The following is a 55162-nucleotide window of genomic DNA, read 5'->3' as shown; positions in this document are numbered from 1 at the left end:
GCGCCTCATGAAGGTGCTGGATGCCTGGGAGATTCCGATCGTCTGACGCATCCGGGCGTCTTGAGTCGTCGGTCGACGTGGACCGATGATCCGCCCGATGTCGTGCCTTTCTCGGTGGCACCTACATGGCTGGCAAGTTCTGGGGACAACTCTTTGGCGGTGACAGCGCCAAGGGGAAGACCACACCAACCGCGACGCGTGAGCGCGACCGAGAACGCGAACGCGACCGCGACCGGGAGCACGAAGACGACGCCGCGTCGTCGACCGAGCTCGTCTTTCTCGATCCGTACAACGAGCCGCCGCCACCGGCGCCGACGGATCTGCTCATTGCCACCCTCGGGATTGATCCCGAGGCGAAGGCCTCGCCCGACGCGCCGGCGCTGCTGGAGCTGGTGGCCAAGGGGCCCGACGACATGATTCGGCGCCTCCCCTCGGCGGCGCAGACCTCACTCGCGCTGTGCGATGATCCGAACCTGACGCGCCCGCAACTCGCCGAGAAGCTCTCCGACGACCCCTCACTCGTGCAGTCGCTGCTGCGCTGCGCCAACAGCGCCGCGTATGGTGCGGGCAAGGCGCCGGTGATCGGGATCAGTCAGGCGATCGACCGCATCGGGATGGCCGGGACGCGCAGCCTGATCTTTTCGAACGCCATCGACGGGGTGCTGAGTCGCCCCGGTGGCGAGTTCGACGCCATGGCGGGCGATGTGTGGCAGCACATGGTGCGTACGGCACCACTGGCGCGCTCCCTCGCGCCGCTGCTGTCGGTCGATCCCGATGAGGCCTTTGCCATCGCGCTGCTGCACGATGTGGGCAAGCTGGTGATCTTCGATCGCATCAGCGCGCTGCGCTCGAAACTGCGGCGCGATGTGAAGCTCACGCCAGGGTTCACCAAGTCGCTGCTCATGGACCTGCACGAGACGCTGGGGGCGATGGCAGCCGAAGCGTGGAACATGGGGCCGCGCGCCGCTCGCGCGATTGGCGCCCATCACCGCCGGAGCGGTGACGGCATGCCCAACCCGCTCGCCGAAGTGGTCTACGTCGCCGAAGCGCTCGACCATGCCATGACGCGCAACGACCGCTTCGATACGCGCAGCGTGCTCTTCGACGGCAAGGTGAAGATGGATCACGACCGCCTCGCCGCCGTCCTCGAGCGGCTGGACGTCACCTTCCGCTGAGGCCCCCCCGAGGGATCCTCAGCGCCCCCTCGGTGGTCAGGCCGGCAGGACGCCGGCCTCCGTCAGCACCGCGCGAATCTTGGCGCGCTCGGCGTCGCTGGCGGCCAGCAGCGGCGAACGCGGCGGGCCGCCGCTCAACCCCACCAGGTCCATGGCCGCCTTGATGCCGGCCGGACCCAGCGCCCCGCCGATCTCCGTCGCGATCGGCACCAGCCGCTGCTGCATCGCCGCGGCTTCGTCACGCTGCCCCTGACGATACAGATCCACCATGCGACGCACCGTCGGCCCCGCGTAGAGACCGATCGCGAGGATCGCCCCCGACGCCCCCCGCTCGAGCGCCGGCACCACCGTGCCGCCACTGCCCGTGAGCACGCGGAACGTGTCGCTCTGCGCCGCGAGATACTGCTCGAGCATCGGCAGGTTGCCGGCGCTGTCCTTCATGCCGATCACGTTCGGATGCTGCGCCAGCTCGTGCACCAGCGCCGCGCTCAGCACGACGTGCGCGTACGCCGGCATGTTGTAGAGCAGCACCGGCAGCGGACTGGCGTCGGCGACGGCCCGATGGTGCGCCACCAGCGCCTCTTCGGTCATGCGCTTGAGGAAGTAGTGCGGCGAGATCACCAGCACCGCACTCGCCCCGAGTCGCTTGGCATCGTGCGCGCGCGCAATGGTCTGGCGCGTGCTCTCGCTGCCGATCCCCATCAGCAACCACTTGTCGGTCGGCACGCGTTCGCGCGCCCAGGTCAGCAGTTGGCGACGATCCTCGTCGTCCAGCAGCGCCGACTCGCCGCTCGAGCCGGCGACAAGCACGCCGTCCATGCCGAAGGCGAGATGCTGGTCGATGTTGCGCTGAAACGCCGCGCGATCCAGATCGCCGTTCGCGGCGAACGTCGAGACGGCGGGGACCATGAGCCCGCCCAGAGCTGGTAGCGTCATGGCCTCAAAGCTAACGGCCCGGCGGCTCCTCTGCGGAGCGGCCGGGCCGGCACATCATCGGGGGCGCTGGTCAGCCGGTGCCGAACAGGTTCTCGAACCCGCTGCTGAACGACGCATCATTGACCCCGAACGGGTTGGGGCTCGAGACCGACTCGTGGCTCGTCGGGCTGGTGGCCAGGGGCGGCAGCGTCGCGCCCGTCCCGAGCGGACTGGGCGCCTTGGTTGACTGCGTGGACACCCCACGGGGCGCGGTGCGACGGGCCGCCGGTGCCCCGCCCGGAACGGTCTGCCGCTTCTTGGGATCGATGGACGGTACGCCCAGCGGCGTGCGCCGTCCCTTCCCCATGGTGAAGTGCAGCTCGAAGTCCGCGGGGTTGGTCGCCGCCGCCTTCGCCACATCGAACGACACCTCGCCCTTGTTCACCAGCTCGGTGAGATGCTGGTCGAACGTCTGCATCCCATACTGGGCGCCGTCGGCCATGTAGTCACGGATCTCGGCGATGCGCCCCTCGGCAATGAGGTCGCGGATGGTGCTCGACACGATCATCACCTCGGCCGCCACCACGCGCCCCTTGCCGCTCTTGTGCGGCAGCAGGCGCTGGCTCACCACCGCATGCAGCGACTCCGCCAGACGCATCCGCACGACCTGCTGCTCCTCGGGCGGGAACATCGCCATGATACGCACGATCGTGCTCTGCGCATCCGGTGTATGTAGCGTGGAGATGAGCAGATGCCCCGTCTCGGCCGCCTTCATGGCCGTGTCGATCGTTTCGGCGTCGCGCATCTCACCGATCAGGATGACATCCGGATCCTGACGCAGCGCCGCCCGCAGTCCGTGACGGAAACTGTCAGTGTCCACCCCCACCTCGCGCTGTGTCACCGACGCCTTGATGTCGGTGTGCAGGAACTCGATGGGATTCTCGAGCGTGAGAATGTGTTTCTCGTAGCTCGCGTTGATCTCGTTCACCAGCGCCGCCATGGTGCTCGACTTACCCGATCCGGTCACGCCGGTCACCAGGACCATGCCACGCTCCGTGTGCGCGATGCGCGTCAGCACGGGCGGAAGATGCAGCGACGCGACGGTCGGCACATTCTCGGGAATCACACGGCACACAATCGAGAACGAGGCCCGCTGTCGCAGAATGTTCACGCGGAACCGGCCGACCTGATCGGCGGCCCAGGAACAGTCGTGGTCGCGCAGCGCCTCCAGATCGATCTTCGACGCCTCATGCCCCAGCAGGTGGACCGCGATGTTCTGCGTCTGCTCGGCCGTCAGCGCCTGCTTGGTCAGCGCGACCAGGCGCCCGTCGATGCGGGCGCGTACCATGTCGCCGGCCTTGATGTGCACATCGGATGCACCACGGTCGACGGCTGCCTTGAGAATGCGTTCAATGGCCACGGAGAATCCAAAGCACGGGCGGGAGGGAACGAGGGACTCCGTTGGAGAGACGGTTCATTCCGCCCCCCGCAACGCGTACCCGCCGCTCCAGCACGCCCGTGGGCGCCGCGTACCGTTTGGTACGCGGCACCACCCGTCACGACAAACGCAGCGGGTCGAGGCCGATGATGTCCCGTACTTCGCGCATCGTCGTTTGCGCGATTTCCCGGGCCGCACGACCGCCGTCGGCGATCGCATCCAGGGCCTGCTGCGGGTTGGCGTCCAGCGCCTCCGCCCGGCGACGGATCGGCGTCAGTTCGCGGATCATCCCTTCATGCAGGACCTTCTTGCAGTCCATGCACCCCCACCCCGCACTGCGGCACTGCTGCGCCACGTGGGCCTGGGTGGCCTCGTCGTTGAACGCCTTGTGCAGCTGGAAGATGTTGCAGACGTCCGGATTGCCCGGATCCGTCTTCCGCACGCGCGCCGGGTCGGTGACCGCCGGCCGCAGCTTCTGCCAGATCTCGTCGTCGCTTTCGAGCAGCCCGATCGTGTTGCCGAGCGACTTGGACATCTTGGCATTGCCGTCGAGGCCCATGATGCGCCGCGTGGGGGTCAGCAGCGGCTTGGGCTCCGGGAAGTACTCCACGCCAAACTTCGCGTTGAACTTGCGGGCGGTATCGCGCGCCAGTTCGAGATGCTGCACCTGATCCTCCCCGACCGGCACGCTGTCCGCCCGGTACAGCAGGATGTCGGCGGCCTGAAGCACGGGGTACATCAGGATCCCGGCCGGGATGCTCTCCATCTTCGACGACTTGTCCTTGTACTGCGTCTGCCGCTCAAGGTCGCCGATGGGCACGATGGTCGTGAAGATCCACGACAGCTCGGTATGCTCGGGCACGTCGCTCTGCATGAACAGCACCGCCTTGGCCGGGTCGATCCCCGACGCCAGCAGCGACTTGGCCATCCCCAGCCGTCGGGCTCGCAGGAGGTCGGGGTCGTAGGCCCCGGTGATCGCGTGGTAGTCCACCACGCAGTAGATCGCCCCCGGATGCTGCTCCTGGAGGGAGACCCAATTTTTGACCGCCCCGAGGTAATTCCCGATGTGCAGTTCGCCCGAAGGCTGGATGCCACTGAAGATGCGTGCCATCCTTCAAACGTAATCCGCCCGGTCTCTCCCCAGCAACGCACTCGACACGCCTCCGGATGTCCGCTCCCAGCTCCCAGCAGCGCCTCGCCTGGCGCACCGTCGCCGCCGACGCGGCCCGCGCCGCCTCGGCGTTCATCGCCGAAAAGGCGCACACCCGCCATGCGCTGGTGTGGGAGGAAAAGAGCGCCACCGACTTCGTGAGCGAAGTGGACCTCGGTGCCGAAGCGATGATCCGCCGGCACTTCGAGCAGGCCGCCCCCGAGATCCGCGTCGTCGGTGAAGAACTCGGCGGCGGTGGCACCGAAGAGGGGCTGGTCGCGATCGTGGACCCCCTCGATGGCACGACGAACTTCCTGCACGGCTTCCCGAACTACTGCGTCTCCATCTGCGTGGCGCTCGACGGCGCGCCGCAGGCTGCGGTCATCTGCGACACCGCCCGCGGCGGCCTGTATCACGCCACCGCCGGCGGTGGCGCGTTCCGCGACGACACGCCGCTGCACGTCTCCACGCTGACCACGCCGCCGCGGGCGCTCATCGGGACCGGCTTCCCCTTCAAGGACGTCACCAGCGCCGATCGCTATGTCCGCCAACTGCGCACCCTGATGCCCCTCGTGGCCGGCATGCGTCGCGCCGGCTCAGCCGCCCTCGATCTCACCGATGTGGCACAGGGCCGCTTCGACGCCTTCTGGGAGCTGTTCCTCAACCCATGGGACATGGCGGCCGCTACACTGCTGGTCCGCGAAGCGGGCGGTCGTGTTACCGATCTCGACGGCAACGACGCGCGCCTCATCGGCGGTCCGGTCGTGGCATCCAACGGCCATCTTCATGACTGGCTGCTGGAGATTCTGCAGCACGCGTAGCGACGGAGAGGGCTCTCCCCCCTCGATCCTCCCCCCTGGCTCCTTGATTTACCCACCTGCCGCCCGCTCTCCCTATGAGTCTCGTTGAGTGCGTCCCGAACTTCTCCAACGGCCGCGACCCGGAAGTGATCGGCGCGATCCGTGATGCCATTGCCAACACCCCGGGCGCCACGGTGCTCGACGTGTCCAGCGATGCGTCGCACAACCGCACCGTGATCACGTTCGTCGCCAAGCTCGACGCGGCCGTCCCCGCCGCGTTGGCGGCCATGCAGGTCGCGCGCGATCGCATCGACCTCACCCAGCATCAGGGCGAGCATCCGCGCATCGGGGCCACCGACGTCGTGCCGTTCATTCCGCTCGAGGGCGCCACGATGGACGACTGTGTGGCGCTCGCCCGCGAACTGGGCGCGCGGGCCTTCAGCGAGCTGGGCATCCCGGTCTATCTCTACGAACGCGCGGCCACCACACCGGCGCGCGAAAACCTCGCCGATGTACGCCGCGGCGAGTTCGAAGGGCTGCGCGACGAGGTGAAGACGAACGCCGCGCGGAAGCCCGATTTCGGCAACGCCGAGCTGCACCCCACGGCCGGCGCCACCGCGGTGGGCGCGCGCCCGTTCCTCGTGGCCTACAACGTCTACCTCGGCGACAAGAGCAACCTTCCCGTGGCCAAGGAAGTCGCGAAGGCCATTCGTGGCTCCAGTGGCGGTCTGCGCTATGTGAAGGGGCTGGGCATGGAGGTCGATGGCCAGGCGCAGGTGTCCATGAACCTCGTCGATACCGAGAAGACGCCGCTGCATCGGGTCTTCGAGTACGTGAAGACCGAGGCAGCGGCGTATGGCGTCGTGCCCACGTGGAGCGAGATCGTGGGGCTGGTGCCCGAGCGCGTGCTGCTGGAAGCGGGCGCGCGGCATGTGCAGCTGCGCGGCTTCTCCAAAGCGATGCTGCTCGAGACCAAGGTGCGCGATGCGGTGTCCGGCGGTGAATCGGTCGACGGCTTCATGTCGCGGGTGGCGAGCTCCGATCCGACCCCCGGTGGGGGCAGTGTGGCCGCGCACGTCGGCGCGCTCTCGGCCGCGGTGGCGCAGATGGTCAGCGCTCTCACGGTGGGGCGCAAGAAGTACGCGGCCGTGGAAGAGGAGATGAAGGCCATCGCGCTCGAGGCGAGCGCGCTGCGGCGCGAACTCGCCGGCCTCGTGGCGCGCGACGCCGCGAGCTACGACACGGTGAGTGCCGCCTACAAGCTCCCCAAGGACACCGAGGCCGAGCAGGCCGCGCGCGCCACGGCGGTGCGCGAGGCGCTCCTGTTCGCCGCCGAGGTGCCGCTCGAGACGGCGCGCGCCGCCGTACGTGTCACCGCACTCGCGGCCTCGCTCGCCGAACGTGGCAACACGAACGCCGTGACCGATTCGTGCGTCGCCGCGCTGATGGCCGAAGCCGCCTGCAAGGGCGCCGCCCTCAACGTCCGCATCAACGTCGTTGCGCTCGATGCCGAGGGGGCCGCCCGCGGCGCCGAGCTTGCCGCCGCGGCGCGCGAGGCCATTGCGCAGGCGAGTGCACACGCGCGCCGCGCCGAGGCGGCCGCCGAGAAGGCCATGACCGCGTAACCGGAGCCGACCATGCGTGGCGTCGCGATGTTTCTGCTGTGCGGCAGTGCCCTGGTGGCGCCACGCGTGTCGGCGCAATCCGCTCCCGAACGCGTCGGTACCGTCGCCGGCGTGGTGGTGGTCGATTCACTCAATACGCCCATCGCCAATGCGATGGTGCGCATCGGCACCACCGACAGTGTCCGCACCGATAGCAGCGGCCGCTTCGAACTGCCGCGCGTTCCAGCCGGCGTGAAGCAGATCATGGTGCGGGCGGTGGGCTTCGAGCCGTACAGCCAGACGATCTCCGTCAACGCCAACGGCCGCGCCGAGCTGGAGCTGCCGCTGCGCCGCGATGTGCAGCAACTGCGTACCGTGGCGGTCACCGCCGCGGCCGCACGGTCGTCGGATCCGCGACGCGCGCTCTGGATGGATGGCTTTGACGAGCGCCGGAAGGTCGGCAACGGGCACTTCATCAGCGCCGACGAATTGAAGTCCACCGATGGCCGCGCGTGGGCCACCGAGGTCGTGGCGCGAGTCCCGTCTCTGCGGCTGGCGCGGTTCAATTCGCGCACGGTCTTCATGACGTCGCGGGGCGTGATCAGCGTGCTCAATCAGCCACGCGGCGACGAGGTCGACGTCAAAATGGGCGCCCCGAAGGCCTGCTATCCCATCGTGATCGTCGACGATCTGGTGCGCTACGCGGGTCGCATGGGCGAGCCCCTGCTCGACCTCGGCAGCATCGATGGGACGCAGATCGCCGCGATCGAGTACTACACCGTGGCCAACCTCCCCGTCCGCTTCAACAAGGGCGGAAATGCCGCGTGTGGCGCCGTCGTGATTTGGCTCAAGAGCTGACGCGCGGCGGTCGTTGATCCACCACGGCACGCCCGCGCCTACACCTCCGGCGCGAAGGGCGTGGCATCGGGCTGCATCGCCCCCGCCACATTCCCCTCCGGGTCGCGGAACCACAGCAGGTGCCCGACCGTCGGAATCGTCGCAATGGGCATGAGGATCTCCCCGCCGGCCTCGCGGATCGCCCGTTCGGCGGCATGGATATCCGGCACGGCAATCGTGCACTCGAAGCCCGTCATGCGCTCGCCCGCCACCAGGGTGCGCCGTTGCTGCAGCGACCCCAGGATCGCTGGGGTCTCCGGCGTGGAGCCGGTCTCGATCATGAAGAACCCCGGCGGTCCCCAGGCCTCGAAGCGCCAGCCGAACACGGCGCCGTAGAAGGCCTGCGCACGCGCACAGTCATCGGCATTGATCGCAAAGTGGCGGACGGGGGACACGGGGGGCTGGGACATGCGGGCCTCGAAAGAAGAGTCGCCGTGAAGGTCGCCCCCCAGCGGCTGGCGGTCTTGCGCTATATCGTCATGGGATGTCGATATCACGCCAGCCCTCCGGTCGGTCGGCCCCAGAACGGATCGCCGTGCGCACCGCCGCCGTGGGCTTCTCCAGCGGCTACCGCTGGGCCGGCCGGCACGTGGACTGGGGGCAGCTCCTTTGGGCGTCGCAGGGCGCCATCACCGCCACGATCGAGGGCGCCCTCTGGATCGTCCCCACCGGCCGCGCGCTCTGGCTCCCGCCGGGCACCCCCAACGACGTCACGCTCATTGGCCGCGGCGTCCTGCGCACCGTCTACCTCACGCGCACACGCAGTCGCGCGATTGCGAAAACGCCGCGCCTCGTCGCCTTCCCGCCACTGCTGCGCGAGCTCCTGCGCCGGGCGATCGAACGGGATACGCTCACCAGCGCCATCGCGAGCGACACGCATGTGATCGCCCTGCTCGTGGATGAACTGGCCGCAGCCTGCGCCGCCCCAAGCCTTCCGGTGGATCTACCACTCCCGCGCGACCCGCGCGCCGAACGCGCCGCGTCGCGCATCCTGATGGCCCCCGGCACGCCCCTCGCCGCGCTCCACCTCGAACGCCACAGCGGCGCCGCCCGTCGCACCCTCGAACGCCTCTTTCACGCGGACACCGGTCTCTCCCTGGGCGCCTGGCACCAGCGCGCCAACATCATTCACAGCATCTCTCGCCTCGCCCAAGGCGACAACGTCGCCCAAGCCGGCATCGCCGCCGGCTACAGCAGCACGAGCGCGTTCATTCACGCCTTCAAGTCCGTGACCGGCACCACGCCCGGCAAGCCAACCTCAGGCGCCTTCAGAACAGATCACGCAGAGAATAGGGGAAAAGGAGAAATCGAACCACGCCGGGTTTGATTTCTCCTTTTCCCCTTTTCTCTGCGTAATCAGTTCCTGCGATGTCAAAAGAAAAAGGACACGAGAGCGATGCCCTGTGTCCTCTGTGCCCCTGTGTCCTCTGTGCGATCAGTTCAACGATCTCAACTCAGCGTCAAGATCCGCGGACCGGCCTCAGTGATGGCCACGGTATGCTCAAAGTGCGCCGAGCGCTTCCCGTCCGCCGTCACGACCGTCCACTTGTCCGACAGGGTACGCGTCTTGGCCGTCCCCACATTCACCATCGGTTCGATGGCGATCGTGAGCCCCACGCTCAGCTTCTTGCCGCGCTTCGGCTTGCCGTAGTTCGGGATCTGCAGCTCCTCGTGCGGCGAGAAGCCCACGCCGTGCCCGACGAGCTCCCGCACCACCGAAAAGCCTTCCGCTTCCACGACCGCCTGCACCGCTGCCCCGATATCGCCGACATGATTGTCGGCCACCGCCGCCGCGATGCCGGCATCGAGCGAACGGCGCGTCACATCGAGCAGCTTTTCGGTGTCGGCGTCGATCGTCCCGACCGGTACGGTGATCGCCGAGTCGGTGAACATCCCTTCCAGCTTCACGCCCACATCGAGCGTCACGATGTCGCCATCGTGCAGCACGCGCTTCCGCGACGGAATGCCGTGCACGATCTCCTCGTTGATCGAGATGCAGGCGCTGCCGGGAAAGCCGTAGAGCCCCTTGAACGCCGGTTCCGCGCCGGCGTGCGAGCGAATGAACGACTCGCAGAGCTGGTCGAGTTCACCGGTCGTGATGCCCGGACGCACATGCGCCTTGAGGTGCATGAGCGTCTGGTGCAGCAGCGCGCCACCGCGCGCCATGATCTCGATTTCGCGCGGGGACTTGAGCAACGACGAGGGGGCGGTGTTGCTACCGAAAGCCATGGGGGTTCCTCGGCCTCAGTTGAGGCCGAGGCCCGTGTAGACGCGCGCTTCGACGTCCTCGAGGGAGCCGAGCGCGTCGATGCGCACCAGGTTCGCGCCATGCGCGTCGTACCACGCGATCACCGGCGCCGTCTGGTCGCGATAGACCTGCATGCGCTTGCGGATGGCTTCCGGCTCGTCGTCCTTGCGGCGCACGAGCGTGCCTTCCGGCTGGTGCCCGTCCACGCCGCACTTCTCGCCCGGCTCGCGGCCGAAGAACGGCCGCTGACAGACATCGCAGGTGGTCCGGCCGCTGAGGCGGCGCACCAGTTCGTCCTCGTCGATATCGAAGAGCAGGACGGCGTCGAGCGTCCGACCGAGCGCCGAGAGCGTATCGGTCAGCCCTTCCGCCTGCGGCGTCGTCCGCACGACACCATCGAGGATCGCGCCATTGGCCGACGTGGGGGCGGCCAGCGCTTCCTTCATGATTCCCATGATGACGCTGTCGGGAACCAGATCGCCGCGATCCATGGCGGCTTTGGCCTCGAGACCCAGAGGCGTGCCGTCGCGTACCGCGGCGCGGAGTACATCACCCGTCGCGATCTTGGGAACACCAAGGCGAGCGGCAAGCCGCTCGCCCTGGGTACCCTTGCCCGCGCCCGGGGGACCGAGCAGGACGATGATCAACGCAATGTCCTCAGAAACCCTGCGTAGCCTGGCGGCCACGGAAGCGGACGCGGCCCTTCTTCATGAAGCCGTCGTACTTCCGGAGCAGCAGGTGCTGCTGCATCTGCGCCATCGTATCGAGTGCCACGCCCACGACGATCAGCAGCGACGTGCCGCCGAACGCGAAGGGCACGTTCACCAGCCGCGCGATGACGATCGGCATCAGCGCAATGAACGTCAGGAAGATGGCGCCGGGCAGCGTGATGCGCTCCACGACTTCTTCGATGTACTCCGCCGTCTTCGCACCCGGCTTGATGCCCGGCACGAACCCGCCCTGCTTCTTCAGGTTCTCGGCCAGGTCGACCGGATTGAAGATGATGGACGTGTAGAAGTACGTGAACAGGAGCGTGAGGATCGAGAACAGGATGAAGTAGAGCCACGGGTTCGGGCCCTGCGGATTGAAGTACTCCGCAATCTCCTGCATCTTCGCGTTGCCGCTGAACTGCGCGAGCGCGCCCGGAATCACGATCACCGAGTTGGCGAAGATGATCGGCATCACGCCCGCCGTGTTGATGCGCAGCGGGATGAAGTTGCGCGCCGCTTCACGCTGACGGCCACGGGCCATCGTGCGCTGCGGGATCTGAATGAGCACGCGACGCGCGGCCACCGTGATGGCCACGACGCCGGCCACCACCGCCACCATCACCAGCGCCAGCACCACGATCGCCAGCGGCGCGATCGCGCCCGTCGTCATGAAGCCGAAGGTCTGGAAGATGGCCGGCCACATGCGCTCGACGATCGAGAAGAAGATGATCAGCGAGGCGCCGTTGCCCAGGCCGCGTTCGGTGATCTGCTCGCCCAGCCACATCACGAACACCGCGCCCGTGGTGAGGAAGAGCATCATCTGGACCGTGAACCACGCGCCCGGACGCGAGACCGCGGCCGGCAACGACGTGGTGAAGAGCGCAAAGCCGTAGGCCTGGATCATCGCCAGGACGACGGTGAGGTAGCGCGTCCACTGCGTCAGCTTTTTCCGCCCTTCCTCGTCCTTCTGCATCTTGTCGACCGTCGGCAGCACTGCACCGGCGATCTGGACGAAAATGCTCGAGGAGATGTAGGGCATGATGCCGAGCGCGAACACCGTCGCCCGCGAGAGACCACCACCCACGAACATGTCGTAGAGGCCGAGAAGGCCACCGCCCTGCTGGCGGGTGAAGTAGTCGGACAGCGCCTGGACGTCGATGCCCGGGGCCGTGATGTGCGCTCCGACCCGATAGATCACCATGCACAGGAACGTGAAGGTGATCTTCTGCCAGAGCTCCGGCGTCCGGTAGATGTTGGCGACGGCCTGGGCCGCCGCGTTGTTTTGCTCAGCCATGCGCTGCGTTCTCGGTTTATTCGACGCGGCCGCCGGCCGCCTCGATCTTGGCCTTGGCTGCCGCGCTCATCTTCACGCCCTTGACCGTGAAGGCCCGCGGCACATCGCCGTTCGCCAGCAGCTTCGCCGGACCCTGACCCGCGCGGATCAGCCCCGCGGCGGTCAGCGTCTCCACCGTGACTTCATCACCCGCCACCTTGGCGAGCATGTCGAGGCGCACGACCTGCGCCTCTTCACGGAACGGATTGGTGAAACCACGCTTCGGGATACGACGCGTGATGGGCATCTGGCCGCCTTCGAAGTGCGGCTTGCCACCACCAGGACCGCCATGGCCGGACCGCGCCATCGAGCCCTTGTGACCCTTACCGGAGGTCTTGCCGAGGCCGGAGCCCGGGCCGCGACCCAGCCGGCGGCGCGCGCGATGCGAGCCGGGCGCCGGCGACAGGTTGTGCAGACCGATCTTCTCGGTGCCGTCAGTCTTGTTCGCCACGGGTTACTCCTCCACCGGCGTCACCTGAATCAGGTGACGCACCTTCTTGATCTGCCCGCGCAGCGAGGCGGAATCCTGCTGCACCACACTCGCCTGATGATTGCGCAGGCCGAGCGCCGCAAGCGTCTGGCGCATCCGCCACGAATGGCCGATGGCGCTCCGCACCTGCGTGATCTTCACCTTGCCCGACGTCGGCGCCTCAAGCTTGGGCGTCTTGGCCGGACCCTTCGACGGGTGCCACACGAATGTCCGCGGCATTATGCGACCTCCGCGGCCACCACGGCCGCCTTGCTCGGATTGACCGCTTCCATCTTCGACTTCGCGCGGCTCTTGTACCCGATCTGCGACACCTCGATCCCACGCTCCTTGGCCGCCTGCTCGACGGTGATCAGGTGCGTCAGGCCGTCGATCGCCGCCCGCACCATGTTGTGCGGGTTCGTCGAGCCGAGGCTCTTGGTGAGGATGTCATGAATGCCGGCGCACTCGAGCACCGCACGCACCGCACCACCGGCGATCACACCGGCACCGGGCGCCGCGGGCTTCATGAGGACCTTGCCGGCGCCATGCTTGCCGACGACTTCGTGCGGGATCGTCGAGCCGGTCAGCGGGATGTTCACCATGCGGCGACGGGCGGCGTCCACGGCCTTGCGGACCGCTTCCGACACTTCGTTCGCCTTGCCGGTGGCAAAGCCGACCTTGCCCTGCCCATCGCCCACCGCGACGAGCGCGTTGAACGAGAAGCGACGACCACCCTTCACGACCTTCGCGACGCGATTGATCGCGATCACGTTCTCGACCAGATCGCTCTGCTCGCGCTCCTGCTGCGGGCCGCCACGATCCGGGCCACGGCCGCGACCGTCGCGACCGCCCTGTCCGCCTTCACCGCCGCCGGGACCACGGCCACGACCGGCGCCCGGGCCACCCGGACCACGACCGCGACCGCCACCGGGGCCGCCACGTCCACGACCGCCGCCCGGGCCACCACGGCCGGGGCCACCACCGGTGCGCGGGGCGCTGCTTCCTGAATTCGTTGCGTCAGCCATGATTAAAACTCCAGGCCGCCCTCTCGGGCGCCATCGGCCACAGCCTTGACCCGGCCATGGTACTGGTAACCGGCGCGGTCGAACACGACCTTCGAGATGCCAGCCGCCTTCGCCTTTTCCGCCGCGGCCTTGCCGACGGCGAGCGCGCGCTCCGACTTCGTGCCGTTCATCCCTTCGTCGCCAACGGTCAGCAGCGTGCGCTGCGCGACGTCGTCCACGATCTGGGCGTAGATGTGCTTCAACGAACGGAACACCACGAGACGCGGACGCTCCGCCGTCCCGGACACCGCCTTGCGCACGCGCAGATGCCGACGCTTGCGCTTCTCCGCGTTCGTCCGCGGAATCGCGATCTTGGCCATTACTTGCCTCCCGCCTTACCGGCCTTGCGCCGGATGACTTCGCCCTGGTACTTGACGCCCTTGCCCTTGTACGGCTCAGGCTTGCGGAAGCTCCGGATCTCGGCGGCGACCTGACCGACGTGCTCCTTGCTCGCGCCCTCGATCACGACCGTGGTCGGATTCGGCGCGCTGATCTTCACGCCTTCCGGCGCCTTGTATTCGATCTGGTGCGAGAAGCCGAGCGACAGCAGCGCGCCGTACGGCTTGATCTCGGCCTTGTAGCCGACACCCGTGATCTCCAGCGTCTTCTTGAAGCCGGTCGTCACGCCTTCCACCATGTTCGCCACCAGGGTACGCGTCAGGCCGTGCAGCGCCTTGTGGCGCTCCTCGTCGCTCGGACGCTTCACCAGCAGCTCGTTGCCTTCCTGCACCACGGCGATGTCGGCCGCGAGGGTGCGCGCGAGCTCACCCTTCGGGCCCTTCACCTTCACCGTGCTGCCATCGATCGCCACGGTCACGCCGGCCGGAACCGGAATCGGGCGCTTACCAATACGGGACATGTGTGGGCGTCTCCTTACCAGACCAGGGCGAGCAACTCGCCGCCGGTGTTTGCAGAGCGCGCATCACGGTCCGACATGATGCCCTTCGACGTGCTCAGGATCGCCATGCCCAGCCCGTTGCGGACGCGCGGAATTTCCGTCACGCCGACGTACTTCCGGAGGCCCGGCGTCGAGACGCGCTTCGCTTCACGGATGACCGACTGGCCCCCGTGCGCGTACTTCAGGATCACGCGGAGCACGCTCTTGCCATCCTCGAGTTCCACCGTGCGGTAGTCCTGGATGAACGCGTTCTCCTTCAGAATGCGCGCGATCTCGATCTTGATCTTTGACAACGGCATGTCGACGCGGCGGTGCTTCGAAGCACACGCGTTGCGAATGCGCGTCAGCATGTCGGCAATGGGGTCGTTGAGGCTCATGCTCTCTGGGTTCTCCTAGGGTATCCGGCCAACGCCGGACCGTTAGGAAGTGAATGGATATCCAGCCGGGAATCGCTTACCAGCTGGCCTTGCGCACGCCCGGGATCAGGCCCATGAGGGCCATGTCGCGGAGGGCGATACGCGAAAGCCCGAAGTGGCGGAGGAAGCCACGCGGACGGCCGCTCATGTTGCAGCGGTTGCGCACGCGCGTCGCGGACGAATTGCGCGGCATCTTGTGCAGCGCATTCACCGCCTGGAGCTTCTCCTCCGGCGTGCTCTTCGGGTTGTTGATCGTCGCCTTGAACGCGGCGCGCTTGGCCGCATGCCGCTGCACCAGCTCGGCGCGCTTCGCGTTCTGGACCAGCTTGCTCGTCTTTGCCATAAGTCTCTAGTCCTGGATCAGGCCGCGGTCGGCTGCGCCACCTTGGGCGTCACCGGCTTGTCGTCGCCACGGAACGGCATGCCCAGCTGATGCAGCAGGGCGAACGCATGCGCGTCCTTCGACGCCGTCGTCACGAACGTGATGTCCATGCCGTGGATCTGCTCGACCATGTCGTAGTTGATCTCGGGGAAGATCATCTGCTCCTTGATGCCGAGCGTGTAGTTGCCGCGGCCGTCGAACGACTTCGTGCCGAGGCCGCGGAAGTCGCGGATACGCGGGCACGCCACCGTCACGAAACGATCGAGGAACTCCCACATCCGGGCGCCGCGCATCGTCACCGACGCGCCGATCTCCTGCCCCTCGCGGAGGCCGAAGTTGGCGACCGACTTCTTCGCCTTGCGACGGACCGGCTTCTGGCCCGTGATCAGCGCCAACTCCTCGACCACCACGTCGAGCAGCTTCGGCTGCTTCACGGCCTCACCCACGCCGCAGTTGATCACGATCTTCTCGAGCGTCGGAATCTCCATCGGGTTGGTGAAGCCGAACTGCTTCGCCAGCGCCGCGCGGACCGTCTGCTCGTAGTGCGTCTTGAGGCGCGGGGCGGCCGCCGGCAAGCCGGCCCCCGCATGATCCCGCTTCGTGAAGTCGACGGCCTGACGCGGCTGGCCCGCCTGCTTGCCACCCTTGCCACCGCCCTTCGCGCCCGCGCCGCCCTTGGCAGCACCGGCCTTCGCCCCACCCTTCGCGCCGCCCTTGGCGGCGCCCTTTTCCTTGGTCGCCATCTCTAGTTACTCCGGTCAGCGCGCACGGGGAATCACTTCACCGCTCTTCACGCCGACGCGCTCCTTCGTGCCGTCCTTGTCGATGCGCGTCTTCACGCGCGTCGGCTTGCCGGTCTTCGAATCGAGCAGCATCACGTTCGACGCGTGGAAGGGTGCGGCCATCTCGATGATGCCGCTGGTCTCTTCCGCCGTGCGCGCCTTGCGGTGCTTCTTCACGATGTTGACGCCTTCCACCTTGATGCGGCCCGTCTTGGGGTACACCTGGAGGACCTTGCCCTCCTTCCCCTTGTCGTCGCCCCGCATCACGCGGACGGTATCACCCTTCGTCACGTGGATCACTTCGCGCGAGGCCTTCAGCGCGTGCCGGGACGCGCCGAGGCGCTGCCCGCGATCCGTCTTGTAGTACACGTTCTTGCGCATCTCAGAGCACCTCGGGGGCCAGCGACACGATCTTCATGTAGCGCTTCTCGCGAAGCTCGCGCGCCACCGGGCCGAAGATACGGGTCGCCTTCGGCTCGCCGTTGTCGTTGATGATCACGACCGCGTTTTCGTCGAAGCGGATGTACGAGCCGTCCTTCCGGCGCGTCTCCTTCACCGTGCGGACCACCACGGCCTTCGCCACGTCCGACTTCTTCACCGTGCCGTTCGGGAGCGCGTCCTTCACCGCCACGATGACCCGGTCACCCAGGCCCGCATAGCGACGGCGCGTGCCGCCGAGCACGCGGATCACCAGGGCGCGCTTGGCACCACTGTTGTCCGCCACCTTCACCACCGATTCCTGCTGGATCATGGGTCAGGTCCTCAGCGTGCGCGTTCGACGATCTCGACCACGCGCCACCGCTTGTCCTTCGACAAGGGCCGGGTCTCCATGATACGCACGGTGTCTCCCACCTTCGCCGAGTTCTCCTCGTCGTGCGCCTTCAGCTTGGCCGTCCGCGTTACCATCTTGCCGTACTGCGGATGCGGCATGCGACGGTCGATGCTCACCACGACCGTCTTGTCCATCTTGTCGCTCACGACCAGCCCGACACGCACCTTGCGTGCAGTCCGTTCGGAGGCGCCGTTCTGCGCGGCGCTCGCGTTGTTCGTCTCAGCCATCTGTCGGGTTCCGGTTAGCGGCCAGCGGCGGCGAGCTGACGCTCGCGCTGCACCGTCTTCAGGCGGGCGATGTCGCGGCGGATGCTGCGCAGGCGCAGCGGCTCCTCCAGCGCTTCACTCGCGCTGCGGAACTTGAGGCGGAAACGCTCCTCCTCCAGTTCCGCGATGCGGGCCGTCAGCTCGTTGTCAGCCAGTCCGCGGATCTCTTCAGCCTTCATTGGTCACCGCCTCCTCGCGTGCAACGAACTTGGTCTTCACACCCAGCTTGGCGGCGGCGAGGGCCATGGCCGTCTCGGCCAGCTCGCGCGTCACGCCTTCGATTTCGAACATCACGCGGCCCGGCTTCACGACCGCCACCCACAGTTCCGGCGAACCCTTACCCTTACCCATGCGGGTTTCGGCGGGCTTCTTCGTGATCGGCTTGTCCGGGAAGATCCGGATCCACACCTTGCCGCCACGCTTGATGTGACGCGTCATCGCGACACGGCACGCTTCGATCTGCCGGCTCGTCACCCACCCCGGCTCGAGCGCCTGCAGGCCGAAATGGCCAAACGACAGCTCGGAGCCACGGTGCGCCAGACCCGTGGTCCGGCCCTTGAACATCTTGCGGAACTTGACCCGCTTCGGACTCAGCATCGACTAGTTCCTCAGTTGCCGGTCGAGTAGGTCTTGCCGCGACGATCTTCCACGATTTCGCCCTTGAAGATCCACACCTTCACACCAATGGTGCCGTAGGTGGTCTTCGCCGTGCTGATCGCGTAGTCGATGTCGGCGCGCAGCGTATGAAGGGGCACCCGGCCTTCCATGTACCCTTCCACGCGCGCGATCTCGGCGCCGCCGAGGCGGCCGCCAGCCTTCACCTTGATGCCCATCGCGCCCATCCGCATCGCGCTCTGCACCGCGCGCTTCATCGCGCGGCGGAACGAGATACGCTGCGAGAGCTGCGCCGCGATGTTGTCGGCCACCAGCTGGGCCTCGAGCTCGGGACGCTTGATCTCTTCGACGTTGATGCCGACTTCCTTGCCGGTGAGCTGCGCGAGCTCATCCCGGAGCTTGTCGACTTCCGCGCCCTTCTTGCCGATCACCACACCCGGACGACCCGTGTGGATGGTGACCACCACCTTGCCCGGCTTGCGCTCGATCGTGACATCCGAGATCGCCGCATTGTCCAGGCGCGCCTTCAGGTACTTCCGGAGCAGCGCGTCTTCCTTCAGCAGCGCCGGCATCTCCTTCTTCGCGTACCAGGTCGACCGCCAGTTCTTCGTGACGCCGAGGCGGAACCCGATCGGATTCGTCTTCTGTCCCATTACTTCACCGCCTCCGTCACCACGATCTCCACGTGGCTGGTCCGCTTGAGCATCGGAGTCGCACGGCCCATCGCGGCCGGCGTCCAACGCTTCAGCTTGGGTCCCTCGTTCACGATGGCCTTCGTGATCACCAGCGCGTCGACATCGAGCGACGTGTTGGCGGCACGGGCCGCCTGCTCCGCGTTCGCCACGGCACTGTTGAGCGTCTTCTCGATCTGCTCGGCCGCGTGCTTCTTGGAGAACTTCAGGAGAGCCAGCGCGTCATTCACGCGCTGCCCACGGATCTGGTCGATGACCAGCCGCATCTTGTAGGGCGACTGGCGCGTCGTGCGCTGAATCGCGCGCGCCTCGATGCCCGCCTTCATGGTCTTGGCCATGGCTTACTTGCCTCCCTTGCCGGCCGGCTTCTTCGCATCGGCCTTCTGGCCCGCGTGACCGCGGAACAGACGCGTCGGCGAGAACTCGCCCAGCTTGTGGCCCACCATGTTTTCCGTCACGTACACCGGGATGAACTTGTTCCCGTTGTGCACGGCGAAGGTGTGCCCGACGAACTCGGGGAGGATCGTGCTCGCCCGCGACCACGTCTTCACGACCTTCTTTTCGTTCTTGGCGTTCATCGCAACCACCTTCGCCTCGAGGCGTTCGGCGACGAACGGACCCTTCTTAATGCTTCTCGACATATCGGTTCTCGTTTCGCCTGGCGGTTACTGCGTGGCCCGGCCGCGCTTGCGGCCGCGCACGATGAGACGCTGCGACGCCTTCTTGCTGTTGCGCGTCTTGACGCCTTCCTTCTTGCCCCACGGGCTCACCACGTTCCGGCCGCCGCGCGTACGGCCACCATGCGGGTGATCCACCGGGTTCATGACTTCACCGCGCACCTTCGGGCGCTTGCCGAGCCAACGGCTCTTGCCGGCCTTGCCGTGCGACTGCAGCTCATGCTCCGAGTTGCCCACTTCGCCGATCGTCGCCATGCAGTTGCCGTGCACGAGGCGCATTTCGGTGGAGCCCATGCGCAGCGTCACGTACTCGCCTTCCTTCGCGACCACCTGGGCGAAGGCGCCGGCCGAACGGGCCATCTGGCCGCCCTTGCCGATCTTGAGCTCGATGTTGTGGACCGACGTGCCGAGCGGGACTTCCTTGAGCGGCATGGCGTTGCCGGTGCGCACGTCCGATCCCGGACCCGACACCACCGTATCGCCCTGCTTCAGTCCCTTCGGATGCAGGATGTAGCGCTTCTCGCCGTCCGCGTACTCGACCAGCGCGATGCGCGCCGAGCGGTTCGGATCGTACTCGATGTGCGCGACCGTCGCCGGCATGCCGTGCTTGTCACGCTTGAAATCGATGACGCGATACATGCGCTTGTGGCCGCCACCGATGCGACGCATCGAGATGTGGCCATGATTGTCGCGGCCGCCCGACTTCTTGAGCGGTTCCACGAGCGACTTCTCGGGCGTCGAGCGCGTGATCTCGGCGAAATCCGACACCGAGCGGAAGCGCGAGCCCTTCGAGACTGGCTTGAACTGACGGATACCCATGCGACTCAGCCCTCGAAGATCGCGATGGTGTCGCCGTCACGCAGCTTCACGATCGCCTTCTTGGTGTGGGGACGGCGACCGATCGACTGGCCAACGCGACGCGCCTTGCCGCGCGCGTTCGACGTCCAGACGCCGGTGACCTTCACGCCGAAGAGGCGCTCAATGGCCTCCTTGATGGCGTACTTGGTGGCGTCGGGCGCCACCTCGAACGTGTATTCGCCGCGATCCTGATAGGCCGCCGACGTGCGCTCCGTGATGATCGGGCGCATGATGGTGCGATGCAGCGTGGCCATGCTTAGCCCTCCGCCGTGGTGGAGGTGAGCGCGCTCGCCTCGATCACCACCACATCCGACCAGAGGATGTGATAGGTGCTGGCGTCGCTGAACGGCATGACGTGCGCGCGGCCAAGGTTGCGGGCGCTCAGGTACACGTTCGGCTTCACGCCGTCCGTGAGGAGCAGCACCTTCTTGTCGGCCACGCCGAGCTTCGCGAGCAGGTCGGTCATCGTCTTCGTCTTCGGCGCGCTGTAGTTGAGCGCATCGACGAGGATCACCGCCCCTTCACGGGCCCGGGCATTCATCGCGCTCTTGCGCGCGAGCGCCCGCACCTGCTTCGGCACGATCTGCGTGTAGGAACGCGGCTGCGGACCGAACACGGTACCACCGCCCGGCCAGTTCGGCGCGCGCGTCGAGCCCTGACGGGCGCGACCGGTGCCCTTCTGCTTCCACGGCTTCTGGTTACCGCCGGTGACTTCACCGCGCGTCTTGGTCTTGGCCGTGCCCTGGCGACGGTTGGCGAGGAACGCCTTCACCGCCTGGTGCATGACCGGCACGTTGACGATCCCGTCAAACGTGCCCTCGGGGAGCTGGCGCGTGCCGCCCTGCTTCCCCTGCGCCGAGTACACCGGCGCCTCGAAGGTCTTGGATTCCGCCATCATGATCAGCCCTGCTTCCGCACGAAGACGATGCCGTTGGTCGGCCCCGCCACGCTACCGCGCAGATAAATGAGGTTGCGCTCGGCATCCACCTTCTCGACGCGGATGCTGAGAGACGTGTGCTGCGCCGCGCCGTAGTGGCCGGGCATCTTCTTGCCCTTGATGACGCGCGACGGGTCCGTACCCGCGCCGATCGAGCCGGGCTTGCGGTGCTTGGTGTTACCGTGGGTGTTCGGGCCGCCGCCGAAGCCGTGGCGCTTCACGACACCCTGGAAGCCGCGGCCCTTGGACGTGCCCGTCACCTTCACGCGCTCACCGGGCGTGAAGATCTCGACGGTGATCGCGTCGCCCACGTTGTACGCGGGGATCGCGGCGTCCTTGCCCGGCGCGTCGTCGAGGCGGAAGCTCTTGAGCACGGCCGGCGGCGCCTGCAGCCCCGCCTTCGCCGCATGTCCGACTTCCGCCTTGGTCGCGCGACGGCCCTTCGGCGTGCGCTCCCCCTTCTTGTTGGGCCGCGCCACTCGCTGGGCCCCGTATCCGAGCTCCACCGAGGCAAAGCCCGCCTGATCCACCGTCATCACCTTGGTGACGGGGTTCGGCGTGGCCTCCACCACGGTGCAGGGCACTTGCTGCCCCTGCTCGTTGAACAGCTGGGTCATGCCCAGCTTCTTGCCGATGATGCCGATCATGAAATGACTCACTCCGTACGAGTCGCGGAAAGCCCGAATGGCTTTGCCGTTGGACTGTGGATGACACCGCCCTGTGCAGTGCCATCTGTACCGGCGCAGTCCTCAGCGCCGTCCTGCCCCGGGATCATCCCGCTCTGGGATGCCCCGGTCTGAACTATTCGACCTTGATCTCGACGTCCACGCCAGCGGGCAGATCGAGCTTCGTCAGCGCGTCCACCGTACCGGCACGCGAATCGAGGATATCGATCACGCGCTTGTGCGTCTTCAGTTCGAACTGCTCGCGGGACTTCTTGTCCACGTGCGGCGAGCGCAGGACCGTCCAGCGCTGCGTCTTCGTGGGCAGCGGGATCGGGCCCGACACCGACGCGCCGGTCTTCTCGGCGGTGCGGACAATGTCCGCCGACGCCTGGTCGATCACAGCGTGGTCGAAGGCCTTGAGGCGAATGCGAATGCGGCCAGCCATCTGGGTTCCGGAAAAGGAACTGATCAGTGTTGTGTTTCGGGTTTTTGGTGATGGGTGGTGGGTGACCCATCACCCATCACCAAAAACCCGCAACCCAATACCGATCGGTTCGCTGTTGTTAAGCGAGGATCTTGGTAACGACGCCCGCGCCCACCGTGCGCCCACCCTCACGGATGGCGAAGCGCAGCTGCTCTTCCATGGCGATCGGGATGATGAGGTCGATCGTCATCGTCACGTTGTCGCCCGGCATCACCATCTCCATCCCCTCGGGGAGCTCGATGTTGCCCGTCACGTCCGTCGTGCGGAAGTAGAACTGCGGGCGGTAGCCCTTGAAGAACGGCGTGTGGCGGCCACCCTCTTCCTTCGTGAGGACGTAGACCTCGGCCGTGAACTTCGTGTGCGGCTTGATCGAGTTCGGCTTGGCGAGCACCATGCCGCGCTCGATTTCCTTCTTGTCCACGCCGCGGAGGAGGAGACCGACGTTGTCACCGGCCTGGCCTTCGTCCAGCAGCTTGCGGAACATTTCGACGCCCGTCACGACCGACTTCTTCTCGGCGCCGTAGCCGACGAGCTGCACTTCCTCGCCGACCTTGATGATGCCGCGCTCGATACGGCCCGTCGCCACCGTGCCACGACCCGTGATCGAGAACACGTCTTCGACCGGGAGGAGGAACGGCTTGTCCGTCTCGCGGATCGGCTCGGGGATGTACGTGTCGAGGGCGTCGTACAGCTTCTGGAACTCGGCCACCCACTTCGGGTCGCCGTTGATCGCGTTGATGGCCGAGCCACGGATCACCGGGGCGTCGTCACCGTCGTAGTCGTACTTCGAGAGCAGCTCGCGGACTTCGAGCTCGACGAGGTCGAGGAGCTCTTCGTCTTCCACGAGGTCGCACTTGTTGAGGAACACGACGACCTTCGGCACGTTCACCTGGCGCGCCAGGAGGATGTGCTCGCGCGTCTGCGGCATCGGGCCGTCCACGGCCGACACCACGAGAATGGCGCCGTCCATCTGCGCCGCGCCGGTGATCATGTTCTTCACGTAGTCCGCGTGGCCCGGGCAGTCGACGTGCGCGTAGTGACGCGCTTCCGTCTCGTACTCAACGTGCGACGTGGCAATCGTGAGGATCTTCGTCGAGTCACGGCGACCCTGCGACTCCGACGCCTTCGCGACTTCGTCGTACGCGACGTACTTCGTGCCGTAGCCCTTGTCCGACGAGATCTTCGTCAGCGCCGCCGTCGTGGTCGTCTTGCCGTGGTCGACGTGGCCGATCGTCCCGACGTTCACGTGCGGCTTGTTCCGCTCGAACTTTGCCTTGCCCATGGTTCGTATCTGTGCTTGGGGGTGAATACCGGGAAGGCTTACGCCTTCACCTTGCTGATGATCTCTTCGGCCTTCGACTTCGGCACTTCCTCGTAGTGCGAAAACTCCATCGAGTAGACCGCACGCCCCTGCGACATGCTGCGCAGGCGCGTCGAGTAGCCGAACATCTCGGCCAGCGGCACCGTGGCCGAGATGACCTGCGCCTCGCCACGCTGCGTCATGCCGCCGATCTTGCCGCGACGCGAGGAGAGGTCGCCGAGGACGTCGCCCATGTACGCTTCCGGGCTCACGACCTCGACCTTCATGACCGGCTCCAGCAGGCAGGGGCTGGCCGCCTTGGCCGCCTCCTTGAATGCCATCGAGCCGGCGATCTTGAACGCCATTTCCGACGAGTCGACTTCGTGGTAGGACCCGAAGACGAGCTGCACCTTCACATCGACCACCGGGTAGCCGGCCAGGACGCCCGTCTCGAGCGCTTCCTTGATGCCCTGCTCCACCGGACCGATGTACTCACGCGGAATGACACCACCCACGATCTTGTCTTCGAACACGTAGCCCTGGCCCTGTTCGGACGGCTCCATGTTGATGACGACGTGGCCGAACTGACCCTTACCGCCCGACTGGCGGATGAACTTCCCTTCGACCTTCTCGACGCGCTTCTTGATCGTCTCGCGATAGGCCACCTGCGGGCGGCCCACGTTCGCATCGACCTTGAATTCGCGCATCATGCGGTCGACGATGATCTCGAGGTGCAGCTCGCCCATACCGGCGATGATCGTCTGCCCCGTCTCGGCGTCGGAACGCACGCGGAACGTCGGATCTTCTTCGGCGAGCTTCTGCAGCGCGATGGCGAGCTTGTCCTGGTCGGCCTTCGTCTTCGGCTCAATGGCGACGTCGATGACGGGCGCCGGGAACTTCATCGCCTCGAGGATGATCGGATTGTCTTCCGTGCAGAGCGTGTCGCCCGTGCGCGTGTCCTTGAGGCCGATGGCGGCGGCGATGTCGCCGGCGCGCACTTCCTCGATCTCCTCGCGCTTGTTGGCGTGCATCTGCAGCAGACGCCCCACGCGCTCACGCTTGTCCTTCGTGCTGTTGTACACGTAGCTGCCCGACTGCAGCACACCCGAGTACACGCGGAAGAAGGTCAGCTTTCCGACGAACGGGTCGGTCGCGATCTTGAACGCCAGCGCGGCAAACGGCGCTTCGTCCTTGATCGGCGCTTCGACGAACGTTTCGTCGTGATGCGGCAGGTGGCCCTGGATGGCGGGGACGTCGACCGGCGCCGGGAGGTAATCGATCACGGCGTCGAGCAGCGCCTGCACACCCTTGTTCTTGAACGACGCGCCGCAGAGCACCGGCACGAATTCCATCGCGATCGTCGCCTTGCGGATCGCCGAGCGGATTTCGTCCATCGAGAGCTCTTCGCCCGCCAGGTACTTCTCCATCAGCACTTCGTCGTGCTCCACCGCGGCCTCGATGGCCTCGTGGCGCGCGAGCTCGCAGGCGTCCTTGAACTCAGCCGGCACATCGACCACCGAGAACGTCTTGCCCATCGTCTCGTCGTGGAAGATGTACTGCTTGCGCTCGAGCACGTCGATGTGGCCGGTGAACGTCTCACCCGATCCCACAGGCAGCTGGAGCGCGAAGGCGCGCTTCGTCAGCCGGTCCTTGATCATGGCGAGGCAGCGCTCGAAGTTCGCGCCCACACGGTCCATCTTGTTCGAGAAGATCATGCGCGGCACGCGGTAGCGGTCGGCCTGACGCCACACCGTTTCCGTCTGCGGCTCCACACCGGCCACCGAGTCGAGCAGCGTCACTGCGCCGTCGAGCACGCGCAGCGAGCGTTCCACTTCGACCGTGAAGTCGACGTGGCCCGGGGTGTCGATGATGTTGATGCGGAATTCCGGCCCGCTGCCCTTCTCATGCGACTGACCGTGGCGCATCCAGAAGCACGTGGTCGCGGCCGACGTGATCGTGATGCCACGCTCCTGCTCCTGCTCCATCCAGTCCATCGTGGCGGCGCCATCGTGGACTTCACCAATCTTGTGCGACTTCCCCGTGTAATAGAGGATGCGCTCCGTGGTGGTCGTCTTGCCGGCATCGATGTGGGCCATGATGCCGATATTGCGATAGTGCTCGAGCGGGGTCGTACGCGGCATAGTTCCGATGCAGCGCCGCCGAAGCGGACGCAGGTAATGAACGAAAGTGAACCAGCAAAAAAACGGGTGGACCTGACCCCCCGCGGTGATGCGGGAGCGGTATCCATCCGCTGTCGCCGGGTACGCTCGCCGCTGCTGCACGAGTGGGGACCCTGGCGCGCCGTTTCCAGAGAACTGCGGACTCCAGACACGACGTCGAATTGGCTGCGTTGCTTGTCGGGAGCGACCCCTCATCGCGAGGCGTTGCCGGTACAGCGTGTTCCCTCCGGAGAGAGAACGCCCCACTGCCTGCGCAGTGGCCCATAGGAGTCGGCCGCAGCAGGCCGACGATGCACCGAATGAGCTGGCGCCCATTCGCCCGCATGCCCCTGAAGAACGTGGGCATTTTGCGGGAGACCCCTAACATCGCCGAGCCAGGCGGTGAAGTCAACCAGGCGTCGTATCGAGATTTAGACAATTGCGCCCAGGCCCCGACCGGATGGGACCGTGCCCCGGTTCACTCCACCCCCGTTGCATCACCGGCGCCACACCCTGTCTCGGCCGCGCGGCACCCCGCGTCAGGGCCAGAATCGTCACGAGCCGCCCCGTCCGTCGGGATCTGTGCCAACGAGCTCATCCGTGGAATTCTATCAAGTTATTGTTTTGCTTGGACTTGCCGATATTCAGCAAGGCCGGACTCGTCCGTAACCTGTGACGCGTCGTCACAGTCGAGCTCGGCATTGGTACAACTGATGCGGAATGGGGGTAGCAACAGCCGGGTCCGTTTTCCCCGGGCCCCCGCTACCTTGCGTGTCCCATGAGGTTCGTATGAAGTACACCACCGCGCTCGCCATCGTCGCCCTCCTGCCGTCCGCCCTCCTCGCCCAGGCCGGGCAGGTCGTCGGAACGAGCGGCGTCGCATCCGTCGGCAATACCACCAACTGGCAGCCCGACCAGCAGTTCGGTGGCTTCGCGCAGGTCACGACCGACAAGCCCTGCGGCCTCGCCGCATCGGGCGCCTGCTCGGGCGGCTATGGGAGCGTGGGAAGCGCCTCCCTCAAGCTGTCGTTGCAGGGCAATAACGCGGTCGGTGGCACGCCGGAATGGGCCTTCTATTATCGATGGGCCGGCGGTGACAACAGCGCGATGCGCTACGCGGCCTCGTTCGGCTCGATCAGCCAGATGAGCGAGCTCTCGTTTGACTGGTTCCGCCAGGACATGGGCAACTCGCTGTACACCGGCCTGACCGCCGACTGGGCGGACAAGACGCCCGTGCTGCGACTCCGCCTCTGGGAAGGCACCGGCGCGATTGGCGATGTAAACACCGGCTTCGAGAGCGAACTCGTCTGGGAAGGCTGGTACAACCAGTGCTCGCTGGGCCCCATCCGGACCGGCGTGGATCCCACCTCCTCCGCCTACTGCGCCGACAACAATACCCCGCTCAATACCTGGGTGCGGCAGTCGAACATGCAGGCCGATCGGTTCTGGTATCTGCGACCGCCTGGCAGCGGCACCAACAACCAGACGTTCCTCAATCAGGGCGACTGCACGTTCAACTACGTCAACCAGTGGAACGCCGCAGCCACCGGCTCAACGCTCGCGGAACTGCTTGGCACGGGCGGGCGCACCCAGTGCCTCAACGCGAACGCCAAGGTGCTCGGGGTCGCCGTCGGCGTCGGCAACAATTGGCCGCACGCCTACACCGGCTACGTCGACAACATTCGCCTGGGCTTCAACAACCAGCGCGTTCTTGACGCCAACTTCGACTTCGTCCCCGGCACCACGGTCCCCGAGCCCTCCACCTGGGCCCTCATGGGCGCCGGTCTGGTCGCCCTCGGCGTCGCCGCCCGCCGCCGGAAGCCCAAGGCGTAACCCGCTACCCAGCGCCGGCGACTGCCGCCGGTTCTGCTCCGCGCGCCATATTCACCGGGCGGCCCGTTCTGAAACGGGCCGCCCGGTTGCGTTCTCGGGGTGGTGGGGTCGGAACACCATCGCCGTGCCGGCGCGGTAACGGATTCGGGCTCATCCGTGACCGCGCTTTTCAATCGGTCGTCGTTCTCCGTGAGCGTGGGAGCCGCCCGCATGACAGTGGCGACTCCTCGCACACCCTCCGGGGTCCCTCTCTGGGCCCCCACGGTCGCCGCTACCCCACGTCTCATGTCTGCCGACACCCACAAGGTCGCCCTCGTCATCGGTACGCGCCCGGAAGCCATCAAGATGGCGCCCGTGTACGCGGCCCTCCGCGACCATCCGCATCTCGAGCCGCTGGTCATCGCCACGACGCAGCACCGCGAGATGCTCAAGCAGGCGCTCGATGTCTTTGGCATCATTCCCGACGTGGATCTGGGCCTCATGCAGAACGGCCAGAACCTCGGCGTCTTCACCTCGCGCGCGATGGCCGCACTCACCGAGTGCTATCTCGAGCAGCGCCCCGACTTCGTCCTCGTGCAGGGTGATACGTCCACCGTCACCGCGGCCGCCCTCTCGGCGTTCTATCAGGGCATTGCGATCGGCCACGTTGAGGCCGGCCTCCGCTCCTTCGACCTGTCGAGCCCGTTCCCGGAAGAAGTGAATCGCCGCATCGCCACCTGCGCGGCCAATCTGCACTTCGCGCCCACCAACGAGGCGCGCCAGAATCTCGTCTCGGAAGGCATCCCCGAGGCCGACATCTTCGTCACCGGCAACACCGTCGTCGACGCCATTCACATGGTGCCGCCGCGCGAGCGCTTCGAGACGCCCGCGCTCAATGGCATCGACTGGAGTGAACGCCGCGTCCTGCTGACCACGGTGCATCGCCGCGAATCACTCGGTGAACATCTCGAGGCGATCTGCGATGCGCTCGAGTCGATCGTGCGCCTGCACTACGATGTCGAGATCGTCTTCCCGGTCCATCTCAATCCGCGCGTGCGCGAAGTGGTGTACCGCCGCCTCGGGCAGGCGCCCCGCATTCACCTGCTCGATCCGCTGCCGTACCCCGATCTCCTCGAGATCATGCGTCGCTGCTACCTCGTGCTCTCCGATTCGGGGGGCATTCAGGAAGAGTGTCCGTCGTTCCGCAAACCCATCCTCATTCTGCGCGACACGACCGAACGTCCCGAGGTGGTGCAGTCGGGCTTTGGCGAACTGGTGGGCACCGAAGCCACGCGCATCCTGTCGCGCACCTCGGCCCTGCTCGGCGATCGCCATCTCTATCTGCAGCGCGCGAGCGGCAAGAATCCGTTCGGCGACGGTCGCGCGTCGCAGCGTATCGCCGAGGTGATCGAAATGCACCTGCGGCATCCGACGGAACGCAAGCACCCGCGCCGTCTGGATCACGATCAGGTGGCGGCCGCGCTGGAGCGTCTGTCGCTTGCCAGCTGACCCGAGGCCTCCGATGCGGTTCCTGGCCGGTGTCGCTCCCCGGTACGTTCCCCGCGCCATCCTGGCGCTGTCGGTGTCGCTGTCGCTGTCGCTCGTGGCCGGACCGGCGCCTGCCTCAGCGCAGGCGCCACTGGCCGGCGGTCTGCCCGGCAGCTGGGTCGAAGCCAACGTCTTCTCGCAGGCCGTGTCCAATCGCTTCGGCGACTGGTCGGGGCTCTACGTGCGTGGCGTGCGCGCCGGCGCCACGCGTACGCTCTACGGCGAAGTGCTCGCGCTCGACGCCTTCAGCGATCGCGGCCTGCAGGTCGGCGCGACCGTCCGTCAGGACTGGAAGACGCGGGTCTTTGCCGTGCTGGGGGCCAACCTTGGCGATGGTGCCCCGATTCTGCCCAAGGGGCGCGTCGATGGCGTGCTCGGCGTGCGCTTTGGCGCGCGCCGCGAGTGGCAGGCCACGGCCGGCGGCTCGTATGTGAAGAGCACCACCGAACTGTTCGACCGGGCAGCCACGGCCTCGCTCGCGTGGTATGCGCCCAAGGCACTGCTGCTCGAAACGGGCGTACGGCTCAACTCCAGCAACCCCGGTGACATCCAGTCGCACCGCGTCTTCGGCGTGGCCGTGTTCACGCCGTCACCGCGCCGCAGTCTGTCCGCGCGCGCCATCGGTGGCACCGAAGGGTGGCAGATCGTGAGCGCGGCCACGACACTCCGCAAATTCAGCAGTGAAGAGTTCTCGCTCGCCTGGCGGGAGAAGCTCACGACGCACTGGGCACTCAGCCTACAGGGCGATGCGTATCGCAATCCGTTTTACACCCGCCGCGGAGTGACGCTCGGTGTCGCGCGTTACTGGTAAGCCCTCCCGGCGTATCGACGCCCTCCGCGACCGCGGCTTCCGCGGCGGCCGCATCGCGCCTCATCGCGCGATGATCGGCCTCGAAGTGTCGTGGACACTGGCCATCGATCTGCTCGTCCTGCCACTGATGTTCTCGGTGGCGATGTTCGCGCTGCTCGAGCCGCTGATGGCCGCCTGGCGCAGCTTCTTCGAACTCGTCGCCGGCCCGCTGGGGCTGCCGCACGCCATCGGAACGCGCGTCTTCGAGATCGGCCCGCTCGCGGTGCCGATCCCCTACTTCATGACGCCCGGCTTCTGGCCGGAGCCGCGCGATCTGCAGACGGGCTGGCTCTTCACCGGGGTACTCGCCGGCGTCGGCATGCTGCTGCGCGGGCGCATGCTGCCGGTGGGCTACTTCCTGCGCGCCGTCGCCGTGATTCAGGTCTCGGCGCAGCTCTGGTTCTGGCTTGCCCCGCCGCCGCTCATTTACACGCTCCCTGACTATGCATCGGGGCTGCTCGTCTGCGGCGTGATCATTCTGCTGTTGGCGCCGTTCCTCGTGGCCTTCACGTTCCACATCTTCGACTTCGTGCTTTGGCAGAAGTTGATGATGGCCACGTTGCTGCTCGCGCATCTGTCAGTGCTGCTGCCGCTCCAGACGGCCGTGCATGTGTGGATCATCCACCGCGGCTCGTTCCTCACGCTGCCGGTGCTGTTCTTCCTCTTTGGGCCGCTGCTCGACGTGTTCGTGTACGTCGCGCTCTACGGCTGGGGGATGAGCTGGCGCTCGGGTGGCGTGCTCGACGCCGTCGATCGCCGTCCGCCCACACCCGTACAGAAGTACCCGGCGGATCGTCCGCGCCCCACGCCCACGCCGCGGTCCACGGCCGCGGTGCCGGGCCCGCCAAGCTTCAGCGCGTTGCGCGCCTGGCCGCTGGGGCTCGTCTGGCGCCGGCTCTTCCCTGATCGCACGGGGGGCGGCTGATGTTCGCCTTCGCCGAGCCCACGACGCTGATCGTGCTGTGCAATATCGGGCTGTGGTTCTGCGTGGCCGTGCTCGCGGTGTACACCGCGCGTCACTACTTCTTCACGCTCAATCGCCTCTTCGGGCGGCATCGCCAGCCGTTCGTGGACGTGCTGCAGGCCGACTGGCCTACGCTCACGGTGTTCGTCCCGGCGCACAACGAGGAGCGCGTGATCCGCGACTCGCTCGACGCGCTGCTCACCTGCGATTATCCCGAAGACCGGCTCAAGATCGTGCCGGTGGACGATCGGTCGCAGGACGGCACGCGCGACATCCTGCGCGAGTACGCCGAGAACTATCCGGGGCGCGTCGTCCCGTTCCTGCGCGATGAGGGGATCCCCGGGAAAGCGGCGGCGCTGGCCGATGCGATGGCGCTGCACAACGAGGAGATCTTCCTCGTCTTTGACGCCGACTACATCCCCGGCCCGCGGCTCCTCAAGCAGCTCGTCTCGCCGTTCTTCGACCCGGAAGTCGGCGCCGTCATGGGGCGCGTGGTGCCACTCAACGTGGGCCACTCCCTGCTCACGCGCCTGCTCGATCTCGAGCGCGCGGGCGGCTATCAGGTAGACCAGCAGGCGCGCATGAACCTGCGGCTGGTGCCGCAGTATGGCGGCACCGTTGGTGGGGTGCGACGGACGGCGCTCGAGAATGTCGGCGGCTGGCGGGTGGACTCGCTGGCCGAAGACACCGACCTCACGGTGCGGCTGGTGATCAATGGCTGGGATGTGGTCTACCAGAACCGCTCCGAGTGCTACGAAGAGGTACCGGAATCGTGGGAATCGCGCATCCGGCAGATCAAGCGCTGGGCGAAGGGACACAATCAGGCGCTGCGTCGCTACTTCGCGGCGTTGCTGCGCAACAAGACGCGGCTCCCCTTCTGGCAGGTGCTCGACGGTGCCCTGCTGCTGGGCGTGTTCGTGGTGCCGCTCGTGCTGCTGCTCGGATGGATCTGCACCATCGTGCTCTTCTTCACGGGCTACCCGCCGCAGTGGGGGCGCGTCACGATCCTCATGATCTCCTCGTTCAATACCGTCGGCAATTTCGCCGCATTCTTCCAGGTGGCCGCGGCCAGCCGCCTCGACGGCTCACGCGAGCGCATCCGCATGCTCCCGTTCATGTTCCTCGGCTTCCTCGTCTCCACCTTCTCGGTGGCGCGCGCCTCGCTCTCGCGGGCGAGCTGGATGCAAGGGCGGCCCGTGCAGTGGCAGAAGACCGAACGGCATCGTGATGCGCGCAAGAAGTCCGACGGCAGCACGGGATCCGGCCCCGGATCCGCGACGGGAGCGCGTTCATGACCCCCATCGCCGCCTTTGCCCTGCTCCTCTCGGCGCTGCTGGTATGGCTTGCCATTCCGCTGCTGCCGGCGTTTCTGGAGCTCCTGTGGCCGCGTGATGCCCAGCCGCTCAATGCGGTCGGCAACGATGCGGGCAACCTGACATACTTCGCCGAATCGTTCACCGCGCGCGCGAACCGTGAAGGGCTGCTCGGGACGATGGTCCCGCCGCGCCTCACCGATGGCTCCACGGTCATCGCGCATTCGCAGGCACAGCCTCTCGCGAAGAAGAACGTGAAGGATCTGGTCGTGCTGATGGACACCGAACCGGTGCCCGCGGGAACGGAGTTCGCGAGTGAATGCCTCGCGCGTCTCACGCTGCGCGGCAGCGAGCGAGTCACCTACCGGGCGCTCTTGGGCCAGCGCGACATCCTGCTCGGCGCACGGTCGACCGTGCTGCGCTGGGTCCATGCCCGCGGTCGTCTCGAAGTCGCCGACGGGTGCTCGCTGCTCGGTCGCGCCACGGCCGATCGGTCGATCGTGCTGGCCCCGAACGTGGCGTTCGAGCGGCTTGAAAGCGATGTGGTGCGTGTGAGTGGGCAGGAAGCGGTCGAAACGCCGGTGCTGCCGACGGGCGCCTACGAGATGTTCATTCCGAAGAAGGCGACCTCGCTCGGGACGCACTACTGGCGCACGAACGAGAATCTGCTGGTGCCGGCGGGCGCGGCGCTGATCGGCTCGGTGATCTCAACCGCCGCGATCGTGGTCGATCAGGGCGCGCGTGTCACCGGCTCCCTCAAGGCGCATGGCGATCTCCGCATCTGTGCCGGCGCGGTGGTGGTGGGCTCGATCGCGGCCCGCGGCCGCATCACGATCGAACGGGGCGCCAAGGTGAGTGGGCCGCTCATCTCGGAGACGGCGGTGGTTGTGGAGAGCGCGATCATCGGCGGCCCGGGCAAGCGGACGACCATTACGGCCCCGATCATTCGCCTCTATCCCGGCGCGACGGTGTACGGCGCGGTGATGGCGGGCGAGGATGGATTGACGCTGGCGTGAGTTCGTTGGAACCGATTACACAGAGAAAAGGGGAAAAAGAGAAATGGATTTCTCATTTTCTCCTTTTCTCTGCGTGATCGGTTCAGAAACGACAAAGCCCCGGAGAATCTCCGGGGCTTTGTGATTGGACCGACTCGCGCTTACCAGCGGTAGTGCGCGAAGGCCTTGTTGGCCTCGGCCATGCGATGCGTGTCTTCCTTCTTCTTGATCGCATTGCCTTCGCCACGCGAGGCGGCGAGCACTTCGGCGGCCAGCTTTTCCGGCATGCTCTTCTCGTTGCGCTCACGCGAGTACGAGATGAGCCAGCGCATGGCCAGGGCGGTGCGACGATCCTGACGGACTTCGACCGGGACCTGGTAGGTGGCACCGCCGACGCGGCGGCTCTTCACTTCAACAACCGGCTTGAGGTTGTTGAGGGCCTGCTTGAACACGGCCACGCCCGGCTGGCTCGTCTTGTTCTCGACGATGTCCATGGCGCTGTAGAAGATCCCTTCGGCAGTGTTCTTCTTGCCCTGGATCATCAGGTTGTTGATGAACTTCGAGACAGTCTGGCTGTCATAGCGCGCGTCAGGCAACACGACGCGCTTCACGGCACTCTTGCGGCGGCTCACTTCTTCTTCCCTCCGGCGGCGGGCGCAGCGCCCTTCTTGGGACGCTTGGTGCCGTACTTCGACCGGCTCTGGTTACGTCCGTTCACGCCCGATGCGTCGAGCGTGCCGCGAACGATGTGGTAACGGACACCCGGGAGGTCCTTCACACGGCCGCCGCGCACGAGCACGATGGAGTGTTCCTGAAGGTTGTGGCCTTCGCCGGGGATGTAGGCCGTGACTTCGAGCTGGTTCGTCAGACGAACACGCGCAACCTTGCGCAGCGCCGAATTCGGCTTCTTGGGCGTCGTGGTGTAGACGCGGGTGCACACGCCACGCTTGAACGGATTGCTCTTGAGCGCGGGCGCCTTGGACTTCTCCACCACGTCCTTACGGGCGCGGCGGACCAGCTGGTTGATCGTAGGCATTCGGTTGTGGTTGCCCACGGCCCAGGGGCCGCAGGACGTTCGAACTCCGACCTCTACGTGGATCGCCTTCGAGATGCGGCTACGGAGGCGGCACGGAACGGAATCCGAAGCTTAGTCGAGGGGAGGGGGCTGGGTCAACCCGAGTGGCGGTGCCGAGTCCGAATTCGACCCAAAACCCAGAACCAAAAACCCGAGACCGAAAACTGATCAGTTTGGGGTCTCGGGTTTTTGGTTCTGGGTTCTGGGTTGGGTTCCCGGTTTAATACCCCCGTCCGCAACCCCAACACCCTCGCCGGGGTCTTACCCCTCTAAGAGGGGGGATTAACGGCGCCGGGCTGGCGACGTCCGCCCTTGGAGACGCGCCCGTCACCGGCTACCGCCGGGACGTGTCGGGCGTCTGACCCATGCCCGCGCCTGTGGCGCGGCTGTATCTTCGCGATGACGGCAACCTTCGGATACCACGTGAGCGATTTTCAGGACCGGCTGCAGGCAGCCCTGGGCGGCGACTACCACCTCGAGCGCGAACTCGACGGGGCGGGCATGTCGCGGGTCTTTGTGGCGCGTGAGCAGGCCCTGCGGCGCACCGTGGTCATCAAGGTGCTGCCCCCCGACCTCGCGGCCGGCGTCAACGTCGAGCGCTTTCGGCGCGAGATCCAGCTTGCCGCGCAGCTGCAGCACCCGCATATCGTGCCGCTCCTCGCCGCTGGCGAGGACGATGGCCTGCTCTGGTTCTCGATGCCCTTCATCGAAGGGCAGTCGTTGCGGCAGGCGCTCGCCGAGCGCGGCAAACTCTCGGCGCGCGACGTCGTCCGCATCCTGCACGACGTAGTCGACGCACTCGCCTACGCGCACGCCCGCGGCATCGTCCATCGCGACATCAAGCCGGGCAATATCCTCACGCAGGGGATGCACGCGCTCGTCACGGACTTCGGTGTCGCCAAGGCGCTCTCTGAGGCCATTCCGCTGCCCCTGCACGGGGGCACGACCAGCGGCATGGCGATCGGGACGCCGGCGTACATGGCGCCGGAGCAGCTGGCCGCTGATCCCGCCGCTGATCATCGCGTCGATATCTACGCGGTCGGGTTGCTCGCGTACGAGTTGCTGACCGGCAAGAGCCCCTTCAGCGGCAACTCGCCACAGGCGACGCTCGCCGCACAGCTCACCTACGTGCCGCCGGCGCCGCACACACTCTCGAGTGACATTCCGCCGGCGTTGTCGGCGATCATCATGCGCTGCCTCGAGAAGCAGGCGAGCAAGCGTCATGACACCGCCGCCGCGCTGCTGGCCGATCTCGAGGCGATGCCGCCCGTCAGCGGCGGCCTGCCGGTGCGGAGCCCCTCGGGCGGACGCCGCACGAGAGCGCTCGTCGCGGGCGCCGCCGTAGTCGCCGCAGCGGCGTGGGCGCTCACGAGCCGCCTCCCGAGTGGCTCGGAGACGCCCACCGGCGCCGATACGCTCGACGCTCGCGATGCCGGTCCGGGTGGCGCCCGTCAGAAGGTCGCTGTGGTGCGCACCCCGGGCATGCGCGACGCCGACTCGATCCGAATTGTGTCCGAAACGATCCCCGTCTTCCGCGAAGTGGGCGACGGGCTCGCCGGAACGACCGTCCCCCTCGTGATGACCCACGCGGAATCGCTGGCGATCGCCGAGGCGGTGCTCAGGCGGCAGCAGGTGCAAAAGACCGAACAGGCCGCCGGTGGCGCCGAGCCGAAGCCGGCCGGCGCCGCCGCCGCGAGTGCCGCGGGGGCGAAGGTGTTCGTGCATGCGCCCGACGGCGGACTGACCGAAGTGAATCGCGAACAGATCGTCGCCGAGGTGTCGCGCATCTTCACCGACTCCATGGCCAACGCGATCAAGGAAATGCAGGCCGCCCTCGCCAAGGCGCCGCGCATCGTGCGTTTCGGGCCGCCGGGGAGTGATCCCAACCAGCCGGGCATGCCGCCGGTCCCCGGCATGCCTCCCGGCAGCACCGGCCCCACGGGGAACGTGCGCTCGTTCACCCTCACCATGGCACCGCCCTCCGACGGGCGACTGCGCATCGTGGTGCTCCCCTACCAGAACACCACCGGCAAGCGCGAGTACATGGGCGCGACGCGCGAAGTCGCGAACATGCTCCGCGCGTCGATCCCCGCCGACAAGTACGAGGTGATCACCGACTCCACCGACCGCGGCTCACGCTCGGCCCCCGATCGCATGTCGATGGGGTGGACGATGCGGGCGGACTACATGCTTACCGGCATGATCACCACGCGCCAGGATTCGATGGTGTATCTCACGCAGCTCATCGACGTGCGTACCGGCCGCTTCACCCGCGTCTCTGAAGTGGCCGCGCCGCTCACCGACATGAAGCGCGCCTTCGACCCCACCAAGGCGCAGGTGGCGGCGTGGCTGGATACGGCGTCGGCGATCGCGGCGCGGCGGAGGGGCGGGCAGCCTGGAGATCGACGGTAAGGCTGAATGTTTGTGGTTGCCTTGAGAGGCGAGAAGCGAGTGGGAGTGTGGGTGGTGGGCGTGAGCTACGAGAAGCGCCGCGAGACTGTGTCTCGCGGCGCTTTCTCATGACTCCGGCTGGCGACTTCAACTCCCACTCGCTTCTCGCCTCTCAAGGCAACCAAAGAAAAACGGCGGGGCTCCAAAGGAGCCCCGCCGCTTCATCCACTTACTCGTCGGGCATCGTGAACGCCGACGGCTCGAAGGCCGGCAGCAATGCCTCGAAGTTCGGCTCCAGCGGTTCCGGCATCGGCTCCGGTTCCGGCAGCGCCTCGGAATCGACATCCACTTCCTGGTAGCGGTACATGCCTGTACCGGCCGGGATGAGGTGACCGATGATGATGTTCTCCTTGAGGCCCAGCAGGTCGTCGCGCGAGCCACGGATGGCCGCGTCGGTGAGGACGCGCGTGGTCTCCTGGAAGGAGGCCGCCGACACGAACGACTGCGTGGTAAGCGAGGCCTTCGTGATGCCGAGGAGGAGGGGCTCCGCCGTCGCCGGACGGATCTTCCGCTTCTTCGCATCCTCGTTGACGTCGCGGAACTGCGACCGGTCGACATGCTCGCCCTCGAGGAGCTCGGTGTCGCCCGAATCCGCAATGCGCACCTTCTGGAGCATCTGCTTGACGATCACGCCAATGTGCTTGTCGTTGATCTTCACGCCCTGCAGGCGATAGACCTCCTGCACTTCGTTGAGCAGGTACTCCTGCACCGCGCGCGGGCCCTTGATCCGCAGAATGTCGTGCGGGTTCACCGGACCTTCGCTGATGCGGTCACCGGCGCGCACGCGGTCACCCTCGTGCACGCAGAGGTGCTTACCAGACGGCACTTCGTAGACCTGCTCCGGCTGCGACTCGTCCACCGTCCACGAGCCGTTCTCGACGATCGCCGGACGGACGAAGACCTCGCGCTTGCCGCGCTTGATCTCGCCGAACCGCACGAAGCCGTCGATCTCGGAGATCGTGGCCGGATCCTTCGGACGACGGGCTTCGAAGAGCTCGGCCACACGCGGCAGACCGCCGGTGATGTCGCGCGTCTTATACGCCTCACGGCTGATCTTGGCCAGGATGGTACCGGCCTTGAGTTCCGAGCCGTCCTCGATCGTGATCACGGCACCGACCGGGAGGATGAAGTCGCGCACGCGCTTCTCCTTGCCGCCCTTGCTCTGCCAGATCTCGATGTGCGGGTGGAGCTTCTTCTCGCGGTCCTCGATCACGACGCGCTGGCGGAGACCCGTCAGTTCGTCGAGCTCTTCCGACAGAGACTCGTCTTCGACGAGGTCCACGAAGCGCACCGTGCCTTCGACGTCCGCGATGATCGGATTCGAGTACGGGTCCCACGTGAACACCGTGTCGTCCTTCTTCACGGCCTGACCATCCTCGACCATCAGGTACGCGCCGAGCGGCACCTGGAGGCGGGCTTCGATGGCCGCGTTCTTCTCGGCCGACGCCTTGATGATCAGTTCGCCTTCGTACGACGTCACGACCTTCTGGCCATCCGGGTTCACGACCGTCACGAGACGATCGCCGAACTCGATGACACCGGCCTTCTTCGTCTTGCGCGCCGTTTGCTCGGCGATACGCGCCGCCGTGCCGCCGACGTGGAAGGTACGCAGCGTGAGCTGCGTGCCCGGCTCGCCGATGGACTGCGCGGCGATGATACCGACCGCCTCGCCCAGATCGACCATGGCCATGGTGGCCAGGTTGCGACCGTAGCACATGCGGCAGAGACCACGCTTCGCTTCGCAGGTGAGGACCGAACGGATCTTCACCGTCTCGATGCCCGCATCTTCGATCTGCTGCGCCATCTCTTCCGAAATGAGCGTGCCCGCCTCCACGAGCAGACGCGGCCGGCCGGCCTCGTCGCGCTCCATCGGGTCGAACACATCATCGGCGGCCACGTTGCCGACAATGCGCTCGGCGAGCGGCTCGATCACATCTTCGCCTTCCTTGAGCGCGGCCGTCTCGAGGCCGAGGATCGTGCCGCAATCCTCTTCGGTGATCGTCATGTCCTGCGCGACGTCCACCAGACGACGCGTGAGGTAGCCGGCGTCGGCCGTCTTCAGCGCCGTGTCGGCCAGACCCTTACGGGCGCCGTGCGTCGACGAGAAGTACTCGAGCACCGAGAGGCCTTCACGGAAGTTCGACTTGATGGGGTTCTCGATGATTTCACCGATACCACCCGTCAGCTTCTTCTGCGGCTTGGCCATGAGGCCGCGCATACCCGCCAGCTGGCGGATCTGGTCGCGGCTACCACGGGAGCCGGAGTCGAACATCATGAACACCGGGTTGAACCCGCCCTGCGACTCGCGCATGGTCTTGATCATGGCGTCCGCGATGTCCGTATTCGCGTGCGTCCACGTGTCGATGACCTTGTTGTAGCGTTCGCCGTTCGTGATGTTGCCCGTCGCGTAGGCGCGCTGGAAGCGCTCGACGCGCTCCGACGCTTCCTGCAGCAACGTCTGCTTGTCCTTCGGGATGTGCAGGTCCTCGATGCCGATGGACACGCCACCGCGCGTCGCGTTGCGGAACCCGAACTCCTTGAGGCGGTCGAGCATGGCCACCGTTTCGGCCAGCCCCGCCGAGCGATAGCTCGCGAAGACGAGCTCGCCCAGCGCCTTCTTCTTCATGTCCTTGTTCAGGAACGGCATGCCCTTCGGCACGATGCCGTTGAAGAGCACACGGCCGCACGTCGTCCCGATCCATTCCTTGCCGTTCTCGGTCTCGACGAGCCAGCGGATCGGCGTCTGCAGGTTCGCGCGGTCGTTCACGATCGCCATTTCGACTTCGGCGATGCTCGAGAGCGACGGCAGCGAGTTCACGAACGCCGGGTCCGTGATCTTGCGATCGAAGTCGGCCGACGGCGCCTTGGTGGCGACGTAGCAGCCGAGCACGATGTCCTGCGACGGCTCGGCCACCGGACGACCGTCCGACGGCTTGAGGATGTTGTTCGAGGAGAGCATGAGCACGCGCGCCTCGATCTGCGCCTCGAACGAGAGCGGCACGTGCACGGCCATCTGGTCGCCATCGAAGTCGGCGTTGAACGCCGTCGTGACGAGCGGATGGATACGAATGGCCTTGCCTTCCACCAGCACCGGCTCGAACGCCTGGATGCCCAGGCGGTGGAGCGTCGGCGCGCGGTTGAGCAGCACCGGGTGGTCCTTGATGATCCCTTCGAGCACCTCGTAGACCATCGCGTTCTCACGCTCGACGATCTTCTTGGCGCGCTTCACCGTTTCGGCTTCACCGCTCTCGACGAGCTTGTGAATGATGAACGGCTTGAAGAGCTCCAGCGCCATGGCCTTCGGCAGGCCGCACTGGTGCAGCTTGAGCTCGGGACCCACGACGATGACCGAGCGGCCGGAGTAGTCCACGCGCTTGCCGAGCAGGTTCTGACGGAACCGGCCCTGCTTGCCCTTGAGCATGTCGGACAGCGACTTGAGCGGACGCTTGCCGCGGCCACGAATGGCCTTCGAGCGGCGGCCGTTGTCGAAGAGCGCGTCGACGGCTTCCTGCAGCATGCGCTTCTCGTTGCGCAGGATCACTTCCGGCGCGCGGTGCGAGATGAGCTTCTGCAGGCGGTTGTTGCGGTTGATGACGCGGCGATAGAGGTCGTTCAGGTCCGACGTCGCGAAGCGGCCGCCATCGAGCGGCACGAGCGGACGCAGGTCGGGCGGAATCACCGGAATGACGTCCGGGATCATCCACTCCGGCCGATTGCGGATCTCACCGCCCTCACCCGACGTGCGGAACGCGTCGACGATCTTGAGGCGCTTGAGCATCTGCTTCTTGCGATGCTGCGACGTCTCACCCACGACGCTGCCACGGAGCTCCTCGGCGGTCTTGTCGACGTCGAGGCGCTTGAGCAGTTCCCGCACGGCCGGCGCGCCGATGTCGCACTGGAACGCCGTATCACCTTCGGCCTTCGCCTTCTGGCGGAGCGTCAGGTATTCGTCTTCGTCGAGCAGCTGGCGCTCACGCACCTCCTGGCTGCCCGGGTCGATGACGATGTAGTTGCTGTAATAGATGACCTTCTCGAGATCACGGAGCGTGACGTCGAGCAGGTTGCCCATCGGGCTCGGCAGGGTCTTGAAGAACCAGATGTGCGCGACCGGCACGGCCAGTTCGATATGGCCCATGCGCTCGCGACGCACCTTGCTCAGCGTCACTTCCACGCCGCACCGATCGCAGATCACGCCGCGATAGCGGATGCGCTTGTACTTGCCGCAGTGGCATTCCCAGTCCTTGACCGGACCGAAGATGCGCTCGCAGAAGAGACCGTCCTTCTCCGGCTTGAACGAGCGGTAGTTGATGGTTTCCGGCTTGGTGACCTCACCCCACGACCACCAGGTGCGCAGGCCGGCCATCTCCAGCCGCTCGCGCTCCTTGGGGTCCTTGGGGCCGCGGATCTCCTCGGGCGAGGCGATCCGGACCGACATGAAATCGAACGCGGACGCGCGGGCTTCGCGCGAGCTGCGGAAATCGATCATCGACTTACTCCTCCCCGCCGTTGCTGTTGCCGCCGGCGTCGATCAGCTCAACCCCGGTGCCATCGCTGGCGCCGAGAGTGACCTTGATGCCGAGCGCCTGCAGTTCCTTCACGAGCACGTTGAACGACTCCGGGATGCCCGGTTCGGGCAGATTCTGGCCCTTCACGATGGCCTCGTAGACACGGCTGCGGCCGTTCACGTCGTCCGACTTCACCGTGAGAATTTCCTGGAGCGTGTGCGCCGCGCCGTACGCCTCCAGCGCCCACACTTCCATCTCGCCGAAGCGCTGACCACCGAACTGCGCCTTGCCCGCGAGCGGCTGCTGCGTGACGAGGGAGTAGGGGCCAATGGAGCGGGCGTGGATCTTGTCGTCGACAAGGTGCGACAGCTTGAGCATGTAGATCTCGCCGACCGTCACCGGCGACGTGAAGTACTCGCCCGTGCGACCGTCGCGCAGCTTCGCCTTGCCCGTGGGCGTGAGCCCGGCCAGACGAATGAGCTCCGCCGCGGCGGCGTCCGTATCGGCCTCCTTGCCACCCGCGAGCATCGCCGCGAGCGCCGGGAGTCCCTTCTTCTGCAGCGCCGCGACCGGCGAGGCCTGCGCCTCACTCTCGAGCAGCTCGATGGCCTTCGCCGCGTCACCCGGGAGTTCGTCACCCGTGCGATGAATGGCGATGGTCGCCTGCACCGCATCGAGCTCACGCTGCGCCAGCGTGCGCGCCGCCTGCGTCAGGAAATCCTTCGCGCGGGTATACAGCCCCTTGGTCTCGGCCGACATCGCCTTGCCACCAAGGTCGTTGAGGTTCGCATCCATCAGCAGCTCGACCTTGTCCGGCAGGCGGCGGTCGGGCTTGATGTCGGCGAGCAGCGCCTTCACTTCGGCTGGCGTCGCGTCGTTCGACGCATCGCCGAGCATCAGCGTCTCACGCGCCCAGCGCAGGCCGGCGAGCTTCATGAGCAGGCCGATTTCGCGCTCGTTCGCGCCTTCGAACACCGGCGTCTTCGCGTAGAAGTTGAGCAGCTTCGCGGCCCACCCGAGGTGGGTCTCGAGGATCTGCCCGACGTTCATGCGCGACGGCACGCCCAGCGGGTTGAGCACGATGTCCACCGGACGGCCGTTCGGGAGGAACGGCATGTCTTCTTCGGGGACGATACGCGCCACGATACCCTTGTTGCCGTGACGGCCGGCCATCTTGTCACCGACCGAGATCTTGCGCTTCTCGGCCAGGTACACCTTCACGAGCTGGATCACACCCGGCGGGAGCTCGTCGGGCTGCAGGATGCGGTCGATACGCTCTTCGGCCCGCTCTTCGATCCGGCTCTTCTCTTCGTTCGCGGCGTCGATGATCTCGCGCACGCGATCGTTCGCCTTCTTGTTCTCGACGCGGAACGTCTTGAGGTCGAGCGTCGCGAAGCGGAGCCCCTCGAGGATCTCCTTCGTGAGCACGGTGCCCGCCGGAATCGCTTCCTCGACGGTGCCCGCCTTGAGCGCGAGCGACACCTTTTCGCCTTCGAGGAGCGTGGCCAGCTCGGCGTCACGCACTTCGTTGACGCGAATCTTTTCCTCGCCCTCGAGACGGCGCACTTCACCGATGCGCTCGCCGCGATCCTTTTCAACGACCTGATCTTCGACGCGCGAGAAGATCTTCACGTCGATGACCGTGCCTTCCATGCCCGGCGGCACCTTGAGCGAGCTGTCCTTCACGTCCTTCGCCTTTTCGCCGAAGATGGCCGTGAGGAGCTTCTCTTCCGGCGACAGCTCGGTCTCACCCTTCGGCGTGATCTTGCCGACGAGGATGTCACCCGGCTTCACCTGCGCGCCGATGCGCACGATACCGCGCTCGTCGAGGTCAACCAGCGACTCCTCGGCGACGTTCGGAATTTCGCGCGTGATTTCTTCCTGCCCGCGCTTGGTGTCGCGGACGTGCAGTTCGAGCTCCTGAATGTGGATCGACGAGAACACGTCGAACTTCACCAGGCGCTCGGAGAGCACGATGGCGTCTTCGAAGTTGTGGCCGTACCAGGGCATGAACGCCACGGTGACGTTGGCGCCGAGCGCGAGCTGGCCCATTTCCGTCGCCGCACCGTCCGCGAGCACTTCACCCTTCGCGACCTGCTGGCCCATGCGGACGAGCGGGCGCTGGTTGATGGCGGTGTCCTGGTTGGTACGCCAGTACTTCTTGAGCTTGTAGCGATCGAGCTGGCCGAGGCGCGCCAGCGGACGATCGGTCTCGACGGCACCGGCGATGAGGCCGGCGTCGACGATGATCTCATCGGCCGTGACGCTCGTGACGATGCCGGCGCGGCGCGCGATGATCACCGCGCCCGAGTCGACGGCCACGGTGGCCTCGAGGCCCGTGCCGACGAGCGGCGTACGGGGCTGGAGGAGCGGCACCGCCTGGCGCTGCATGTTCGAGCCCATCAGCGCGCGGTTGGCGTCGTCGTGCTCGAGGAACGGAATGAGCGCGGCGGCGATGGACACGAGCTGTTCCGGCGCCACGTCCATGTAGTCGATGTTCTCGGGCGGCTCGAGCGGCAGGTCGCCGCGCTTACGCGTGAGCACGAGTTCGTCGACGAACGTGCCGTCGGGATTGAGCTTGGCGTTGGCCTGCGCGATGATCGCGTCTTCTTCGCGGTTCGCGTCGAGCCACACGATCTCGCCCGTCACCCGGCCTTCCTTCACGATGCGGTACGGGGTCTCGATGAAGCCGAGATCGTTCACGCGGGCGAAGCAGGCGAGCGACGTGATCAGGCCGATGTTCGGACCTTCCGGCGTCTCGATGGGGCACATGCGGCCGTACTGCGAGTAGTGCACGTCACGGACTTCGAAGCCGGCGCGCTCACGCGTGAGGCCGCCCGGACCGAGCGCCGAGAGGCGACGCTTGTGCGTCAGCTCGGCGAGCGGGTTCGTCTGGTCCATGAACTGCGACAGCTGCGACGAGCCGAAGAACGCCTGGATGACCGCGGACACCGTACGGGCGTTCACGAGGTCGTCGAGGGAGATCTTCTCCGGATCGGTGTTGATCGACATGCGCTCCTTGACCAGACGCGCCATGCGCGAGAGGCCGACGGAGAACTGGTTCGCGATCAGTTCACCGACCGAGCGGATGCGGCGGTTGCCGAGCTGGTCGATGTCATCCACATCGCCGCGGCCTTCGTGCAGTTCGACGAGCTGACGCATGATCTCCACGAAGTCTTCCTTCGTGAGGACCGTGGTGCTCATCGGCGTGTTGAGGCGCAGGCGCTGGTTGATCTTGTAACGACCGACGCGACCGAGGTCATAGCGCTTCGGCGAGAAGAACAGGCGCTCGAGCGCCTGCTTCGCCGTTTCGCGGTTCGGGGCGTCGCCCGGACGGAGGAGGGCGTAGATCTGCTTGAGCGCCTCTTCCTCGGCCTTGGTCGGATCCTTGGCCAGCGTGTTCTTGATGAGCGTCGACTCGGCGCGGCCGGAGGCGACGAACACCGTCACCTTGGTCTGGTCGGCCTTGCGGATCTTCTTGATGACGGCGTCGGTGAGCGTCGTATCCTTCTCGGCGATCACTTCACCGGTGTCGAGATCGATCACGTCCTTGGCCAGCGTACGGCGCACTTCGCGCTCGCCGCGGTCGATCGCGTCCTGCTCGTCGCGGAGGTCGATCTGCGTGTACGACGCGAAGACCTTGACCGACGTGACGCCCTGGCGCACGAGACGGTTGAGCACCTCTTCGGTGAGCTCATCACCTTCGCGCACAAGCAGCGCGGCCTCGGAACGCTCGCGCTCGGCCTTCGCCTTCTTGGTCTTGGGCTTCGGCGCGTCGGCCGCCGTGATCTCGCCTTCGAGCGTGATGTCTTCGGCGATGATGGCGCCGAGCACTTCACGCTGGTCGTTGCGCGTTTCGCGCTTCTTGGTCAGGTCGAGGTCGCGCTCAGCGAAGAACAGGCGCAGAATGTCGCGATTCTCGCCATAGCCGAACGCACGCAGCAGGGCCGTCGCGGGGAACTTCTTCTTCTTGTCGATGTGGACGTAGATCACATCGTGGATGTCCACGGTGAACTCGACCCAGGAGCCGCGGAAGGGAATGATCCGCGACGAGAGCAGCCGCTGGCCGTTCGGGTGCGTGCTCTCTTCGAACACGACGCCGGGCGAGCGATGCAGCTGCGAGACAATGACGCGCTCAGCGCCATTGATGACGAAGGTGCCGAGCTCGGTGAGGAGCGGCAGTTCGCCGAGATAGACTTCCTTTTCGATGATGTTCCGGGGACGCTTGCCGTCGCCGGTATCCTCGAAAATGACGAGCTGGAGGGTGGCCTTGAGCGGGGCCGAGTACGTCATGTCGCGCTCGATGCATTCGGCGACCGAGTACTTGGGCTCGCCCAGCGAGTACCGCACGAACTCCAGCGAGAAGTTCTCGTGGACGTCCGTGATCGGGAACAGGTCCTTGAAGACGCGCTCGAGGCCGACGTCCTCGCGCTCCTGCTGCGCGGCATCCAGTTGTAGCAGCGACTCAAAGGCGCGCGTCTGGATGTCCAGCAGGTGGGGCATGTCCATGCCCGTCTCGAGCTTCGCGAACGAGATCTGGTTCATCATATCCTTAAGGGGCTCACCCTCTGGCGGGGTGCGCGAATCCCGGACGGCGGAGACCCCGCCGACCGGGGGCGCAAAGCGCTCCGTCCCCGACGGCCACGGTCACGTTTTCGTGACCCTGGCCCCCGGGGAGGAGCGTTCCAACGACGGAACTACAGAGTGTCGACGTAGAGCTGGCCTATGGCCGGGCTTTACTTGACTTCGACGCCAGCGCCTTCGGCCTCGAGCTTGGCCTTGATCTGCGCGGCTTCGTCCTTCGACACGTTTTCCTTCAGCGTCTTCGGCGCGCCGTCGACCAGGTCCTTCGCTTCCTTGAGGCCCAGGCCGGTGAGCTCGCGCACCACCTTGATGACCTGGATCTTCTTGGCGCCGGCATCCTTGAGGATGACGGTGAACTCGGTCTGCTCTTCGGCCGCGGCCGCCGGGGCCGCCGCGCCACCGCCGCCGCCCGCCGCAACCGCGGCGATCGTGACGTTGAACTTCGTCTTGAATTCTTCGATGAGCTCGGACAGCTCGATGACGCTCATCGCGCCGATCGCGTCGAGGATCTCGCTCTTGGTAGCCATGGTGTAAAAATCTCCGTGTGTCTCCCCCAGGGAGCCTGGGGCGTTGTTAATCAGGCGAACGCCTGGGGATCAGTTGGAGCCTTCGAGCTGCGCCTTACGGGCGTCGAGGGCGAGGGCGAACATCATCGGGATGCTGTTCAGGTACCCGGCGAACATCGAGAGAGCTTCTTCACGCGTCGGGAGCGAGGCCAGCTTCTTGACCATCGCTTCGTCGATCGCATTGCCCTCGTAGACGCCGCCCTTCACGGTGGGCTTCTGATCGTTCTCCTTCGCGAAGTCGGAGAGGACCTTGGCCGCCGTGATGGCATCCTTCGCCACCACCACCCCCGTGGGGCCCTTCAGACGCTGGGACACCAGGCCGCTTTCGTTCACGGCACGGAGCGCCAGCGTGTTCTTGATCACGACGTACTCCACGCCCGCCTTGCGGAACCGGCGACGGAGGTCCGTCATGCGCTTCACGTTCAAGCCCGTGAAGTCGGTGTAGTAGAGTGCCGTGGCACCCTGCATCGACGCCTTGAGGCTGTCGACCAACACCTGCTTGTCGCTCTTCTTGGCCTTTGGCTTTGCTTTCATGGTGACGTCTCCCTCTTACCGGAACGGCGTGGTGTCGATGGTGACGCCAGGACCCATGGAGCTCGAGATCGCGACGTTGCGGATGTACACGCCCTTCGCCGCAGCGGGCTTGGCGCGGACAATGGTATCCAGCAGCGCAGCAAAGTTGGTCTCGAGCTGATCGGGCGTGAACGAGATCTTGCCGATCGGGGCGTGCACATTGCCGCCCTTGTCAACACGGAACTCGATCTTGCCGCCCTTCGACTCCTTGACCGCCTTCGCCACGTCGAACGTGACCGTGCCGGCCTTCGGATTCGGCATCAGGCCGCGCGGACCGAGGACACGGCCGAGCTGGCCGATCTGTCCCATCTGGTCCGGGGTCGCGATCATGACGTCGAAATCGAGCCAGCCTTCCTTGATCTTCGCGAGGTACTCGGTGCCGACGAAATCGGCGCCCGCCTCCTGCGCTTCCTGCACCTTCGAACCCGCCGCGATGACGAGCACGCGCATCGTCTTCCCCGTACCAGCCGGGAGGACGACGGTGCCACGCACCACCTGATCGGCATGCCGGGGATCAACCCCGAGGCGGATCGCCACTTCGACGGTCTCGTCGAACTTCGCGAAGCTCATCTGCTTCACGAGGGCGATGGCCTGCTTGGCCTCATACGACTTGCCGAGTTCGCGACGCTCACTCGCGGCTCGGTACTTCTTCCCGTGCGTCTTCATGAGGCTCAATCCTTCACCGTGATGCCCATGGAGCGGGCCGCGCCGGCGATCATCGCCACCGCGCTCTCCATGCTGTCACAGTTGAGGTCGGGCATCTTGAGCGTCGCAATCTTTTCGAGCTGCGCGCGCGAGATGGCACCCACCTTGACCTTGTTCGGCTGACCCGAGCCCTTCTCCACGCCGAGCTCCTTCTTGATCAATTCCGCCGCGGGCGGCGTCTTGAGAATGAAGGTGAACGACTTGTCCGCGTAGATCGTGACCTCGACGGGGATGATCATATCCCCGCCCTGCGTGCGAGCGTTGAACTCCTTGCAGAACCCCATGATGTTGATACCCTGGGGACCGAGGGCCGTACCTACCGGGGGCGCCGGGTTCGCCTTGCCTGCAGGAATCTGCAGTTTGACGAATCCAGTGACCTTCTTGGCCATGCGACTTCCTCATCGCGAGTTACCCACGCGGACTGTCCACGTGGGGGCTAGCTACCACGTTGTTTGGCGTCGAGTGGTGGCGACGTCCTTCGAGAGATCTGGCGATCTCTCCACCTTCAACTGATCAGTTCTGCGTTCCGGGTTTTTGGTTGTGGGTCGTGGGTGAACCCACAACCCAGGACCGAAAACCCGAAACCCACGACTGATCGGTTCAGTACCCTCTCAGCTGCAGGTAATCCAGCTCCACACTCGTCGGTCGCCCGAACAGGGAAACCGACACCCGCACCTTGCCCTTGTCGGGCAGCACTTCTTCGACCGTACCGTTGAAGTCCGCGAACGGGCCTTCGGTGATCGCCACCGCCTGCCCCACGAGGAACGGAATCTCCTCGCGCACCGGCGCTTCCTCGGCCGGATCCGCCTGCCCCAGCAGGCGACGCACTTCGTCGTCGCGCAGCGGCATCGGATCGCGATCCTTCCCAACGAACTTGATCACGCCCTGGATCGCGCTGATTTCGTGCAGCGTGTCCTGGCTGGCGACCATTTCGACGATCACGTAGCCGGGAAACTTCTTGCGCTCGACCGTGACCTTCTTGCCGTTCTTGATCTCCACGACCTCTTCCGTCGGCACGATGGCCTGACGGATGAGCCGGTCCTCGGGCGCCACCGGATCCGCGTCGATCTTTCGCTGGATCAGGCGCTGCACCTTGTTCTCGTGGCCGGACGTGGTTTGGATCGCGTACCAGCGATGTTCGAGCATCGACAGCGTCATGAGCGAGTCAGCGGGGTCAGGGGAGATCAGCGACCGAGGAGCATGGACGGCAGCCGCACCAGCAGCGCCTGCAACCCCACGTCCACCAGGCCAATCACGGCCCCGAGCAGCAGCACGAAGATGATGATCTGAATCGTCGCCTGTTGCAGCTGCGGGCGATCGGGCCAGGTCACCTTCTTCATCTCGGCGATCACGTCATGGTAGAACGTGACCAGCCGAGTGCCGAGTCCCGGACGGGATACCTCGACGGGAGCGGTCATGACTACTTCGTTTCCTTGTGCGTCTGATGCTTGTTGCAGCGCGGGCAGTACTTCTTCCACTCGACGCGCTCGGGATGCAGACGCTTGTTCTTCATCACGAAGTAATTGCGGTTCTTACACTCGGTGCACCCGAGGATGATCTTCTCGCGCGGCATGATTCCGGCTCCAGCTCGTAGCTGACTATAGACCTGCGTCGACCAGCGATAAGGCAGCCGCACCGATTGGGCTGGCGCGCTGCCACATGAGAAAAAACGTTCGACACCCCGCCCGGCGAGGCCGGAAGGGGTGAGCCTTGCAACGTAGCGGAGCCGGACGCCACCCGCAAGTCACGGGCCCGTCGTATCCACACGCCCCGGGGGTGGCTCGCAAGTCGCTCCCCCATGGGCAGTTAGTTCGACCGGTGTGACGCCGAACGCGCCCCGAATGTTCCCGCAAGACGGGCCCCGCCCGACACGGCCGAGGCTGCCATTTTCGGGGACCGGGCGTATGGTTCCGGCCATGCCCGGCACCATCCACATCCGCCTCGCCGTCCCCGCCGACGCCCCCGCCATCGCGGCCATCTACAACGAGGGGATCGCCGGCCGCGGCGCCACCTTCGAGACTACCCCCCGCACCGAAGGCGACATCCTCGGCTGGTTCAGCACCGCCGTCCCGGTCACCGAGGCCGGTCACCCCATCCACCATCCGTTCCTTATTGCAGAAAACCGGGACGAACGCGTGGTGGGCTGGATCCGGGCCTCCGCCTATCGGGCGCGCGCCTGCTACGCCGGCATCGGGGACTTCTCCGTGTACGTCGCCGCCGACACCCGCGGGCAGCGCGTCGGCGACACCCTCATGGCCGCTTTCCTCCCGGCCTGCCAGGAGGCGGGGCTCTGGAAGGTCCTCTCCCGGATCTTCCCGGAGAACGCCGCCTCCCTCGCCCTCTGCGCCCGCCACGGCTTCCGGGTCGTGGGGACCTACGAAGCCCACGCGCAGCTCGATGGCGCGTGGCGGGATGTGGTCATCGTGGAGCGGCGGCTCGTCTAGGCCACGCGCCGGCTGCCGACGCTACGGTACCAGCTCGACGGTCAGCCCCAGCGGCCCGTGGGCGCCGATCACGAGCGTCTGCTCGATGTCCGCCGTCTTGGATGGCCCGGCGACGAAGCAGCCGAAGGGGGCCGCCGCGATATCGATCGCCGCATAGGCGTCGTGCAGCGTATCGACCAGCGAGGCCCGCGACACCACCAGGGTGACGTGCTCGGCCAGAAAGAGCTGCTGCCGGTCATCTGCGGTGCGCGGCACGACCCAGACGGCACCACTTTCGGCCACGCCCACGACCCCCACAAAGCGCACCGCGTCGGCGGCGGGCGCGACGACGTCGCTCGCGGACACCACCTCGGCACCACTCGCCCGCACCTGCGCGATGAACCGTTCGACGCGTGCCGACGCGGTGGCTGGCACCGGTGCGTACTCGCCCGGATGCGCGACCGGCGCGAGATGCGGCGCGCGGCCGACGTCGCGCAGGCGGGCCAGGATGTCGGCGCGCGCGTCAGTGCTCATGATCACTCCGGGCGCGCCACCAGGCGTGGAACGACTCGGCAGCGGGCATGGGCACTGTACGCCCGCGCCCCCACCCGCCACTCAGCGCGCGCGTGACAGCACGCGGGAGAACGCGCAGCGCCAGGCGGAGTACCGGCGTCAGCGCGCGGGCCAGCGCGGGGCGCTGCAGCAGCTGCGTCGCCACGCGGGTCGCCTGTCGAGTGCGCGACGACCCGTGCCCCGCCTGCACCACATCGGCCCGCCAGGCCAGCAGTTGCGCATCGAGATCGACGTGCACCGGACACACTGCGGTGCATGAACCGCACAGCGTACTCGCGAAGGGCAACGAGGCATGCGCCGCGAGATCAAACCCCGGCGCGAGTACGCTGCCGATGGGGCCCGGTACCGTCGTGCCGTAGCTGTGGCCGCCACTGCGGCGATACACAGGACAGGTGTTGAGACACGCGCCGCAGCGGATGCACTTGAGCGAGCGCCAGTAACTGGGGCGGGCGAGCTGCGCGGTGCGCCCGTTGTCAACCAGAATGATGTGCACCACCTGCCCCTCGCGCGGCCCGTGCACATGCGAGGTGTACACCGTCTGCGGCTGCCCGGTGGCGCTGCGGGCGAGCAGGCGGAGAAACACCGGCAGATCGCGCGCCGTCGGGATGATCTTCTCGATTCCGATCGACGCGATGTGCAGCGGCGCCAGCGCCATCCCGAGATCGGCATTGCCCTCATTCGTGCACACCACGAACCCACCCGTCTCGGCCACGGCAAAGTTGGCGCCGGTGAGCGTCGCGTCCGCGGCGAGAAAGCGCGCGCGCAGATCGGCGCGCGCCGCCCGCGTCAGCGCGACGGGATCGACGAGCGTGGCGGGCGTGCCGAGGTGTTCGTGAAAGGTGGCACCGACATCCGCGGTCTGCAGATGGATCGCCGGCATCACGATGTGGCTCGGCGGTTCCTCGCGCAGCTGCACGATGCGCTCGCCGAGGTCCGTGTCCACCACCGCGATCCCGCGCGCCTCGAGATACGGGTTGAGCTGACACTCTTCGGTGAGCATCGACTTGCTCTTGACCAGCCGCGTCGCGCCCGCCTCGGCGAGCAGGCGGTGCACGATCGCGTTGTGCTCCGCGGCGTCGCGCGCCCAGTGCACCTGCAGGCCCTTCGCCCGTGCCATTCGCTCGAACTGCTCGAGATACGACGCCAGGTGCGTGAGCGTATGCTCCTTGATCGCCGACGCGTGCGTCCGCAGCGCTTCCCAATCGGGGACATCGGCCACGGCAGTGTCGCGCCGTTGCCGGATCCACCACAACGCAGCGTCGTGCCACTCGGTCCGGTCGGCATCGCTCACAAACGCGGCGGCCGCCGCGGCGTGATCGAGCACCGGCAGTGTCGGGCGGCTCATGCGTGATTCATCCGCGCCCCAGACGGCGTGCGGGGTCGAGCACTTCCGCCACGTGCCACATCGGCAGCGGGGCGCCATTGGCCTCGGCGACGGCGCGCAGATGCAACGCACAGCTCAGATCCGTGGTCACGACGGCTTCGGCCTTCGCGCGGCGCATATCGCGCAGGCGATCAGTGCCCATGCGGGTGGAGAGCTCGGGTTCGCCGAGGGCAAAGGTGCCCCCGAAGCCGCAGCATTCGTCCGGGCGGGTCAGCGGGGCGACCTCGAGGCCGTGGACCTGCGCGAGCACCGCCGTCACCAGGTTCCGTGGCGCGACCGTGCTGCCGGGACCGCGCTCCGACGGCACCGCGAGGCCGAGGCCGCGCAGCGCGTGGCACCCGATGTGGACGGCCACGCGTGCCGGGCAGGTAGCGCCAAGCGCGGCGAGTGCGGGGAGGCCGATCTCGTCATGCAGGAATGCGGTGAATTCCTGGACGCGGCGGCGCAGGGCGTCGTGCGTGGTATGCGCGCGCACATGCTGCGCGCAGCTGCCCGAGAGCACCACGACGGGGGCATCGCCGGGGACCTCACGCACGTGTGCCTGCTCGAAGCGCGTGAGGAGCGCTTCCCCATCGTCGTTGTAGCCGGCGTTCGTGGGCGGCTGGCCGCAGCAGCTGGCCGAAGCCGCCACGTGCACCCGGCAGCCGAGCCGCTCCAGCACCGCCACCGCCGACCGGGCGGCCGACGGCTGGAACTGATCGACAAAACAGGGCACGAACAGGACGACGTCACGCATGGGTGTCACCCATGGGCGTCACGCAGAAGGGGCTGGCATGGTACGCCCAAGATGCATCGCTGCACTCCGGCGCGCGGCCCCCGGTCTACGCCACGCGGTCCCCGAAACACCAAACCCCGCCGGTCGGATGACCGGCGGGGTTGGTTTTGAGAGCTCACGACCGGGATCGAACCGGTGACCTCATCCTTACCAAGGATGTGCTCTGCCGACTGAGCTACGTGAGCGTCCTGCACACCTGCGAGCTACATGAAACAGAGCGGGAGACGGGACTCGAACCCGCGACATCAAGCTTGGAAGGCTAGCGCTCTACCAACTGAGCTACTCCCGCGTTGTCCGTCGTACCCGATGCACCCGCCATCGGTCCCGCATACGTCCTGTAGTGGTGAGGGAAGGATTCGAACCTTCGAAGGCTTGCGCCGTCAGATTTACAGTCTGATCTCGTTGGCCACTTGAGTACCTCACCCGAGGCCGCCGGCTTGGGGCCGGCACGGCCCGAAGCTGACGATGGGGCTCGAACCCATGACCTGCTGATTACAAATCAGCTGCTCTACCAACTGAGCTACGTCAGCAGAAGGACCCGAACTCCCAGAGTCCCGTAGGATAATGGGGGTCTACCCCTTCCGCCAGCGGGTGCCCTGCGGGCCGTCCTCAATGAGGATGTTTCGAGCCACCAGTTCGTCACGCACCGCATCGGCGGCAGCCCAATCGCGCCGTTCCCGAGCCGCCTTGCGGGCCGCCAGACGGTCCTCGACCCAGGCCGCCAGCTCGGCGTCGGCGTCCTGCTCCGGGACGAGATCGAGCACCCCGTCCATCAGCCGGAACGCCGCCCGCGCGCGCTCCAGGGCCGCCACATCGGTGCCGCCCGCGTCGAGCTCGCGGTTGGCCTCGGTGATGAACGTGAAGAGCGACGCCATCGCCTCCGGCGCGTTCAGGTCGTCGAACAGCGCGTCGATGAACGCCTGCTCAGCACGCGTCGCCGCATCGGCCAGCGCCGGCGTCGCGCCCGTCGCCTCGGCCAGACGGCGCGCGAAGGCGCCCACGCGGTTCACCGCCACGCGTGACGATTCGAGCGTATCCTCGCCAAGGTTGAGCTGCTTCCGGTAATGCGCGCTGAACACAAAGTGGCGGTATGCGGTGCCGCTGATCCCGGCGTCGCGCAGCCCCACCACGTTCGACACGTTCCCCACCCGCTTGGCCATCTTGGAGCCGTCGGTGAGCAGGAACTCCCCATGGCACCAGCACCGGGCGAACGGCTTGCCCGTCGCGGCTTCACTCTGCGCGATCTCGTCCTCGTGATGCGGGAAGATCAGGTCGATCCCCCCCGCGTGCAGGTCGAACGTCTCGCCGAGGTACTTCATGGCCATCGCCGAGCACTCGAGGTGCCACCCGGGACGCCCGCGCCCCCATGGAGAATCCCACGCGGCGCCGGTCGCTTCGTCTTCGGGCTTGGCCGCCTTCCAGAGCGCGAAGTCCTGCGCGTTCTCCTTGGCGTACTCGTCCTGCGCCACCCGCGCCCCGCTTTTCACTTCGCGCTTGTCGAGCTGCGACAGCTTGCCGTAGTCCGCGAAGCGATCAATCGCGAAGTACACCGAGCCATCCTCCGCGATGTACGCCACGCCGTTCGCGACGAGCCGCTCCACGAGCGCGATCATCTCGGGGATGTGCTCGGTCGCCTTGGGGTAGCGCTCCGCGTCCTCGATGCGGAGATAGCGCCGGTCCTGGTGAAAGAGCGCGGTGTAGGGCTCCGTCACCTGCAGGATCGAGATCCCCTCCGCCTGCGCCTTCCGGATGATCTTGTCGTCCACGTCGGTCAGGTTCATCACCTGCTCGACCTGCCACCCCGCCAGGCGGAAGACCCGTCGCAGCAGGTCCTCGAAGAGAAACGTGCGAAAGTTACCGAGATGGGCGGCGTTATAGACCGTCGGTCCACACGTATACATGCGCACCGTGTGACCATCGACGGGTGCGAATGGCTCGACGCGACGCGTCAGCGTGTTGAACAGACGGAACTCGGGCATCGGCGTGCGACTGGGGGACAGGGGCAGCGAACGATTGGGGCTTGTGGGTCGGCCGGGATCCACCGACAATTTCGTGCGTTGAATCTAATGGGGGTCACCTAGCCCCCTGTGCCTTCCCTCCCACCGGATCCATCCATGTCGCAGCCCGTCTCGCCGGATCGTCCGTTCCGCGCCCGTACCGTTGCCCTCGTCGCCGGCGTCGTCGCGGTGAGCCTCGCCGCCCGCTGGCAGCAGCCGGCCACGCCGGCCCCCGCGACGCAGCCCCCGGCCGCGCCGGCCGCGGCCTTCGGGTCCGCGGATCCAGCGGCGCAGCTCCGCCGC

General features: G+C 66.5%; 60 protein-coding genes and 4 tRNA genes (1 of these 64 cut by a window edge). 15 read left to right on the top strand and 49 right to left on the bottom strand.

Annotated elements, in window-relative coordinates:
* Together K2R93_03585 and K2R93_03580 are read left to right on the top strand one after the other, a co-directional pair.
* Window positions 1-46, top strand: partial view of an HDOD domain-containing protein gene (locus tag K2R93_03585; protein MBY0488902.1) — the 3' end only. The gene continues 1013 nt to the left of window position 1, outside the view; 46 of the gene's 1059 nt are visible here — the last part of the coding sequence; its start codon lies beyond the left edge, outside the window; the stop codon is at window positions 44-46.
* A gap of 79 nt (window positions 47-125) precedes the next feature.
* Window positions 126-1175, top strand: coding sequence for an HDOD domain-containing protein (locus tag K2R93_03580; protein ID MBY0488901.1), 1050 nt, complete (start codon window positions 126-128; stop codon window positions 1173-1175).
* A 36-nt stretch (window positions 1176-1211) separates the two neighbouring features.
* Here K2R93_03580 and K2R93_03575 read toward each other — a convergent pair whose 3' ends face one another.
* The 3 genes from K2R93_03575 to trpS form a co-directional block, all read right to left on the bottom strand.
* Window positions 1212-2111: a dihydrodipicolinate synthase family protein gene (locus K2R93_03575; GenBank protein MBY0488900.1), complete on the bottom strand. Its 900-nt coding sequence runs from the start codon at window positions 2109-2111 to the stop codon at window positions 1212-1214.
* 70 nt (window positions 2112-2181) lie between these two features.
* The gene (locus K2R93_03570) at window positions 2182-3510 is read right to left on the bottom strand and encodes a PilT/PilU family type 4a pilus ATPase (GenBank protein MBY0488899.1); all 1329 of its coding nucleotides are present in this window, start codon (window positions 3508-3510) and stop codon (window positions 2182-2184) included.
* Window positions 3511-3646: 136 nt separating this feature from the next.
* Entirely contained in the window at window positions 3647-4639 is a 993-nt protein-coding gene (gene trpS / locus K2R93_03565) for a tryptophan--tRNA ligase (protein ID MBY0488898.1), read from the bottom strand.
* Between the two features lie 56 nt (window positions 4640-4695).
* Between trpS and K2R93_03560 the strand changes: the two genes are divergently transcribed.
* The 3 genes from K2R93_03560 (at window position 4696) to K2R93_03550 (ending at window position 7940) form a co-directional block, all read left to right on the top strand.
* Complete coding sequence (locus K2R93_03560) at window positions 4696-5499, top strand: inositol monophosphatase (GenBank protein ID MBY0488897.1); 804 nt, start codon at window positions 4696-4698, stop codon at window positions 5497-5499.
* Window positions 5500-5573: 74 nt separating this feature from the next.
* Entirely contained in the window at window positions 5574-7103 is a 1530-nt protein-coding gene (ftcD, locus tag K2R93_03555) for a glutamate formimidoyltransferase (protein ID MBY0488896.1), read from the top strand.
* A gap of 12 nt (window positions 7104-7115) precedes the next feature.
* Window positions 7116-7940, top strand: coding sequence for a carboxypeptidase-like regulatory domain-containing protein (locus K2R93_03550; GenBank protein ID MBY0488895.1), 825 nt, complete (start codon window positions 7116-7118; stop codon window positions 7938-7940).
* A gap of 38 nt (window positions 7941-7978) precedes the next feature.
* Here K2R93_03550 and K2R93_03545 read toward each other — a convergent pair whose 3' ends face one another.
* Window positions 7979-8389 (bottom strand): VOC family protein, encoded by a 411-nt coding sequence (locus K2R93_03545; protein MBY0488894.1) that lies wholly within the window; start codon window positions 8387-8389, stop codon window positions 7979-7981.
* Between the two features lie 74 nt (window positions 8390-8463).
* Here K2R93_03545 and K2R93_03540 point away from each other — a divergent pair, with 74 nt between their 5' ends.
* Window positions 8464-9306, top strand: a complete 843-nt coding sequence (locus tag K2R93_03540; protein MBY0488893.1) for a helix-turn-helix transcriptional regulator — start codon at window positions 8464-8466, stop codon at window positions 9304-9306.
* Between the two features lie 122 nt (window positions 9307-9428).
* On the opposite strand, the gene map is transcribed toward K2R93_03540, so the two are convergent.
* The 26 genes from map to fusA form a co-directional block, all read right to left on the bottom strand.
* Complete coding sequence (map, locus tag K2R93_03535; GenBank protein MBY0488892.1) at window positions 9429-10208, bottom strand: type I methionyl aminopeptidase; 780 nt, start codon at window positions 10206-10208, stop codon at window positions 9429-9431.
* Window positions 10209-10223: 15 nt separating this feature from the next.
* Window positions 10224-10874 carry an adenylate kinase gene (locus K2R93_03530; GenBank protein ID MBY0488891.1) on the bottom strand — a complete coding sequence of 217 codons (651 nt, stop codon included), beginning with the start codon at window positions 10872-10874 and terminating at the stop codon, window positions 10224-10226.
* A gap of 10 nt (window positions 10875-10884) precedes the next feature.
* Window positions 10885-12231, bottom strand: coding sequence for a preprotein translocase subunit SecY (gene secY / locus K2R93_03525; protein MBY0488890.1), 1347 nt, complete (start codon window positions 12229-12231; stop codon window positions 10885-10887).
* A gap of 16 nt (window positions 12232-12247) precedes the next feature.
* Complete coding sequence (gene rplO, locus K2R93_03520) at window positions 12248-12691, bottom strand: 50S ribosomal protein L15 (protein ID MBY0488889.1); 444 nt, start codon at window positions 12689-12691, stop codon at window positions 12248-12250.
* Between the two features lie 33 nt (window positions 12692-12724).
* Entirely contained in the window at window positions 12725-12901 is a 177-nt protein-coding gene (rpmD, locus tag K2R93_03515; protein MBY0488888.1) for a 50S ribosomal protein L30, read from the bottom strand.
* A 77-nt stretch (window positions 12902-12978) separates the two neighbouring features.
* Window positions 12979-13764 carry a 30S ribosomal protein S5 gene (gene rpsE, locus K2R93_03510; GenBank protein ID MBY0488887.1) on the bottom strand — a complete coding sequence of 262 codons (786 nt, stop codon included), beginning with the start codon at window positions 13762-13764 and terminating at the stop codon, window positions 12979-12981.
* Window positions 13765-13766: 2 nt separating this feature from the next.
* Window positions 13767-14123, bottom strand: a complete 357-nt coding sequence (gene rplR, locus K2R93_03505) for a 50S ribosomal protein L18 (GenBank protein ID MBY0488886.1) — start codon at window positions 14121-14123, stop codon at window positions 13767-13769.
* On the bottom strand, window positions 14123-14662 hold the full coding sequence (gene rplF / locus K2R93_03500) for a 50S ribosomal protein L6 (GenBank protein MBY0488885.1): 540 nt from the start codon (window positions 14660-14662) through the stop codon (window positions 14123-14125). Before rplF ends, rplR begins: the two co-directional genes overlap by 1 nt.
* Before the next feature lie 14 nt (window positions 14663-14676).
* Entirely contained in the window at window positions 14677-15078 is a 402-nt protein-coding gene (rpsH, locus tag K2R93_03495; GenBank protein ID MBY0488884.1) for a 30S ribosomal protein S8, read from the bottom strand.
* A gap of 76 nt (window positions 15079-15154) precedes the next feature.
* Window positions 15155-15460 carry a 30S ribosomal protein S14 gene (gene rpsN, locus K2R93_03490; protein ID MBY0488883.1) on the bottom strand — a complete coding sequence of 102 codons (306 nt, stop codon included), beginning with the start codon at window positions 15458-15460 and terminating at the stop codon, window positions 15155-15157.
* 17 nt (window positions 15461-15477) lie between these two features.
* The gene (gene rplE, locus K2R93_03485) at window positions 15478-16074 is read right to left on the bottom strand and encodes a 50S ribosomal protein L5 (protein MBY0488882.1); all 597 of its coding nucleotides are present in this window, start codon (window positions 16072-16074) and stop codon (window positions 15478-15480) included.
* 183 nt (window positions 16075-16257) lie between these two features.
* Window positions 16258-16578 (bottom strand): 50S ribosomal protein L24, encoded by a 321-nt coding sequence (gene rplX / locus K2R93_03480; GenBank protein MBY0488881.1) that lies wholly within the window; start codon window positions 16576-16578, stop codon window positions 16258-16260.
* 85 nt (window positions 16579-16663) lie between these two features.
* Window positions 16664-17032 carry a 50S ribosomal protein L14 gene (rplN, locus tag K2R93_03475; protein ID MBY0488880.1) on the bottom strand — a complete coding sequence of 123 codons (369 nt, stop codon included), beginning with the start codon at window positions 17030-17032 and terminating at the stop codon, window positions 16664-16666.
* Between the two features lie 11 nt (window positions 17033-17043).
* Entirely contained in the window at window positions 17044-17340 is a 297-nt protein-coding gene (rpsQ, locus tag K2R93_03470) for a 30S ribosomal protein S17 (GenBank protein MBY0488879.1), read from the bottom strand.
* 14 nt (window positions 17341-17354) lie between these two features.
* Window positions 17355-17558 (bottom strand): 50S ribosomal protein L29, encoded by a 204-nt coding sequence (gene rpmC, locus K2R93_03465; GenBank protein ID MBY0488878.1) that lies wholly within the window; start codon window positions 17556-17558, stop codon window positions 17355-17357.
* Complete coding sequence (gene rplP, locus K2R93_03460; GenBank protein ID MBY0488877.1) at window positions 17548-17976, bottom strand: 50S ribosomal protein L16; 429 nt, start codon at window positions 17974-17976, stop codon at window positions 17548-17550. Before rplP ends, rpmC begins: the two co-directional genes overlap by 11 nt.
* 11 nt (window positions 17977-17987) lie before the next feature.
* Complete coding sequence (gene rpsC, locus K2R93_03455) at window positions 17988-18647, bottom strand: 30S ribosomal protein S3 (protein ID MBY0488876.1); 660 nt, start codon at window positions 18645-18647, stop codon at window positions 17988-17990.
* Window positions 18647-19012: a 50S ribosomal protein L22 gene (rplV, locus tag K2R93_03450; GenBank protein ID MBY0488875.1), complete on the bottom strand. Its 366-nt coding sequence runs from the start codon at window positions 19010-19012 to the stop codon at window positions 18647-18649. Before rplV ends, rpsC begins: the two co-directional genes overlap by 1 nt.
* A gap of 15 nt (window positions 19013-19027) precedes the next feature.
* Window positions 19028-19327, bottom strand: coding sequence for a 30S ribosomal protein S19 (gene rpsS / locus K2R93_03445; GenBank protein MBY0488874.1), 300 nt, complete (start codon window positions 19325-19327; stop codon window positions 19028-19030).
* Window positions 19328-19351: 24 nt separating this feature from the next.
* Window positions 19352-20182, bottom strand: a complete 831-nt coding sequence (gene rplB / locus K2R93_03440; protein ID MBY0488873.1) for a 50S ribosomal protein L2 — start codon at window positions 20180-20182, stop codon at window positions 19352-19354.
* 5 nt (window positions 20183-20187) lie between these two features.
* A complete protein-coding gene (locus tag K2R93_03435; protein ID MBY0488872.1) occupies window positions 20188-20475 on the bottom strand; it encodes a 50S ribosomal protein L23 in 288 nt (95 codons plus the stop codon).
* Window positions 20476-20477: 2 nt separating this feature from the next.
* Entirely contained in the window at window positions 20478-21119 is a 642-nt protein-coding gene (gene rplD, locus K2R93_03430; protein MBY0488871.1) for a 50S ribosomal protein L4, read from the bottom strand.
* Window positions 21120-21121: 2 nt separating this feature from the next.
* Window positions 21122-21805 (bottom strand): 50S ribosomal protein L3, encoded by a 684-nt coding sequence (gene rplC / locus K2R93_03425; protein ID MBY0488870.1) that lies wholly within the window; start codon window positions 21803-21805, stop codon window positions 21122-21124.
* A 154-nt stretch (window positions 21806-21959) separates the two neighbouring features.
* A complete protein-coding gene (gene rpsJ, locus K2R93_03420; GenBank protein MBY0488869.1) occupies window positions 21960-22268 on the bottom strand; it encodes a 30S ribosomal protein S10 in 309 nt (102 codons plus the stop codon).
* Window positions 22269-22386: 118 nt separating this feature from the next.
* Complete coding sequence (gene tuf, locus K2R93_03415) at window positions 22387-23589, bottom strand: elongation factor Tu (protein MBY0488868.1); 1203 nt, start codon at window positions 23587-23589, stop codon at window positions 22387-22389.
* Window positions 23590-23627: 38 nt separating this feature from the next.
* Window positions 23628-25748 (bottom strand): elongation factor G, encoded by a 2121-nt coding sequence (gene fusA / locus K2R93_03410; GenBank protein MBY0488867.1) that lies wholly within the window; start codon window positions 25746-25748, stop codon window positions 23628-23630.
* Between the two features lie 807 nt (window positions 25749-26555).
* Here fusA and K2R93_03405 point away from each other — a divergent pair.
* From K2R93_03405 to K2R93_03380, 6 genes are all read left to right on the top strand, one after another.
* The gene (locus K2R93_03405; protein MBY0488866.1) at window positions 26556-27599 is read left to right on the top strand and encodes a PEP-CTERM sorting domain-containing protein; all 1044 of its coding nucleotides are present in this window, start codon (window positions 26556-26558) and stop codon (window positions 27597-27599) included.
* A 285-nt stretch (window positions 27600-27884) separates the two neighbouring features.
* Window positions 27885-29087 carry a UDP-N-acetylglucosamine 2-epimerase (non-hydrolyzing) gene (gene wecB / locus K2R93_03400; GenBank protein ID MBY0488865.1) on the top strand — a complete coding sequence of 401 codons (1203 nt, stop codon included), beginning with the start codon at window positions 27885-27887 and terminating at the stop codon, window positions 29085-29087.
* A 13-nt stretch (window positions 29088-29100) separates the two neighbouring features.
* Window positions 29101-29937 (top strand): YaiO family outer membrane beta-barrel protein, encoded by an 837-nt coding sequence (locus tag K2R93_03395; protein ID MBY0488864.1) that lies wholly within the window; start codon window positions 29101-29103, stop codon window positions 29935-29937.
* Complete coding sequence (locus tag K2R93_03390) at window positions 29918-30901, top strand: hypothetical protein (protein ID MBY0488863.1); 984 nt, start codon at window positions 29918-29920, stop codon at window positions 30899-30901. The genes K2R93_03395 and K2R93_03390 overlap by 20 nt, the downstream gene beginning before the upstream one ends.
* Window positions 30901-32235 (top strand): glycosyltransferase family 2 protein, encoded by a 1335-nt coding sequence (locus K2R93_03385; protein ID MBY0488862.1) that lies wholly within the window; start codon window positions 30901-30903, stop codon window positions 32233-32235. The genes K2R93_03390 and K2R93_03385 overlap by 1 nt, the downstream gene beginning before the upstream one ends.
* Window positions 32232-33269, top strand: coding sequence for a polymer-forming cytoskeletal protein (locus K2R93_03380; GenBank protein MBY0488861.1), 1038 nt, complete (start codon window positions 32232-32234; stop codon window positions 33267-33269). The genes K2R93_03385 and K2R93_03380 overlap by 4 nt, the downstream gene beginning before the upstream one ends.
* 140 nt (window positions 33270-33409) lie before the next feature.
* Here K2R93_03380 and rpsG read toward each other — a convergent pair whose 3' ends face one another.
* Together rpsG and rpsL are read right to left on the bottom strand one after the other, a co-directional pair.
* Window positions 33410-33880, bottom strand: a complete 471-nt coding sequence (gene rpsG, locus K2R93_03375) for a 30S ribosomal protein S7 (GenBank protein MBY0488860.1) — start codon at window positions 33878-33880, stop codon at window positions 33410-33412.
* Entirely contained in the window at window positions 33877-34284 is a 408-nt protein-coding gene (gene rpsL, locus K2R93_03370) for a 30S ribosomal protein S12 (GenBank protein ID MBY0488859.1), read from the bottom strand. The genes rpsG and rpsL overlap by 4 nt, the downstream gene beginning before the upstream one ends.
* Before the next feature lie 438 nt (window positions 34285-34722).
* Here rpsL and K2R93_03365 point away from each other — a divergent pair, with 438 nt between their 5' ends.
* Window positions 34723-36735: a serine/threonine protein kinase gene (locus tag K2R93_03365; GenBank protein ID MBY0488858.1), complete on the top strand. Its 2013-nt coding sequence runs from the start codon at window positions 34723-34725 to the stop codon at window positions 36733-36735.
* Window positions 36736-36943: 208 nt separating this feature from the next.
* On the opposite strand, the gene rpoC is transcribed toward K2R93_03365, so the two are convergent.
* The 9 genes from rpoC to rpmG form a co-directional block, all read right to left on the bottom strand.
* Window positions 36944-41260, bottom strand: a complete 4317-nt coding sequence (rpoC, locus tag K2R93_03360) for a DNA-directed RNA polymerase subunit beta' (protein MBY0488857.1) — start codon at window positions 41258-41260, stop codon at window positions 36944-36946.
* 4 nt (window positions 41261-41264) lie between these two features.
* Window positions 41265-45824: a DNA-directed RNA polymerase subunit beta gene (gene rpoB / locus K2R93_03355; GenBank protein ID MBY0488856.1), complete on the bottom strand. Its 4560-nt coding sequence runs from the start codon at window positions 45822-45824 to the stop codon at window positions 41265-41267.
* Window positions 45825-46015: 191 nt separating this feature from the next.
* Window positions 46016-46390, bottom strand: coding sequence for a 50S ribosomal protein L7/L12 (rplL, locus tag K2R93_03350; protein MBY0488855.1), 375 nt, complete (start codon window positions 46388-46390; stop codon window positions 46016-46018).
* 69 nt (window positions 46391-46459) lie between these two features.
* Window positions 46460-46963 carry a 50S ribosomal protein L10 gene (rplJ, locus tag K2R93_03345; GenBank protein ID MBY0488854.1) on the bottom strand — a complete coding sequence of 168 codons (504 nt, stop codon included), beginning with the start codon at window positions 46961-46963 and terminating at the stop codon, window positions 46460-46462.
* A gap of 15 nt (window positions 46964-46978) precedes the next feature.
* A complete protein-coding gene (gene rplA, locus K2R93_03340; protein MBY0488853.1) occupies window positions 46979-47668 on the bottom strand; it encodes a 50S ribosomal protein L1 in 690 nt (229 codons plus the stop codon).
* 5 nt (window positions 47669-47673) lie between these two features.
* Window positions 47674-48096, bottom strand: a complete 423-nt coding sequence (rplK, locus tag K2R93_03335) for a 50S ribosomal protein L11 (protein MBY0488852.1) — start codon at window positions 48094-48096, stop codon at window positions 47674-47676.
* Window positions 48097-48307: 211 nt separating this feature from the next.
* The gene (gene nusG / locus K2R93_03330) at window positions 48308-48865 is read right to left on the bottom strand and encodes a transcription termination/antitermination protein NusG (GenBank protein ID MBY0488851.1); all 558 of its coding nucleotides are present in this window, start codon (window positions 48863-48865) and stop codon (window positions 48308-48310) included.
* A gap of 26 nt (window positions 48866-48891) precedes the next feature.
* On the bottom strand, window positions 48892-49125 hold the full coding sequence (gene secE / locus K2R93_03325; GenBank protein ID MBY0488850.1) for a preprotein translocase subunit SecE: 234 nt from the start codon (window positions 49123-49125) through the stop codon (window positions 48892-48894).
* Between the two features lie 2 nt (window positions 49126-49127).
* Window positions 49128-49280, bottom strand: coding sequence for a 50S ribosomal protein L33 (gene rpmG, locus K2R93_03320; protein ID MBY0488849.1), 153 nt, complete (start codon window positions 49278-49280; stop codon window positions 49128-49130).
* A gap of 343 nt (window positions 49281-49623) precedes the next feature.
* Here rpmG and K2R93_03315 point away from each other — a divergent pair, with 343 nt between their 5' ends.
* Window positions 49624-50151, top strand: coding sequence for a GNAT family N-acetyltransferase (locus tag K2R93_03315; GenBank protein MBY0488848.1), 528 nt, complete (start codon window positions 49624-49626; stop codon window positions 50149-50151).
* Window positions 50152-50172: 21 nt separating this feature from the next.
* Here K2R93_03315 and K2R93_03310 read toward each other — a convergent pair whose 3' ends face one another.
* From K2R93_03310 to cysS, 8 genes are all read right to left on the bottom strand, one after another.
* A complete protein-coding gene (locus K2R93_03310; protein ID MBY0488847.1) occupies window positions 50173-50664 on the bottom strand; it encodes an LUD domain-containing protein in 492 nt (163 codons plus the stop codon).
* The gene (locus K2R93_03305) at window positions 50654-52048 is read right to left on the bottom strand and encodes an LUD domain-containing protein (GenBank protein ID MBY0488846.1); all 1395 of its coding nucleotides are present in this window, start codon (window positions 52046-52048) and stop codon (window positions 50654-50656) included. Before K2R93_03305 ends, K2R93_03310 begins: the two co-directional genes overlap by 11 nt.
* Before the next feature lie 7 nt (window positions 52049-52055).
* The gene (locus K2R93_03300) at window positions 52056-52823 is read right to left on the bottom strand and encodes a (Fe-S)-binding protein (protein MBY0488845.1); all 768 of its coding nucleotides are present in this window, start codon (window positions 52821-52823) and stop codon (window positions 52056-52058) included.
* 151 nt (window positions 52824-52974) lie between these two features.
* Window positions 52975-53047, bottom strand: a tRNA-Thr gene (locus tag K2R93_03295).
* 31 nt (window positions 53048-53078) lie between these two features.
* A tRNA-Gly gene (locus tag K2R93_03290) sits at window positions 53079-53151 on the bottom strand.
* A gap of 52 nt (window positions 53152-53203) precedes the next feature.
* A tRNA-Tyr gene (locus K2R93_03285) sits at window positions 53204-53286 on the bottom strand.
* A gap of 33 nt (window positions 53287-53319) precedes the next feature.
* Window positions 53320-53392: transfer RNA gene (locus tag K2R93_03280), tRNA-Thr, on the bottom strand.
* Between the two features lie 42 nt (window positions 53393-53434).
* Window positions 53435-54841, bottom strand: a complete 1407-nt coding sequence (cysS, locus tag K2R93_03275) for a cysteine--tRNA ligase (protein MBY0488844.1) — start codon at window positions 54839-54841, stop codon at window positions 53435-53437.
* A 135-nt stretch (window positions 54842-54976) separates the two neighbouring features.
* Here cysS and K2R93_03270 point away from each other — a divergent pair.
* A partial coding sequence (locus tag K2R93_03270) for a hypothetical protein (protein ID MBY0488843.1) occupies window positions 54977-55162 on the top strand: 186 nt, incomplete at its 3' end.

The organism is Gemmatimonadaceae bacterium (assembly GCA_019752115.1).
Taxonomy (GTDB): Bacteria; Gemmatimonadota; Gemmatimonadetes; order Gemmatimonadales; family Gemmatimonadaceae; genus Gemmatimonas.
Note: the sequence above shows the minus strand (reverse complement) of the source record. Positions and strands in the feature narration are given on the sequence as shown.

Excerpts from the sequence above, each read along its gene's own strand:
- K2R93_03580 (MBY0488901.1), top strand. The coding sequence starts at position 126 with ATGGCTGGCAAGTTCTGGGGACAACTCTTTGGCGGTGACAGCGCCAAG.
- K2R93_03575 (MBY0488900.1), bottom strand. The coding sequence starts at position 2,111 with ATGACGCTACCAGCTCTGGGCGGGCTCATGGTCCCCGCCGTCTCGACG.
- trpS (MBY0488898.1), bottom strand. The coding sequence starts at position 4,639 with ATGGCACGCATCTTCAGTGGCATCCAGCCTTCGGGCGAACTGCACATC.
- K2R93_03560 (MBY0488897.1), top strand. The coding sequence starts at position 4,696 with ATGTCCGCTCCCAGCTCCCAGCAGCGCCTCGCCTGGCGCACCGTCGCC.
- ftcD (MBY0488896.1), top strand. The coding sequence starts at position 5,574 with ATGAGTCTCGTTGAGTGCGTCCCGAACTTCTCCAACGGCCGCGACCCG.
- K2R93_03550 (MBY0488895.1), top strand. The coding sequence starts at position 7,116 with ATGCGTGGCGTCGCGATGTTTCTGCTGTGCGGCAGTGCCCTGGTGGCG.
- K2R93_03545 (MBY0488894.1), bottom strand. The coding sequence starts at position 8,389 with ATGTCCCAGCCCCCCGTGTCCCCCGTCCGCCACTTTGCGATCAATGCC.
- K2R93_03540 (MBY0488893.1), top strand. The coding sequence starts at position 8,464 with ATGTCGATATCACGCCAGCCCTCCGGTCGGTCGGCCCCAGAACGGATC.
- map (MBY0488892.1), bottom strand. The coding sequence starts at position 10,208 with ATGGCTTTCGGTAGCAACACCGCCCCCTCGTCGTTGCTCAAGTCCCCG.
- secY (MBY0488890.1), bottom strand. The coding sequence starts at position 12,231 with ATGGCTGAGCAAAACAACGCGGCGGCCCAGGCCGTCGCCAACATCTAC.
- rpsE (MBY0488887.1), bottom strand. The coding sequence starts at position 13,764 with ATGGCTGACGCAACGAATTCAGGAAGCAGCGCCCCGCGCACCGGTGGT.
- rplR (MBY0488886.1), bottom strand. The coding sequence starts at position 14,123 with ATGGCCAAGATCGCGATTCCGCGGACGAACGCGGAGAAGCGCAAGCGT.
- rplF (MBY0488885.1), bottom strand. The coding sequence starts at position 14,662 with ATGTCCCGTATTGGTAAGCGCCCGATTCCGGTTCCGGCCGGCGTGACC.
- rpsH (MBY0488884.1), bottom strand. The coding sequence starts at position 15,078 with ATGAGCCTCAACGACCCCATTGCCGACATGCTGACGCGCATTCGCAAC.
- rpsN (MBY0488883.1), bottom strand. The coding sequence starts at position 15,460 with ATGGCAAAGACGAGCAAGCTGGTCCAGAACGCGAAGCGCGCCGAGCTG.
- rplN (MBY0488880.1), bottom strand. The coding sequence starts at position 17,032 with ATGATCCAGCAGGAATCGGTGGTGAAGGTGGCGGACAACAGTGGTGCC.
- rpsQ (MBY0488879.1), bottom strand. The coding sequence starts at position 17,340 with ATGGCTGAGACGAACAACGCGAGCGCCGCGCAGAACGGCGCCTCCGAA.
- rpmC (MBY0488878.1), bottom strand. The coding sequence starts at position 17,558 with ATGAAGGCTGAAGAGATCCGCGGACTGGCTGACAACGAGCTGACGGCC.
- rplP (MBY0488877.1), bottom strand. The coding sequence starts at position 17,976 with ATGCTGAGTCCGAAGCGGGTCAAGTTCCGCAAGATGTTCAAGGGCCGG.
- rpsC (MBY0488876.1), bottom strand. The coding sequence starts at position 18,647 with ATGGGACAGAAGACGAATCCGATCGGGTTCCGCCTCGGCGTCACGAAG.
- rplV (MBY0488875.1), bottom strand. The coding sequence starts at position 19,012 with ATGAAGGCGGGCATCGAGGCGCGCGCGATTCAGCGCACGACGCGCCAG.
- rpsS (MBY0488874.1), bottom strand. The coding sequence starts at position 19,327 with ATGTCGAGAAGCATTAAGAAGGGTCCGTTCGTCGCCGAACGCCTCGAG.
- rplB (MBY0488873.1), bottom strand. The coding sequence starts at position 20,182 with ATGGGTATCCGTCAGTTCAAGCCAGTCTCGAAGGGCTCGCGCTTCCGC.
- K2R93_03435 (MBY0488872.1), bottom strand. The coding sequence starts at position 20,475 with ATGGCCACGCTGCATCGCACCATCATGCGCCCGATCATCACGGAGCGC.
- rplD (MBY0488871.1), bottom strand. The coding sequence starts at position 21,119 with ATGATGGCGGAATCCAAGACCTTCGAGGCGCCGGTGTACTCGGCGCAG.
- rplC (MBY0488870.1), bottom strand. The coding sequence starts at position 21,805 with ATGATCGGCATCATCGGCAAGAAGCTGGGCATGACCCAGCTGTTCAAC.
- rpsJ (MBY0488869.1), bottom strand. The coding sequence starts at position 22,268 with ATGGCTGGCCGCATTCGCATTCGCCTCAAGGCCTTCGACCACGCTGTG.
- tuf (MBY0488868.1), bottom strand. The coding sequence starts at position 23,589 with ATGGGCAAGGCAAAGTTCGAGCGGAACAAGCCGCACGTGAACGTCGGG.
- fusA (MBY0488867.1), bottom strand. The coding sequence starts at position 25,748 with ATGCCGCGTACGACCCCGCTCGAGCACTATCGCAATATCGGCATCATG.
- K2R93_03405 (MBY0488866.1), top strand. The coding sequence starts at position 26,556 with ATGAAGTACACCACCGCGCTCGCCATCGTCGCCCTCCTGCCGTCCGCC.
- wecB (MBY0488865.1), top strand. The coding sequence starts at position 27,885 with ATGTCTGCCGACACCCACAAGGTCGCCCTCGTCATCGGTACGCGCCCG.
- K2R93_03395 (MBY0488864.1), top strand. The coding sequence starts at position 29,101 with ATGCGGTTCCTGGCCGGTGTCGCTCCCCGGTACGTTCCCCGCGCCATC.
- K2R93_03385 (MBY0488862.1), top strand. The coding sequence starts at position 30,901 with ATGTTCGCCTTCGCCGAGCCCACGACGCTGATCGTGCTGTGCAATATC.
- K2R93_03380 (MBY0488861.1), top strand. The coding sequence starts at position 32,232 with ATGACCCCCATCGCCGCCTTTGCCCTGCTCCTCTCGGCGCTGCTGGTA.
- rpsL (MBY0488859.1), bottom strand. The coding sequence starts at position 34,284 with ATGCCTACGATCAACCAGCTGGTCCGCCGCGCCCGTAAGGACGTGGTG.
- K2R93_03365 (MBY0488858.1), top strand. The coding sequence starts at position 34,723 with ATGACGGCAACCTTCGGATACCACGTGAGCGATTTTCAGGACCGGCTG.
- rpoC (MBY0488857.1), bottom strand. The coding sequence starts at position 41,260 with ATGATCGATTTCCGCAGCTCGCGCGAAGCCCGCGCGTCCGCGTTCGAT.
- rpoB (MBY0488856.1), bottom strand. The coding sequence starts at position 45,824 with ATGAACCAGATCTCGTTCGCGAAGCTCGAGACGGGCATGGACATGCCC.
- rplL (MBY0488855.1), bottom strand. The coding sequence starts at position 46,390 with ATGGCTACCAAGAGCGAGATCCTCGACGCGATCGGCGCGATGAGCGTC.
- rplJ (MBY0488854.1), bottom strand. The coding sequence starts at position 46,963 with ATGAAAGCAAAGCCAAAGGCCAAGAAGAGCGACAAGCAGGTGTTGGTC.
- rplA (MBY0488853.1), bottom strand. The coding sequence starts at position 47,668 with ATGAAGACGCACGGGAAGAAGTACCGAGCCGCGAGTGAGCGTCGCGAA.
- rplK (MBY0488852.1), bottom strand. The coding sequence starts at position 48,096 with ATGGCCAAGAAGGTCACTGGATTCGTCAAACTGCAGATTCCTGCAGGC.
- nusG (MBY0488851.1), bottom strand. The coding sequence starts at position 48,865 with ATGACGCTGTCGATGCTCGAACATCGCTGGTACGCGATCCAAACCACG.
- secE (MBY0488850.1), bottom strand. The coding sequence starts at position 49,125 with ATGACCGCTCCCGTCGAGGTATCCCGTCCGGGACTCGGCACTCGGCTG.
- rpmG (MBY0488849.1), bottom strand. The coding sequence starts at position 49,280 with ATGCCGCGCGAGAAGATCATCCTCGGGTGCACCGAGTGTAAGAACCGC.
- K2R93_03315 (MBY0488848.1), top strand. The coding sequence starts at position 49,624 with ATGCCCGGCACCATCCACATCCGCCTCGCCGTCCCCGCCGACGCCCCC.
- K2R93_03310 (MBY0488847.1), bottom strand. The coding sequence starts at position 50,664 with ATGAGCACTGACGCGCGCGCCGACATCCTGGCCCGCCTGCGCGACGTC.
- K2R93_03305 (MBY0488846.1), bottom strand. The coding sequence starts at position 52,048 with ATGAGCCGCCCGACACTGCCGGTGCTCGATCACGCCGCGGCGGCCGCC.
- K2R93_03300 (MBY0488845.1), bottom strand. The coding sequence starts at position 52,823 with ATGCGTGACGTCGTCCTGTTCGTGCCCTGTTTTGTCGATCAGTTCCAG.
- cysS (MBY0488844.1), bottom strand. The coding sequence starts at position 54,841 with ATGCCCGAGTTCCGTCTGTTCAACACGCTGACGCGTCGCGTCGAGCCA.